This window comes from Streptomyces sp. NPDC051555 (assembly GCF_044454405.1).
Classification (GTDB): Bacteria; Actinomycetota; Actinomycetes; order Streptomycetales; family Streptomycetaceae; genus Streptomyces.
Genome location: NZ_JBITDP010000017.1, coordinates 1 through 56,410 on the forward strand (window position 1 = coordinate 1; position 56,410 = coordinate 56,410).

47 protein-coding genes, 3 tRNA genes and 2 pseudogenes (1 of these 52 cut by a window edge) are annotated in these 56,410 nt (G+C 72.2%); 23 read left to right on the plus strand and 29 right to left on the minus strand.

The annotated features are described in order from the left end of the window. Nucleotides 1-824: 824 nt before the first annotated feature. From ACIBEA_RS29110 to ACIBEA_RS29125, 4 genes are all read left to right on the plus strand, one after another. Nucleotides 825-2,270 (plus strand): nucleobase:cation symporter-2 family protein, encoded by a 1,446-nt coding sequence (locus ACIBEA_RS29110; protein ID WP_399265891.1) that lies wholly within the window; start codon nucleotides 825-827, stop codon nucleotides 2,268-2,270. Between the two features lie 104 nt (nucleotides 2,271-2,374). Further along, nucleotides 2,375-3,121: a DNA repair protein RecO gene (gene recO, locus ACIBEA_RS29115; RefSeq protein ID WP_399265894.1), complete on the plus strand. Its 747-nt coding sequence runs from the start codon at nucleotides 2,375-2,377 to the stop codon at nucleotides 3,119-3,121. A gap of 11 nt (nucleotides 3,122-3,132) precedes the next feature. Beyond that, complete coding sequence (locus ACIBEA_RS29120; protein ID WP_399265896.1) at nucleotides 3,133-3,960, plus strand: isoprenyl transferase; 828 nt, start codon at nucleotides 3,133-3,135, stop codon at nucleotides 3,958-3,960. A 51-nt stretch (nucleotides 3,961-4,011) separates the two neighbouring features. Continuing rightward, nucleotides 4,012-4,557, plus strand: a complete 546-nt coding sequence (locus ACIBEA_RS29125) for a YcxB family protein (RefSeq protein ID WP_399265899.1) — start codon at nucleotides 4,012-4,014, stop codon at nucleotides 4,555-4,557. A 19-nt stretch (nucleotides 4,558-4,576) separates the two neighbouring features. Here the strand turns inward: ACIBEA_RS29125 and ACIBEA_RS29130 are convergent, their stop codons facing one another. From ACIBEA_RS29130 to ACIBEA_RS29145, 4 genes are all read right to left on the minus strand, one after another. Then, entirely contained in the window at nucleotides 4,577-5,005 is a 429-nt protein-coding gene (locus tag ACIBEA_RS29130) for a Fur family transcriptional regulator (RefSeq protein ID WP_399265901.1), read from the minus strand. Nucleotides 5,006-5,076: 71 nt separating this feature from the next. Next, nucleotides 5,077-5,946, minus strand: coding sequence for a metal ABC transporter permease (locus ACIBEA_RS29135; protein ID WP_399265903.1), 870 nt, complete (start codon nucleotides 5,944-5,946; stop codon nucleotides 5,077-5,079). Continuing rightward, nucleotides 5,946-6,740, minus strand: coding sequence for a metal ABC transporter ATP-binding protein (locus ACIBEA_RS29140; protein WP_399265905.1), 795 nt, complete (start codon nucleotides 6,738-6,740; stop codon nucleotides 5,946-5,948). Before ACIBEA_RS29140 ends, ACIBEA_RS29135 begins: the two co-directional genes overlap by 1 nt. Nucleotides 6,741-6,772: 32 nt before the next feature. Continuing rightward, entirely contained in the window at nucleotides 6,773-7,729 is a 957-nt protein-coding gene (locus ACIBEA_RS29145) for a metal ABC transporter substrate-binding protein (RefSeq protein WP_399265907.1), read from the minus strand. Nucleotides 7,730-7,881: 152 nt separating this feature from the next. Between ACIBEA_RS29145 and ACIBEA_RS29150 the strand changes: the two genes are divergently transcribed. Beyond that, nucleotides 7,882-9,264, plus strand: coding sequence for a glycine--tRNA ligase (locus ACIBEA_RS29150; RefSeq protein ID WP_399265909.1), 1,383 nt, complete (start codon nucleotides 7,882-7,884; stop codon nucleotides 9,262-9,264). Nucleotides 9,265-9,345: 81 nt separating this feature from the next. Here ACIBEA_RS29150 and ACIBEA_RS29155 read toward each other — a convergent pair whose 3' ends face one another. From ACIBEA_RS29155 to ACIBEA_RS29170, 4 genes are all read right to left on the minus strand, one after another. Then, nucleotides 9,346-10,065: a VC0807 family protein gene (locus ACIBEA_RS29155; RefSeq protein ID WP_399265911.1), complete on the minus strand. Its 720-nt coding sequence runs from the start codon at nucleotides 10,063-10,065 to the stop codon at nucleotides 9,346-9,348. A gap of 179 nt (nucleotides 10,066-10,244) precedes the next feature. Then, on the minus strand, nucleotides 10,245-10,838 hold the full coding sequence (locus tag ACIBEA_RS29160; RefSeq protein ID WP_399265913.1) for a TetR family transcriptional regulator: 594 nt from the start codon (nucleotides 10,836-10,838) through the stop codon (nucleotides 10,245-10,247). Between the two features lie 21 nt (nucleotides 10,839-10,859). Next, nucleotides 10,860-11,909, minus strand: coding sequence for an aldo/keto reductase (locus ACIBEA_RS29165; protein WP_399265915.1), 1,050 nt, complete (start codon nucleotides 11,907-11,909; stop codon nucleotides 10,860-10,862). Between the two features lie 87 nt (nucleotides 11,910-11,996). Further along, nucleotides 11,997-12,344, minus strand: coding sequence for a DoxX family protein (locus tag ACIBEA_RS29170; RefSeq protein WP_399265917.1), 348 nt, complete (start codon nucleotides 12,342-12,344; stop codon nucleotides 11,997-11,999). 90 nt (nucleotides 12,345-12,434) lie between these two features. On the opposite strand from ACIBEA_RS29170, the gene ACIBEA_RS29175 reads away from it, so the two are divergent. Then, nucleotides 12,435-12,941 (plus strand): MarR family winged helix-turn-helix transcriptional regulator, encoded by a 507-nt coding sequence (locus tag ACIBEA_RS29175; protein ID WP_399265919.1) that lies wholly within the window; start codon nucleotides 12,435-12,437, stop codon nucleotides 12,939-12,941. Nucleotides 12,942-12,992: 51 nt separating this feature from the next. Here the strand turns inward: ACIBEA_RS29175 and ACIBEA_RS29180 are convergent, their stop codons facing one another. Continuing rightward, entirely contained in the window at nucleotides 12,993-14,426 is a 1,434-nt protein-coding gene (locus ACIBEA_RS29180; RefSeq protein WP_399265921.1) for an MFS transporter, read from the minus strand. Nucleotides 14,427-14,490: 64 nt separating this feature from the next. On the opposite strand from ACIBEA_RS29180, the gene dusB reads away from it, so the two are divergent. From dusB to ACIBEA_RS29205, 5 genes are all read left to right on the plus strand, one after another. Continuing rightward, nucleotides 14,491-15,633 (plus strand): tRNA dihydrouridine synthase DusB, encoded by a 1,143-nt coding sequence (dusB, locus tag ACIBEA_RS29185; protein ID WP_399265923.1) that lies wholly within the window; start codon nucleotides 14,491-14,493, stop codon nucleotides 15,631-15,633. 377 nt (nucleotides 15,634-16,010) lie between these two features. Then, on the plus strand, nucleotides 16,011-18,722 hold the full coding sequence (ppdK, locus tag ACIBEA_RS29190) for a pyruvate, phosphate dikinase (RefSeq protein ID WP_399265925.1): 2,712 nt from the start codon (nucleotides 16,011-16,013) through the stop codon (nucleotides 18,720-18,722). Nucleotides 18,723-19,186: 464 nt separating this feature from the next. After that, nucleotides 19,187-20,185, plus strand: a complete 999-nt coding sequence (locus ACIBEA_RS29195) for a helix-turn-helix domain-containing protein (protein ID WP_399265927.1) — start codon at nucleotides 19,187-19,189, stop codon at nucleotides 20,183-20,185. Nucleotides 20,186-20,302: 117 nt separating this feature from the next. Continuing rightward, the gene (locus ACIBEA_RS29200; RefSeq protein WP_399265929.1) at nucleotides 20,303-20,788 is read left to right on the plus strand and encodes a group III truncated hemoglobin; all 486 of its coding nucleotides are present in this window, start codon (nucleotides 20,303-20,305) and stop codon (nucleotides 20,786-20,788) included. A 189-nt stretch (nucleotides 20,789-20,977) separates the two neighbouring features. Continuing rightward, the gene (locus ACIBEA_RS29205; RefSeq protein WP_399265931.1) at nucleotides 20,978-21,406 is read left to right on the plus strand and encodes a VOC family protein; all 429 of its coding nucleotides are present in this window, start codon (nucleotides 20,978-20,980) and stop codon (nucleotides 21,404-21,406) included. Between the two features lie 28 nt (nucleotides 21,407-21,434). On the opposite strand, the gene nirD is transcribed toward ACIBEA_RS29205, so the two are convergent. From nirD to ACIBEA_RS29220, 3 genes are read right to left on the minus strand one after another with little or no spacing between them, the layout of a single operon-like run. Beyond that, entirely contained in the window at nucleotides 21,435-21,779 is a 345-nt protein-coding gene (nirD, locus tag ACIBEA_RS29210; protein WP_399265933.1) for a nitrite reductase small subunit NirD, read from the minus strand. Beyond that, nucleotides 21,776-24,316 (minus strand): nitrite reductase large subunit NirB, encoded by a 2,541-nt coding sequence (gene nirB / locus ACIBEA_RS29215; protein WP_399265935.1) that lies wholly within the window; start codon nucleotides 24,314-24,316, stop codon nucleotides 21,776-21,778. Before nirB ends, nirD begins: the two co-directional genes overlap by 4 nt. Nucleotides 24,317-24,318: 2 nt before the next feature. Continuing rightward, entirely contained in the window at nucleotides 24,319-25,572 is a 1,254-nt protein-coding gene (locus ACIBEA_RS29220) for an NAD(P)/FAD-dependent oxidoreductase (RefSeq protein ID WP_399265937.1), read from the minus strand. Between the two features lie 295 nt (nucleotides 25,573-25,867). Between ACIBEA_RS29220 and ACIBEA_RS29225 the strand changes: the two genes are divergently transcribed. From ACIBEA_RS29225 to ACIBEA_RS29235, 3 genes are read left to right on the plus strand one after another with little or no spacing between them, the layout of a single operon-like run. Continuing rightward, complete coding sequence (locus ACIBEA_RS29225) at nucleotides 25,868-27,130, plus strand: ferric reductase-like transmembrane domain-containing protein (protein ID WP_399266315.1); 1,263 nt, start codon at nucleotides 25,868-25,870, stop codon at nucleotides 27,128-27,130. Further along, on the plus strand, nucleotides 27,115-27,525 hold the full coding sequence (locus ACIBEA_RS29230) for a hypothetical protein (RefSeq protein WP_399265939.1): 411 nt from the start codon (nucleotides 27,115-27,117) through the stop codon (nucleotides 27,523-27,525). The genes ACIBEA_RS29225 and ACIBEA_RS29230 overlap by 16 nt, the downstream gene beginning before the upstream one ends. A 36-nt stretch (nucleotides 27,526-27,561) precedes the next feature. Continuing rightward, nucleotides 27,562-28,341: a sulfite exporter TauE/SafE family protein gene (locus ACIBEA_RS29235; protein ID WP_399265941.1), complete on the plus strand. Its 780-nt coding sequence runs from the start codon at nucleotides 27,562-27,564 to the stop codon at nucleotides 28,339-28,341. 119 nt (nucleotides 28,342-28,460) lie between these two features. On the opposite strand, the pseudogene ACIBEA_RS29240 reads toward ACIBEA_RS29235, so the two are convergent. From ACIBEA_RS29240 to ACIBEA_RS29255, 4 genes and pseudogenes are all read right to left on the minus strand, one after another. Next, nucleotides 28,461-29,090: pseudogene (locus ACIBEA_RS29240) on the minus strand (class F sortase); the annotation flags it as partial. Between the two features lie 280 nt (nucleotides 29,091-29,370). Beyond that, nucleotides 29,371-29,913: a hypothetical protein gene (locus tag ACIBEA_RS29245; RefSeq protein ID WP_399265942.1), complete on the minus strand. Its 543-nt coding sequence runs from the start codon at nucleotides 29,911-29,913 to the stop codon at nucleotides 29,371-29,373. 186 nt (nucleotides 29,914-30,099) lie between these two features. Further along, nucleotides 30,100-31,530 (minus strand): ATP-binding protein, encoded by a 1,431-nt coding sequence (locus tag ACIBEA_RS29250; RefSeq protein ID WP_399265944.1) that lies wholly within the window; start codon nucleotides 31,528-31,530, stop codon nucleotides 30,100-30,102. After that, complete coding sequence (locus tag ACIBEA_RS29255; RefSeq protein WP_399265946.1) at nucleotides 31,527-32,231, minus strand: hypothetical protein; 705 nt, start codon at nucleotides 32,229-32,231, stop codon at nucleotides 31,527-31,529. The genes ACIBEA_RS29250 and ACIBEA_RS29255 overlap by 4 nt, the downstream gene beginning before the upstream one ends. Nucleotides 32,232-32,401: 170 nt before the next feature. Between ACIBEA_RS29255 and ACIBEA_RS29260 the strand changes: the two genes are divergently transcribed. Beyond that, on the plus strand, nucleotides 32,402-32,887 hold the full coding sequence (locus tag ACIBEA_RS29260; RefSeq protein ID WP_399265948.1) for a gamma-glutamylcyclotransferase family protein: 486 nt from the start codon (nucleotides 32,402-32,404) through the stop codon (nucleotides 32,885-32,887). A gap of 27 nt (nucleotides 32,888-32,914) precedes the next feature. Here ACIBEA_RS29260 and dnaG read toward each other — a convergent pair whose 3' ends face one another. From dnaG to ACIBEA_RS29280, 4 genes are all read right to left on the minus strand, one after another. Next, nucleotides 32,915-34,852 carry a DNA primase gene (dnaG, locus tag ACIBEA_RS29265; protein WP_399265950.1) on the minus strand — a complete coding sequence of 646 codons (1,938 nt, stop codon included), beginning with the start codon at nucleotides 34,850-34,852 and terminating at the stop codon, nucleotides 32,915-32,917. Nucleotides 34,853-34,966: 114 nt separating this feature from the next. Next, complete coding sequence (locus tag ACIBEA_RS29270; protein ID WP_399265952.1) at nucleotides 34,967-36,247, minus strand: NAD(P)/FAD-dependent oxidoreductase; 1,281 nt, start codon at nucleotides 36,245-36,247, stop codon at nucleotides 34,967-34,969. Nucleotides 36,248-36,340: 93 nt separating this feature from the next. Next, nucleotides 36,341-37,666: a deoxyguanosinetriphosphate triphosphohydrolase gene (locus ACIBEA_RS29275; protein WP_399265954.1), complete on the minus strand. Its 1,326-nt coding sequence runs from the start codon at nucleotides 37,664-37,666 to the stop codon at nucleotides 36,341-36,343. A 77-nt stretch (nucleotides 37,667-37,743) separates the two neighbouring features. Next, entirely contained in the window at nucleotides 37,744-38,505 is a 762-nt protein-coding gene (locus tag ACIBEA_RS29280; RefSeq protein ID WP_399265956.1) for a sirohydrochlorin chelatase, read from the minus strand. A 517-nt stretch (nucleotides 38,506-39,022) separates the two neighbouring features. Between ACIBEA_RS29280 and ACIBEA_RS29285 the strand changes: the two genes are divergently transcribed. From ACIBEA_RS29285 to ACIBEA_RS29295, 3 genes are all read left to right on the plus strand, one after another. Then, nucleotides 39,023-39,637: a vancomycin high temperature exclusion protein gene (locus tag ACIBEA_RS29285; protein WP_399266317.1), complete on the plus strand. Its 615-nt coding sequence runs from the start codon at nucleotides 39,023-39,025 to the stop codon at nucleotides 39,635-39,637. A gap of 15 nt (nucleotides 39,638-39,652) precedes the next feature. Continuing rightward, a complete protein-coding gene (locus ACIBEA_RS29290; RefSeq protein WP_399265958.1) occupies nucleotides 39,653-40,465 on the plus strand; it encodes a glucose 1-dehydrogenase in 813 nt (270 codons plus the stop codon). Between the two features lie 103 nt (nucleotides 40,466-40,568). Beyond that, nucleotides 40,569-42,815 carry a molybdopterin oxidoreductase family protein gene (locus ACIBEA_RS29295; RefSeq protein WP_399265960.1) on the plus strand — a complete coding sequence of 749 codons (2,247 nt, stop codon included), beginning with the start codon at nucleotides 40,569-40,571 and terminating at the stop codon, nucleotides 42,813-42,815. On the opposite strand, the gene ACIBEA_RS29300 is transcribed toward ACIBEA_RS29295, so the two are convergent. Beyond that, nucleotides 42,812-43,852 carry a nucleotidyl transferase AbiEii/AbiGii toxin family protein gene (locus ACIBEA_RS29300; RefSeq protein ID WP_399265962.1) on the minus strand — a complete coding sequence of 347 codons (1,041 nt, stop codon included), beginning with the start codon at nucleotides 43,850-43,852 and terminating at the stop codon, nucleotides 42,812-42,814. The genes ACIBEA_RS29295 and ACIBEA_RS29300 overlap by 4 nt on opposite strands. Then, a complete protein-coding gene (locus tag ACIBEA_RS29305; RefSeq protein ID WP_399265964.1) occupies nucleotides 43,849-44,499 on the minus strand; it encodes a hypothetical protein in 651 nt (216 codons plus the stop codon). The genes ACIBEA_RS29300 and ACIBEA_RS29305 overlap by 4 nt, the downstream gene beginning before the upstream one ends. A 138-nt stretch (nucleotides 44,500-44,637) precedes the next feature. On the opposite strand from ACIBEA_RS29305, the pseudogene ACIBEA_RS29310 reads away from it, so the two are divergent. Continuing rightward, nucleotides 44,638-45,735: pseudogene (locus ACIBEA_RS29310) on the plus strand (RNA polymerase sigma factor); the annotation flags it as partial. A gap of 140 nt (nucleotides 45,736-45,875) precedes the next feature. Here ACIBEA_RS29310 and ACIBEA_RS29315 read toward each other — a convergent pair. The 4 genes from ACIBEA_RS29315 to ACIBEA_RS29330 form a co-directional block, all read right to left on the minus strand. Further along, a complete protein-coding gene (locus tag ACIBEA_RS29315; RefSeq protein WP_399265966.1) occupies nucleotides 45,876-47,807 on the minus strand; it encodes an ABC transporter ATP-binding protein in 1,932 nt (643 codons plus the stop codon). Then, nucleotides 47,804-49,537 carry an ABC transporter ATP-binding protein gene (locus ACIBEA_RS29320; protein ID WP_399265968.1) on the minus strand — a complete coding sequence of 578 codons (1,734 nt, stop codon included), beginning with the start codon at nucleotides 49,535-49,537 and terminating at the stop codon, nucleotides 47,804-47,806. The genes ACIBEA_RS29315 and ACIBEA_RS29320 overlap by 4 nt, the downstream gene beginning before the upstream one ends. Before the next feature lie 158 nt (nucleotides 49,538-49,695). Next, entirely contained in the window at nucleotides 49,696-51,168 is a 1,473-nt protein-coding gene (locus ACIBEA_RS29325; RefSeq protein WP_399265970.1) for an FGGY family carbohydrate kinase, read from the minus strand. A gap of 103 nt (nucleotides 51,169-51,271) precedes the next feature. Then, entirely contained in the window at nucleotides 51,272-51,571 is a 300-nt protein-coding gene (locus ACIBEA_RS29330) for a YtxH domain-containing protein (RefSeq protein WP_399265972.1), read from the minus strand. 153 nt (nucleotides 51,572-51,724) lie between these two features. Here ACIBEA_RS29330 and ACIBEA_RS29335 point away from each other — a divergent pair. The 3 genes from ACIBEA_RS29335 (at nucleotide 51,725) to ACIBEA_RS29345 (ending at nucleotide 52,130) form a co-directional block, all read left to right on the plus strand. Then, a tRNA-Asn gene (locus ACIBEA_RS29335) sits at nucleotides 51,725-51,797 on the plus strand. A gap of 5 nt (nucleotides 51,798-51,802) precedes the next feature. Further along, nucleotides 51,803-51,875 (plus strand) — tRNA-Asn (locus ACIBEA_RS29340). 181 nt (nucleotides 51,876-52,056) lie between these two features. After that, nucleotides 52,057-52,130 (plus strand) — tRNA-Ile (locus tag ACIBEA_RS29345). A gap of 637 nt (nucleotides 52,131-52,767) precedes the next feature. Here ACIBEA_RS29345 and ACIBEA_RS29350 read toward each other — a convergent pair. Together ACIBEA_RS29350 and ACIBEA_RS29355 are read right to left on the minus strand one after the other, a co-directional pair. Continuing rightward, nucleotides 52,768-53,214 (minus strand): CBS domain-containing protein, encoded by a 447-nt coding sequence (locus ACIBEA_RS29350; RefSeq protein WP_399265974.1) that lies wholly within the window; start codon nucleotides 53,212-53,214, stop codon nucleotides 52,768-52,770. Nucleotides 53,215-53,314: 100 nt separating this feature from the next. Beyond that, nucleotides 53,315-54,481 (minus strand): glutamate--cysteine ligase, encoded by a 1,167-nt coding sequence (locus ACIBEA_RS29355; protein WP_399265976.1) that lies wholly within the window; start codon nucleotides 54,479-54,481, stop codon nucleotides 53,315-53,317. A 258-nt stretch (nucleotides 54,482-54,739) separates the two neighbouring features. Between ACIBEA_RS29355 and ACIBEA_RS29360 the strand changes: the two genes are divergently transcribed. Further along, nucleotides 54,740-56,056 (plus strand): MFS transporter, encoded by a 1,317-nt coding sequence (locus tag ACIBEA_RS29360; RefSeq protein WP_399265978.1) that lies wholly within the window; start codon nucleotides 54,740-54,742, stop codon nucleotides 56,054-56,056. Nucleotides 56,057-56,069: 13 nt separating this feature from the next. On the opposite strand, the gene ACIBEA_RS29365 is transcribed toward ACIBEA_RS29360, so the two are convergent. Beyond that, nucleotides 56,070-56,410, minus strand: the 3' portion of a protein-coding gene (locus tag ACIBEA_RS29365) for a cupin domain-containing protein (RefSeq protein WP_399265980.1). Its footprint extends 106 nt past the window's final position; 341 of the gene's 447 nt are visible here — the last part of the coding sequence; the start codon falls outside the window, past its right edge; its stop codon occupies nucleotides 56,070-56,072.

Below are 56,410 nucleotides of genomic sequence, written 5' to 3' on the forward strand. Positions count from 1 at the left end.
GCCCGACAGTTCTTGGCTTTCCGTGACGGGGTGGCCTGTCAAGGGTGGAGCGCAGCGACATCGCGCAGCGACGCGACCGCAGGGAGCGCCCTTGATAGGTCGCCCCGGCACGGAGAGACAGTGGAACTGACGGGCAGCCCCCGGAACCTCCCCGACCCCGCCCCGCCGAAGCCCCCGCCCCCCGCGGCGAAGCCGCGCCCACCCCCGGCCCGCCGCCGCCCCACCCCCGCCCCGCCCCCGCCCCCCGATGTATGTGATCCAGCCTTCGCGGCGGAGCCGCGCTGGGCGGGTGGCGGGGGCAAAGCGGGGCGTACAGGGCCTGGTATCGGTAACGATCCGGCCTCGTGGGTGGCTGAGAGCTGTCGTCAGATGGGTGGAGGTGATCGCTCCGGGGTTGGCGTATCCACCAATTGGACTGGCGTTCGGGTCGGTTCTGGTTTGCGGGGTGGAAGTGGCGGGCTCGGTGTTCTTGCACGTCAGGCGCCTGGTTGGGGTGGTGCTTCGCTGGCGCGACACGGGAAGGCCGGCTTGGGGGGTGGGTTTCGCATACGCCGACCTGGCTGCGGCCGCTATTGGAGAAACCTCCACAGATGGGTTCACGAAACCTCAACAATTTGTGGAAGTCGACGATATCTGTGAAGCCCCCCACAGGCGTTCAATTCCGGTCACACGGCGAGCTGCTGCTCGTAACACGGCGCGGCTTCGATTCGCGTGAACGCACTGACAACCCTGGCGGATCAACGGGTTCGCGACCCACTCCGTCCCAGGGATAACCAGATCCCCGATTCCTCTCGCTTACCTACCTCTTGAAGGGCAAGGCAGAGATGGCACGTGTCGCCGCCCGGCTTTCCGGCAACGAAGAGCAGAGCACGCACCCGGTCGACGAGGTGCTCCCCCTCCCCAAGCTCGCGCTGTACGGCTTCCAGCACGTACTCGCGTTCTACGCCGGTGCGGTGATCGTTCCGATCCTCGTCGGCAGCGCACTCAAGCTCACTCCCGAGCAGTTGGTCTACCTGATCAACGCGGACCTCTTCACCTGCGGCATCGCCTCGATCATCCAGGCCTGGGGCATCGGCCGGATCGGTGCGCGGCTGCCGATCATCCAGGGCGTCACCTTCACCGCCGTGTCCCCGATGATCGCCATCGGACTGGGCGCGGGCGGCGGGACGGCCGCCCTGTTGGTGATCTACGGGGCCGTCATCACCGCGGGCATCGCGACCTTCGCCTTCGCCTGGATGCCCGCCCGGGTGTTCAAGGTCGTGATGTCGCTGTTCCCGCCCGTCGTCACGGGCACGGTGATCACGATCCTCGGCATCGTCCTGCTGCCGGTCGCCCTCAAGGACGTCGTCGGCGGCGCTCCGCTGGTCGGTGACGGCGGTGACCCCACGCAGCTGGCCTACGCCGCCGGCACGATGCTCTTCGTCCTGGTCGTGATGCGGCTGGGCAAGCCCTTCCTGTCCAGCATCGCGGTCCTGCTCGGCCTGGTGGGCGGCACCCTCGTCGCCTTCGCGCTCGGTGACGCGAAGTTCGCCGCCGTCGGCGCCTCCGACTGGGTCGGGGTCACCACGCCCTTCCACTTCGGCGCCCCGAAGTTCGAGTGGTTCCCGATCCTCCTCATGCTGATCGTCATGCTGATCACCATGGTCGAGACGACCGGTGACACCTACGCCGTCGGCGAGATCGTCGGCAAGGACATCGACAGCGAGACCGTCGCCCGCGCCCTGCGCGCCGACGGCGCGGCCACCGCGATCGGCGGCCTGCTGAACTCCTTCCCCTACGTCGCCTTCGCCGAGAACGTCGGGCTGGTCCGGGTCACCAAGGTCAAGAGCCGGTTCGTGGTGGTCTCCGCGGGCGTGATCATGATCATCCTGGGGCTGCTGCCCAAGGCCGCGGCCATCGTCGCGGCGATCCCGCCGGGCGTCCTCGGCGGCGCGGCCACCGTGATGTTCGGCATGGTCGCCCTGGCGGGCATCCAGACCCTGGGCAAGGTGGACCTCAAGGAGGAGAAGAACGCGCTGATCGTCGGCGTCTCGCTCGCCTTCGCGCTCTTCCCGGCCACCGTCCCCGCCTTCTTCGAGAAGCACATGAGCGTGGACACGGCCTCGCTGCTCAACAGCGGCGTCACCCTCGGTGCCACGGCCGCCATCGTGCTCAACCTGCTCTTCAACGGCCTGTCGAAGGGCGACCCGCACGCGGTGGCGCCCGTACCCGAGGCGGTCGTGCCGGCGCAGGCGACGGAGGGCGAGAGCGCCCCGGCGCCGACCGTCTGATCCGTCTGATCCGTCGGTGAGAACCGTCCCCGGACCGGCCCCCTCCGCCGGTCCGGGGACACCGGCGTCCGTGGTCTGTCGGTGCCGTACGGGACAATGGGGCCATGAGTCTGTTCCGCGACGACGGCATCGTGCTGCGCACCCAGAAGCTGGGTGAGGCGGACCGCATCATCACGCTCCTGACCCGTGGCCACGGCCGGGTCCGGGCCGTGGCCCGCGGCGTGCGGCGGACCAAGTCGAAGTTCGGCGCCGGGCTGGAACCTTTCTCCCACGCCGACGTGCAGTTCTTCGCCCGAGGCAGCGATCTGGTCGGCCGCAGCCTGCCGCTGTGCACCCAGACCGAGATCATCCACCCCTACGGCAACGGCATCGTCGTGGACTACGCCCGCTACACCGCCGGCACCGCGATGCTGGAGACGGCCGAGCGGTTCACCGAGCAGGAGGGCGAGCCCGCCGTACAGCAGTACCTGTTGCTCGTCGGCGCCCTGCGCACCCTCTCGCGCGGCGAGCACGCGCCCAATCTCATCCTCGACGCCTTCCTGCTGCGCTCCCTCGCGGTCAACGGCTACGCCCCCAGCTTCACGGACTGCGCGAAGTGCGGGATCCACGGGCCCAACCGGCATTTCTCCGTCGCCGCGGGCGGGGTCGTCTGCGGGGACTGCCGGGTGCCCGGCAGCGTCGTACCCTCGTCGGAGGCCGTTGGACTGCTCAGCGCCCTGCTCACCGGGGACTGGGCGCACGCGGACGCCTGCGAGGCGCGCCACGTCCGGGAGGGGAGCGGCTTGGTCTCCGCCTACTTGCACTGGCATCTGGAGCGCGGGCTACGCTCCCTGCGATACGTCGAGAAATAGGAGCTGGACACATGGCACGACGCGGGATCCTGGGACGCAGCCGCAGGGACTACACGCTTCCGGAGCCGCACCCGTCCGGTGCGCGCCCGCCGAAGATTCCCGGCGAACTGGTCCCGAACCACGTCGCGGTCGTCATGGACGGCAACGGCCGTTGGGCCAAGGAGCGCGGCCTGCCGCGCACCGAGGGGCACAAGGTCGGCGAGGGCGTGGTGCTCGACGTGCTCAAGGGCTGCCTGGAGATGGGCGTCAAGAACCTCTCCCTGTACGCCTTCTCGACGGAGAACTGGAAGCGCTCGCCCGACGAGGTGCGCTTCCTGATGAACTTCAACCGGGACGTCATCCGGCGTCGTCGCGACGAGATGAACGAGCTGGGCATCCGCATCCGTTGGGTCGGCCGCATGCCGAAGATGTGGAAGTCGGTCGTCCAGGAACTCCAGGTCGCGCAGGAGCAGACCGTCGACAACGACGCGATGACGCTGTACTTCTGCGTGAACTACGGGGGCCGGGCGGAGATCGCGGACGCGGCGCAGGCGATCGCCCGCGACGTGGCGGCCGGCCGCCTCGACCCGTCGAAGGTCAACGAGAAGACCTTCGCGAAGTACATGTACTACCCGGACATGCCGGACGTGGACCTCTTCCTGCGGCCCAGCGGTGAGCAGCGGACCTCCAACTACCTCCTCTGGCAGAGCGCTTACGCCGAGATGGTCTTCCAGGACGTGCTGTGGCCGGACTTCGACCGGCGCAACCTCTGGGCGGCCTGCCTGGAGTACGCGCAGCGCGACCGCCGGTTCGGCGGGGCGCTGCCGAACACGCCGGAAATCCCCGGACAGCCGGGCTGATCGGGCCCTATCCTCACCGCCATGGACACGGGTGGGGATCAGGCGCATGACATGAGCACGGGGGCCGGTGACGGCGGGGCGGAGCGATCCGTGGAACTCGTCTACCGGCCCACCACGCAGGACCTGGCCGAAGCGCTGCGCGCCCGGGCCCGGCACACGGGCTCCGGGCGGCTCCAGCGGTGGCTGCTGCTGACCGCCGGGTTGCTGATCACTCTGGTCAGCGGCCTGTCGCTGTTCGCGAAGGGTCCGTTCGACGCCTCGCGGCTGGTGTTCCCGTGCGCCGGGCTGCTGATGCTGGCCCTGGCGTTCTACGGGCCGCAGCTCACGGCGCGCACCATGGGCGGCCTGCTGGCCAGGATGGGGGAGGCCCGGGCCGTGGTCGGTGACGCCGGGGTACGGGTGACCACGGCGGGCAGCGAGACGCGGATCGCCTGGGCGCTGCAACCGACCTACGTGGAAACGCCCGCGACGTTCGTCATGTTGAGCGACGACAAGCGCGCCGTGGCCATGACGGTGCTCCCCAAGCGCGGGGTCGCGGACCCCGCCGACCTGGAGCGGCTGCGGGCGATCCTGGACCGGAACCTGCGGCGGCGCTGAGCCCGCCGCCGGAGCCGGATCAGCCCGCCGCGGCGCAGTCCGCGCAGGTGCCGAAGATCTCCACGGTGTGGGCGACGTTCACATAGCCGTGCTCGGCGGCGATCGCCTCGGCCCACTTCTCCACGGCCGGGCCCTCCACCTCGACGGCCTTGCCGCACTTGCGGCAGACCAGGTGGTGGTGGTGCTCGCCGGTGGAGCAGCGCCGGTAGACGGATTCGCCGTCGCTGGTGCGCAGCACGTCGACCTCGCCCGCGTCGGCCAGGGACTGCAGGGTGCGGTAGACCGTGGTGAGGCCCACGGAGTCGCCGCGGTGCCGGAGCATGTCGTGCAGCTCCTGGGCGCTGCGGAACTCGTCCACCTCGTCCAGCGCGGCCGCGACGGCGGCCCGCTGCCGGGTCGAGCGCCCTCGTACTGGCGCGGTGTTCATCTCGCCAGGGGCAGTCGCCACCGGGTCCTCCTCGTCTAGGGCCGTCGTCCCATTGTGCCAGTCCGGCGGTCCCGGGCGCCCCGTCCGGAGCGCTACTGGACCTTCACGTCGTCCCGGGTGCAGACCTGTTCGGCGGCGCGCGCGGCCCGGGCCCGCCGCCGGGCGAGCGGGGTGGAGACGAGCGAGAGCACCAGGAAGACGGCGATGGCCAGGAGGACGATCATCGCGCCCGAGGGGACGTCGATGTAGTACGTCGCGGCGGTGCCGGTCAGTGAGATCGTGAGGCTGAGCGCCGTGGCCAGCCCCAGGGTGGCGGCGAAGCCGCGGGTGAGCCGCTGGGCGGCCGCGACCGGGATCACCATCATGGCGCTGACCAGCAGCAGGCCGACGATGCGCATGGCGACGGTGACGGTGACGGCCGCGGTGATCGCGATCATCAGGTTCAGGAAGCGCACCGGCAGGCCGGCGACCCGCGCGAACTCCTCGTCCTGGCAGACCGCGAAGAGCTGGCGGCGCAGGCCGATGGTGATGGCCAGGACGAAGGCGGACAGGATCGCCATCGCGGTGACGTCCTCGGGCGCGACCGCGGCGATCGAGCCGAACATCGGGCCCAGCAGCTTGGCGGTGGAGCCGCCCGGGGCCATGTTGATGATCATCACGCCGCCCGCCAGGCCACCGTAGAAGAGCATCGCGAGGGCGACGTCGCCGCTGGTCTTGCCGCGCGCGCGGATCAGCTCCATGCCGACGGCGCCGACGACGGCGACCAGCGTGGCCATCCAGACGGGGCTGGTCTGGAACAGGAAGCCGAGCGCGACACCGGTCATGGCGACGTGGCCGAGGCCGTCGCCCATGACCGCCTGGCGGCGCTGGACGAGGTAGGTGCCGATGGCGGGGGCCGTGATGCCGACGAGGGCCGCGGCGATCAGCGCCCGCTGCATGAAGGGGTAGGCGAGGATGTCCATCAGCTCAGCAGTCCCGTCCGGATCGGTTCGGCGTCGTGGGCCGCGTGGGGGTGTACGTGGTCGTGGCCGGGCAGCGCGTGCTGGCCCAGGGCCTCGGGGGGCGGTCCGTCGTGCGTGACGCAGCCGTCGCGCAGGACGACGGCCCGGTCGATGAGGGGTTCCAACGGGCCCAGCTCGTGCAGGACGAGCAGGACGGTGGTCCCGGCCTCCACCTGGCTGCGCAGGGCGTTCGCGAGGACCTCCTGGTTGGCGAGGTCGACGCCCGCCATCGGCTCGTCCATGATCAGGAGCTCGGGCTCCACGGCGAGGGCCCGGGCTATGAGCACGCGCTGGTGCTGGCCGCCGGAGAGGGCGTTCACCGAGGAGTCGGCGAAGCCGTCCATGTCCACCAGGGCGAGGGCGCGCTGCACGGCCGCCTTGTCGGCGGCGCGCAGCCGGCCGAAGCGGGTGCGGGCCAGGCGGCCGGCGGAGACGACCTCGCGGACGGTGGCCGGGACGCCGCTGGCGGCGGTGGTGCGCTGGGGGACGTACCCGATGCGCGACCACTGCCGGAAGCGCTTGAACTCCGTACCGAAGAGGGAGAGGGCGCCGGCGGTCAGCGGGACCTGGCCGACGACGGCGCGCACGGCCGTGGACTTGCCGGAGCCGTTGGCGCCGAGCAGGGCGACGACCTCACCGCGCCGCACGGTGAGGTCGATCCCGCGCAGCACGGGGCGCGAGCCGAGCGTGGCCGTGGCCCCGCGCAGGGATATGACGGGCTGCTCCGCCGCTGTCGCGGCTGCCGTGGATTCCATGGCTCGCGCCTCCGTTGCTGCTACTGCTGCCATTACTTGTTGCCGAGCGCCTTCTGCAGGTTCTTGAGGTTGGACCGCATGATCGCGAAGTAGTCAGCGCCCTGGGACGTGTCGGTGATTCCCTCGAGCGGGTCGAGGACGTCGGTCTTCAGTCCCGTGTCGCGGGCGAGCGTCTTGGCCGTCTTGTCGCTGGCCAGCGCTTCGAAGAACACGGTCGTCACATTGTCCTTCTTCGCGACGTCCTGGAGCTGCTTCATCCGGGCGGGGGTCGGCTCGGACTCGGGGTCGACGCCGGAGATGCCCTCCTGGTCGAGGCCGTAGCGCGCGGCGAGGTAGCCGAAGGCGGAGTGGGTGGTGATGAAGGTCTTGGAGGCCGTGTTCTTCAGGCCGTCCTTGAACTCGGTGTCCAGCGCGCCCAGTTTGGCCACGAGGTCGTCGGTGTTCTTCTTGTAGTCCGCCGCGTGGTCCGGGTCGGCCTTCTCCATCGCGGCGCCGACGCCCTTGGCGATCTCCGTGTACTTGACCGGGTCGAGCCAGACGTGCGGGTCCGTGCCGCCGTGGTCGTGGTCGTGGTCCGCTTCGCCCTCGGCGTGGTCGTGGCCGGAGTCGCCGTGCACCTCCAGCTTGGTGAGGGTGGCGGCGTCGACGATGTTCTTGGCGGGGGTCTGCGCGATGGCCTTGTCGACGGCGGGCTGCAGGCTCTTGAGGTAGACGACGAGGCCGGCCTCGCCGAGGCGGGCGGTCTGCTGGGGGGTGATCTCCAGGTCGTGCGGCTCTACGCCCGGCTTGGTCAGGGAGTCGACCTTCACGTGGTCCTTGCCGATCTGCTCGGCGAGGAACTGCATCGGGTAGAACGACGCCATCACGCTGAGTCTGCCGTCCTTGGTGGTCCCCGCGGAGGCGGTGCCGGAGCAGCCGGTGAGGGCTGCGGCACCGAGGGCTGCGGCGGTGGCGAGGGCGGCGGTGGGTATGAGGCGTCGTACGTTCATGACATCCATTTTCATCAAAGATGGAAACGATTGTCAACAAGCTGGGTGGCGGGGCCCTGGCGGCCGCCTAAGGGGATCCGATTTGAAGGAGGGGGTGGGCGCGCCGGTAACCTAAAGGCTTCGCCGTTCGTCCTCGTAATGAAGAGAGCACCGTGGCCGCCGACAAGATCGAAACCATCGTCAGCCTGAGCAAGCGCCGTGGCTTCGTTTTCCCGTGCAGTGAGATCTACGGCGGCTCCAGGGCTGCCTGGGACTACGGCCCGCTCGGAGTCGAGCTGAAGGAGAACATCAAGCGCCAGTGGTGGCGTTCGATGGTCACCGGTCGTGAGGACATCGTCGGCCTCGACTCCTCCGTGATCCTGGCCCGCGAGGTCTGGGAGGCCTCGGGCCACGTCGCGACCTTCTCGGACCCGCTGACCGAGTGCACCTCCTGTCACAAGCGCTACCGCGCCGACCACCTGGAGGAGGCGTACGAGGCGAAGCACAAGCGCCTCCCCGCGAACGGCCTGGCCGACATCAACTGCCCGAACTGCGGCAACAAGGGCCAGTTCACCGAGCCCAAGCAGTTCTCCGGCATGCTCCAGACCCACCTCGGCCCGACCCAGGACGCCGGCGCCGTCGCGTACCTGCGCCCGGAGACCGCCCAGGGCATCTTCACCAACTTCGCCCAGGTGCAGGTGACTTCCCGCAAGAAGCCCCCGTTCGGCATCGCCCAGATGGGCAAGTCCTTCCGCAACGAGATCACGCCCGGCAACTTCATCTTCCGCACGCGCGAGTTCGAGCAGATGGAGATGGAGTTCTTCGTCAAGCCGGGCGAGGACGAGCAGTGGCAGGAGTACTGGATGCAGGAGCGGTGGAACTGGTACCGCGACCTCGGCATCCGCGAGGAGAACATCCGCTGGTACGACCACCCGAAGGACAAGCTCTCCCACTACTCGAAGCGCACCGCTGACATCGAGTACCGCTTCAACTTCGGTGGCAACGAGTTCTCCGAGCTGGAGGGCGTGGCCAACCGCACCGACTTCGACCTCAAGGCGCACTCCGCGGCCTCGGGCCAGGACCTCACCTACTTCGACCAGGAGTCGGGCGAGCGCTACACCCCGTACGTCATCGAGCCGGCCGCCGGTGTGAACCGCGCGATGCTCGCCTTCATGCTCGACGCGTACAACGAGGACGAGGCCCCGAACGCCAAGGGCGTCATGGAGAAGCGCACCGTGATGCGCTTCGACCCGCGCCTGGCGCCGGTCAAGGTCGCGGTGCTGCCGCTCTCGCGCAACGAGAAGCTCTCGCCGAAGGCCAAGGGCCTCGCCGCCGACCTGCGCAAGAACTGGAACATCGAGTTCGACGACGCGGGCGCCATCGGCCGCCGCTACCGCCGCCAGGACGAGATCGGTACGCCGTTCTGCGTCACCGTCGACTTCGACACCCTGGACGACAACGCGGTGACCGTGCGCGAGCGCGACACCATGAAGCAGGAGCGCGTCTCCCTGGACCAGATCCAGAGCTACCTCGGCAGCCGTCTGCTCGGCTGCTAGTACCGCGTCAGGACCTGCACGAACGGGGGTGGCCCGGTGCGCACTGCGCACCGGGCCACCCCTTCGTCGTGCCGCTCCGGATCAGGCGGTGGTGCCGACGGCCCGCTCGGCCGCCTCGCGCGCGGCGGCCCTGGCCTCGCCCTCGGCCTGCATGCGCTTGGAGTAGCGGACGGTCCAGAAGATCAGCGACACGAGGAAGCCGTAGATCAGGACGGGGCTGAGGACCACCATGGTGTCGGTGGTCAGCGTGTACGCCAGCACCACGCGCAGCGCGGCCTCGACCAGGTAGGCCACGCCCCAGACGGTGGTCATCCACCGCATCGCCCGGCGGAAGTCCGGGTACTGCCACAGCCCGTTGAAGTGGGCCACGCCCGCGGCGGTGCCGTCGGTGCCGAACTTGCGGCCGAAGTAGAACATCAGCGGCCGCGGCGCCAACAGCGTGGCGACGCACAGCGTGCCGAACAGGCCGGTCACGGCCGAGTCCTTGACGAGCAGGGCGCGGGCCGAGTGGGTGCCGACCAGGGTGACCAGGGCGGTGATCACCAGGAACACCAGGGTGACGATGGCGAATTCGTCGATGTGGCGGCGCCAGGCGAGCGAGACGACGGTGTCGACCACCGGCCAGGCGCTGCTCAGCAGCAGCGCGGCGAACTCCGTCCACCCCCGCCCGGTGAGGATGTTGTAGGTGACGATCGGCGCGACCACGTTGAAGACGATGGTCACGATCCAGCCGATCGCCGTGGCCGAGCCCGAACGGGCCGGTGGCGCGGCCTGTGCTGCCGGTGTTTCTTGAGCGGACAACGTTCCCCCTGAGGCATGCCTGATGAAGTGCGGTAAGGGGAACGTAAAGAGCATGCCCGGTCAGGGCAACGGTCTCCCGCACAAAATGATCACCAAGCTGTCCGGACCGCTCGGTTCCGGCCGCTCTGGGCGGTCCGCGGTCCGCGGTCCGTGGCCCGCGGTGCCCGGGGTGAGGGGCGTCAGGCGCGCAGGCCCCGGACGATGAGTGCGGAGACGGCCTCGAACTCCGTGATGATCGTCGGCGAGAGCCAGTCCGCCGCGTACTGCGGGTCGTGGAAGCGGCCGGTGGCGTCGAAGACGGCGCGGGCGGCCGCCGGCACGTCCGGCGCGGCCAGGGATCCGGCGGCCACGCCCTCGGCGATGATCCGGGTCAGCTGGGCGATCAGCTGGGTGAGGTGGTCGTCCACCACCCCGCTGTTCTCGGCGAGCAGCACGGTGTAGGTGGCGAACAGCTCCGGGTCGGCGCCCGCCTTGTGCCGCTTGGTCTCGAACAGCGCCTCCAGCCACGCCTCCAGCTTGGAGGGGGCGGTCCCGGTGGGAGCCGAGACGATCTCCTCCAACATGATCACGTTGCGCGAGAGCCAGCGGTCGGTGACCGCCTCGCGCAGTGCCGCCTTCGACGGGAAGTGCCGGTAGACGCTGCCGTGGCTGACTCCGAGGGCGCGCGCCACGTCCACCACGGTCGCCTTCGTGGGGCCGAAGCGGCGCAGCACCTCCTCGGTGGTTTCGAGGATGCGCTCGGGGGTCAAGGGTTCGGCAGCTGCGGGAGGCATGTCTACGACCGTACCGGCAGCTCAGTGCTCACTGTCGAGGTGGGCCATCTGCGCCGCCGGATACCGCTCGCCCGCCGCGGCGCCGGCGGGCACGGCCGCCTCGATCGCGGCCAGATCGGCAGGGGTGAGGACGGTGTCGAGGGCGCCCAGGGCCTCCGTCAGCCGGTCCCTGCGGCGCGCGCCCACCAGCGGGACGATGTCCTCGCCGCGCGAGAGCACCCAGGCGATGGCGGTCTGCGCCACGCTGACGCCCTTGTCGTCGGCCACCTTGCGCAGGGCGTCGACCAGGTCGAGATTGCGGTCCAGGTTGTCCCCCTGGAAGCGGGGGCTCATCCCGCGGAAGTCGCCGGGGGCGAGGGCGCGGTCGCGGGTGAAGTGGCCGCTGATCAGGCCGCGCGAGAGCACACCGTACGCCGTGATGCCGATGCCCAGCTCGCGGGCGGTGGGCAGGATCTCCTCCTCGATGCCGCGGGAGATCAGGGAGTACTCGATTTGGAGGTCGGAGATCGGTGCGACCGCGGCGGCCCGGCGCAGGGTGTCCGCGCCGACCTCGGACATCCCGATGTGTCGGACGTGCCCCGCCTGTACGGCCTCGGCGATCGCGCCGACGGTCTCCTCGATCGGGACGTCCGGGTCCACGCGGGCGATCCGGTAGATGTCGATGTGGTCCCGGCCGAGCCGCTGGAGCGAGTAGGCCAGGAAGTTCTTCACGGCCGCGGGACGCCCGTCGTATCCGGTGAAGCCGCCCTCGACGGTGCGCAGCGCGCCGAACTTGACGCTGGTGAGGGCCTGGTCCCGGGCGGCGGCCGGAGCGGTCCGCAGGGCTTCGTTGATCAGGAGCTCGTTGTGCCCCATGCCGTAGAAGTCGCCGGTGTCCAGCAGGGTGACCCCCGCGTCCAGGGCGGCGTGGATCGTGGCGATGGACTCGGACCGGTCCGCCTCGCCGTACAGGGCGGACATGCCCATGCAGCCGAGGCCGAGCGGATGGACGGTCGGGCCGGTGGTGCCGAGGGTGCGGCGGTGGATGGTCTGGGTGTGTTGGGTGCGCTGGGTGTTCTCGTTCGTCGTCATGCCAGAAGAATGACATGACGGGTGACAGATTTCAATATCTGTCACCCGTTCCTTCTCCTCTTCACTCGAACGGGTGCTCGGGCGTGCTCACGCCGAGGCGATGCGGAGGGTCAGGGCCGCGGCCGAGATCAGGGTCAGGACGGCCGCCGGGGCGAGTTCGTAGTGCTTGGCCCGCAGGTGGGTGATGACGGCGCCGATGAAGTAGAGGGTCACGCCGGTCGCGGCGGCTATGCCCAGGGGGGTGGACCAGAGTCCGCCGACGAGGCCGACGGCGCCGGCCGCCTTGAGCGCCGCCAGTCGGGGCAGCCAGGAATCGGGCACGCCGACCGTCCGCATGTTCGTGGCCACGGGCTCGGCGCGACGTGCCGTGAGCGTGGCGGACGCGACGAGGGCGAGGGCGAGGAGGGTGGCCGTGGCGAGGTATGCGATGAACATGAAGGGCTCCAACGATCGGGGATATTCAATCATTGAACAGCATCAACGATCGATCGATGGAAATCATTTCCTGACTGTTACGGTAAGGAGATGACCGCTCAGGACGCCCCGGACGTACCGAAGGCACACCACGGCCAGGAAGACCCGCCCTGTCGGGGCGGGCAGGAGCCGGCGGAGCGCCTGAGCGTGCTGTTGGCCCGGCACGGTTCGGCCGCCGAGACGCGGATGCGGCGGGCGCTCAATGCCGCCGGGCTCACCCCGCGCCACGCCATGACCCTGATGAGCCTGGAAGCGGGACCCGTGAGCCAGCGGGCCCTCGCCGAGCTGCTGGAGGTCGACCCGAGCGTCCTCGTCGGCCTCCTCAACGACCTGGAGGGCGCGGCCCTGGTGGAACGCCGCCGCGACCCGTCCGACCGGCGCCGGCACAACGTGGCCATCACTCAGGCCGGTTCCGCCGCGCTCCGTACGACGGACGAGGCGCTCGACGCCGTGGAGCAGGCGCTCTTCGCGGGGCTCTCGGAGCGGGAGCGCGCCGTGCTGGGCGACCTGCTGGGCCGGATCGACACGCGGGCCGAAGACTTCAGCTGCGGCGAGTAGCCCGGTCGGACCGCGGGTCGGTCCGCAGGCCGGGCCGCGCGCCCCGGCGGGTCAGGAGGCCGGGACCTTCTCCAGCGTCCGGGAGGTCCGTACGGCCGTGGCCCGGGCCCAGCTGCCGCTGGTCAGCAGGCCCACGACCAGGACGGCCAGCCCGCAGGCCGTGATGATCCACCAGGCGGGCCGGGCCGCGTCCGCGAAGGCCGTCGCCGTGTAGGCGTGCCCGGCGAGCCCGGCCGCCAGCACCGCGCCGATGACCGCGACCCCCAAGGTGCCGCCGGTCTGCCTGCTGGTGGAGGCCACCGCGGCCGCCACTCCCGCCTGGGCGCGGGGCATTCCGGAGACGGCGGTGTTGGTGATGGGCGCGTTGACCATGCCGAAGCCGAGCCCGAAGAGCACGTACCCGGTGAAGAGCAGCGCGGTCGAGGACGCGGCGTCGAAGGCGGCGAACAGCAGGCCGCTGGCCCCCATCGACACCCCCGCGACCAGCAGCGGCAGCCGCGGCCCGCGCGAGCCCACCAGCCGTCCCGACAGCGGGGCCATGAGGAAGGTGAGCGTGGCCATGGGCAGCATGTAGAGCCCGGCGTGCAGGGCGCTCAGCCCGCGCACCTCCTGGAGGTACAGGGTGTTGAGGAAGAGGAACCCGGACAGCGCGGCGAAGGCGCTGACCGCGATCACGGTGGCCCCGCTGAAGGGCGCGCTCCGGAAGAACCGGGGGTCGATCAGCGGTTCGGCCCGCCGGGGCTCGTAGACGAGCAGCCCGACCAGCGAGGCGACGGCCAGCGCCGCGCAGCCGAGGGTCAGCGGGGAGGTCCAGCCCGCGGCCGGCGCCTCGATGATCCCGTAGGTCAAGGAGCCCAGCAGCGCCATGACGAGCAGCTGGCCCACCGGGTCCGGGCGGCGCGGCCGCTCCGCGCGGGACTCGGGGACGTAGCGCAGGGTCAGGAGCAGGGCGAGGAGGCCGACGGGGAGGTTGATCCAGAAGATCGACCGCCATCCGACGGAGTCGACGAGCAGCCCGCCGATCAGCGGGCCGGCGGCCATGGAGATGCCGACGACCCCGCCCCAGACGCCGATGGCGCGGGCGCGCTCCTTCGGGTCGGTGAAGGTGTTGGTGATGATCGACATCGCGACCGGGTTGAGCATCGAGCCGCCGACGGCCTGGATCATCCGGAAGACGATCAGCCACTCCAGGCTGGGGGCCAGCGAGCACAGCAGCGAACCGGCGGTGAAGAGCACGAGTCCGGCGGTGAAGACCTTGCGGCGGCCGATCCGGTCGCCCGTGGAGCCGGCGAGCATCAAGAGCGAGGCCAGGACCAGCGTGTACGCGTCGATCGTCCACTGCATCCCGGAGACCGAGGCGTCCAACTCGCGGCGCATGGCGGGCAGGGCGACGTTCAACACGGTGTTGTCGAGGCTGACGATCAGCAGGCTCATGCAGCAGATGGCCAGGATCAGGAAGCGGCGCCCGGGGCTCATGTCGTGCATGATGCCGATAGTACGCCTAACTAAACAAATGCGAGGCGTGGCGCGGCTGGGCGACAATGGGGGCATGACCACGCTCCCCCCGCCCCTCGCGATCGGCCCGCACACCGTGCAACCGCCGGTGGTGCTCGCGCCGATGGCCGGCATCACCAACGCCCCGTTCCGCACCCTCTGCCGCGAGTTCTCGGGCGGCAAGGGGCTCTTCGTGAGCGAGATGATCACGACGCGTGCGCTGGTCGAACGCAACGAGAAGACCATGCAGCTGATCCACTTCGACGAGAGCGAGAAGCCCCGCTCGATACAGCTGTACGGCGTCGACCCGGTCACGGTCGGCAAGGCGGTCCGCATGATCGTGGAAGAGGACCGGGCCGACCACATCGACCTGAACTTCGGCTGCCCGGTCCCCAAGGTGACCCGCAAGGGCGGCGGCTCGGCCCTGCCCTACAAGCGGAACCTGCTGCGCGCGATCCTGCGCGAGGCGGTCGCGGGCGCCGGTGATCTGCCGGTGACGATGAAGATGCGCAAGGGCATCAACGACGACCACCTCACCTACCTCGACGCGGGCCGGATCGCCGTCGAGGAGGGCGTCACCGCCATCGCGCTGCACGGGCGCACCACCGCCCAGCACTACGGCGGCACCGCCGACTGGGAGGCCATCGCGCGCCTCAAGGAGCACGTGCGGGAGATCCCCGTGCTCGGCAACGGCGACATCTGGTGCGCCGAGGACGCGCTGCGCATGGTCCGCGAGACGGGCTGCGACGGCGTGGTGGTCGGACGCGGCTGCCTGGGGCGGCCCTGGCTGTTCAACGACCTGGTGGCGGCCTTCGAGGGTCGCCCCGAGGACTTCCACAAGCCGACGCTGCGCGAGGTCGCGGCGACCATGCACCGCCACGCGCAGCTGCTGGGGGAGTGGATCGGCGACGAGGCGCGCGGGGTGATCGACTTCCGTAAGCACGTGGCTTGGTACACCAAGGGCTTCTCGGTCGGTTCCGAGATGCGGCAGAAGCTCGCCGTCACCTCGTCCCTGGCCGAACTGGACGCTCATCTGAGCGAGCTCGACCTGGACCAGCCGTGGCCGGACAGCGCGGACGGTCCGCGCGGCCGGACGTCCGGAAACAACCGAGTTGTCCTCCCCGAAGGCTGGCTCAAGGATCCCTACGACTGTGCGGGGGTCGGCGAGGACGCCGAGCTGGACACGTCCGGCGGCTGAGGAAAGGCCCTCCGGCACCCCCTCGGGCGGCGTGAGATACGCCACGCATGGGTGGGGTTGCGCTCAGATGAGCGGTCTTTTCTCGGCTATGACTTCCAAAGGGTGGCACTGGGTGCCACCCTTTGTGTGTTCAAGACTTGAACGCAAATGTATCGATGATCGCTCATCCGAGCGCAAGCAAGCCGATCCGAGCACTTCTCACTTCGGGATGTGAAGGCTCTGGGGGTGCTCCAGCTACCCGCGAGTTACTTTCGATCTCCTGGCGCACGGGTGGTTACAGCCATGTGACCGCCAAGTGGACGTACCCATAAGCCTTCGATCTGGGTATGTTCCTGGCCGTCAGGGCAGCCACCCGAGTCCTCGAGGAGTCGAGACCCGTGTCGGAAAACAAAGATCAGAAGTTCGTTTACGACTTCACCGAGGGCAACCGGGACCTCAAGGACCTTCTCGGCGGCAAGGGGGCCAACCTCGCCGAGATGACCAACCTGGGCCTCCCCGTCCCGCCCGGCTTCACCATCACCACCGAGGCGTGCAAGGTCTACCTGGAGAGCGGCGACGCCCCGGTGGAGCTGCGCGACGAGGTGGGCGCCCACCTGGTCGCCCTCGAGGCGAAGATGGGCAAGAAGCTCGGTCAGTCGGACGACCCGCTGCTGGTCTCCGTCCGGTCCGGAGCGAAGTTCTCCATGCCCGGCATGATGGACACGGTCCTCAACATCGGCCTGTCCGACGAGTCGGTCAAGGGGCTCGCCGCGCAGGCGGGCAACGACCGCTTCGCCTGGGACTCGTACCGCCGTCTGATCCAGATGTTCGGCAAGACGGTCCTCGGTGTCGAGGGCGAGCTCTTCGAGGACGCGCTCGACGAGGCCAAGGCCGCCAAGAAGGTCACCGTCGACACCGACCTGGACGCCGCCGACCTGCAGAAGGTCGTCGCGCGCTTCAAGCGGATCGTCGCCGAGGAGGCGGGCCGGGAGTTCCCGCAGGACGCCCGCGAGCAGATGGACCTCGCCGTCGAGGCGGTCTTCAACTCCTGGAACACCGACCGCGCCAAGCTCTACCGTCGCCAGGAGCGCATCCCGAGCGACCTGGGCACCGCGGTCAACATCTGCTCCATGGTCTTCGGCAACCTCGGCCCCGACTCGGGCACCGGCGTCGCCTTCACCCGTGACCCCGCCAGCGGCCACCAGGGCGTCTACGGCGACTACCTGCAGAACGCGCAGGGCGAGGACGTCGTCGCGGGCATCCGCAACACGGTCCCGCTCGCCGACCTGGAGTCGATCGACAAGGCGTCGTACGACCAGCTCATGCAGATCATGGAGACCCTCGAAACGCACTACAAGGACCTGTGCGACATCGAGTTCACCATCGAGCGCGGCCAGCTGTGGATGCTCCAGACCCGCGTCGGCAAGCGCACCGCGGGCGCGGCCTTCCGCATCGCGACCCAGCTCGTCGACCAGGGCCTGATCGACGAGGCCGAGGCCCTCCAGCGGGTCAACGGCGCCCAGCTCGCGCAGCTGATGTTCCCGCGCTTCGACGAGGCGGCCGCCTCGCGGCTGATCGGGCGCGGCATCGCCGCCTCCCCGGGCGCGGCGGTCGGCAAGGCCGTCTTCGACTCCTACACGGCCGTCAAGTGGTCCCGCTCCGGCGAGAAGGTCATCCTGATCCGCCGCGAGACCAACCCGGACGACCTGGACGGCATGATCGCCGCCGAGGGCATCCTCACCTCGCGCGGCGGCAAGACCTCGCACGCGGCCGTCGTCGCCCGCGGCATGGGCAAGACCTGTGTCTGCGGGGCCGAGGAGCTGGAGGTCGACACCAAGCGCCGCCGGATGACCACCGCCTCCGGCGTGGTCGTCGAGGAGGGCGACGTCGTCTCCGTCGACGGCTCCACCGGCAAGGTGTACCTGGGCGAGGTACCCGTCGTACCGTCGCCGGTCGTCGAGTACTTCGAGGGCCGGATGCACGCGGGCGCCGACGACGCCGACGAGCTCGTCTCCGCCGTGCACCGGATCATGGCCTACGCGGACCGCGTCCGCCGGCTGCGGGTCCGGGCGAACGCCGACAACGCCGAGGACGCGCTGCGCGCCCGCCGCTTCGGCGCCCAGGGCATCGGCCTGTGCCGCACCGAGCACATGTTCCTCGGCGAGCGCCGCGAGCTGGTCGAGCACCTGATCCTGGCGGACACCGACAAGGAGCGGGAAGCGGCACTGAGTGCCCTCCTGCCGCTCCAGAAGAAGGACTTCGTCGAGTTGTTCGAGGCGATGGACGGACTCCCCGTCACCGTCCGCCTGCTCGACCCGCCGCTGCACGAGTTCCTGCCCGACATCACCGAGCTGTCGGTGCGCGTCGCCCTCGCCGAGTCCCGCAAGGACCACAACGAGAACGACCTGCGCCTGCTCCAGGCCGTGCACAAGCTGCACGAGCAGAACCCGATGCTGGGTCTGCGCGGCGTCCGCCTCGGCCTGGTCATCCCCGGCCTGTTCGCCATGCAGGTCCGGGCGATCGCCGAGGCCGCGGCCGAGCGCAAGAACGCCAAGGGCGACCCGCGCGCCGAGATCATGGTCCCGCTGGTGGGCACGGTCCAGGAGCTGGAGATCGTCCGCGAGGAGGCCGACCAGGTCATCGCCGAGGTCGAGGCCGCCACCGGCACCAACCTCAAGCTGACCATCGGCACGATGATCGAGCTGCCGCGCGCCGCGCTGACCGCCGGTCAGATCGCCGAGGCCGCGCAGTTCTTCTCCTTCGGCACGAACGACCTGACCCAGACGGTGTGGGGCTTCTCCCGCGACGACGTCGAGGCCAGCTTCTTCACCGCGTACCTGGAGAAGGGCATCTTCGGGGTCTCCCCCTTCGAGACCATCGACAAGGAAGGCGTCGGCGCGCTGGTCCGCAGTGCCGTGCAGGCGGGCCGGGCGACCCGTCCCGACCTGAAGCTCGGTGTCTGCGGCGAGCACGGCGGCGACCCCGAGTCGGTGCACTTCTTCCACGAGGTCGGCCTCGACTACGTCTCCTGCTCGCCCTTCCGGATCCCGGTGGCGCGCCTGGAGGCGGGCCGTGCCGCCGCCGAGGCGAAGGGCAGCGACAGCCGCTGACCCCGCACGGCGTGGCCGCCGCTCCGCACGCTCCGCGCGTGCGGTGTCCGCCTCCCACGCCCCTCAGACCGCGCCTGCCCCGGGTTCCCTGACACCCTGGGGTGGGCGCGCCTGCGTTGTGCACAAGTACGGCGTGAAGAGCGCGGTGTGAAGAAGCACATTGTTCAACAACTCTTTACGTCAGCAGGCGGTGGACGGATCCCCACCCGTCCACCGCCTGCTGACAATCTGCCGGGCACGTCGGCGCTTCCCGGTGCGACCGACCGCCAGGCCCCGCAAAGCCCCCCACGGCCTTCGCGGAGCGTTTCGGTCGCGCCGGAGTGTGCCCGGCGGAGTACAGGATTTCGGTTGTCACACCCCCGCCGAAAGGGGTTTCAACTGTGGCCGAAAGGCTGTGGTGACGTGGTGTGACGGCATGCATACTCATGAGGCGGGGGGATTGCGGTTGCACAGGTGGGGGTTCGGTGCTTCGTATCCATTTCACTGGAGTGGACCTGGCACGCGTACGGATGGCAGGGCGTCCCGATGCGTTGTGGGAAACGATTCTCAGTTTTCACCGTTTAAGGGACCGGCGTGATGTCCGGTTGTTCGGTGAATGGCGTACTACAACGCGGAGCAGGTTGAATAGTGAAACACGTTTGCTCGGCGCGCTCATACCGAGTCGCGGCTATTTCCCCGATTTCCTGACTCCTGTCGAAGGACAGTACGGATGGGACACGGGGCTCGACGCGCTGCGCGGGATCAGGCCCGAGCGGATGCGTCGGGAGCTGCTCGTGCTGGGGCAGGGGGCGCCGCCCTCGCCGCGGTTACGGGACTTCGTCGACGACGGTCCCCGGTACCTGCCGCGGCTCATGGACGAGCTGCGCGGGTACCACCGGGCGGCCGTGGAGCCGCACTGGACGCACATCCAGGCGCAGATCGAGGCCGAGCGGGCCGCCAGGGGCCGCGCGCTGCTGGACGGCGGCGCGGACGAGCTGCTGGCCTCGCTGCCGCCGATGCTGCGGTGGCGGGCGCCGGTGCTGGAGTGCGACTACCCGGTGGACCGGGACGTCCGGCTGCGCGGGCGCGGACTGCTGCTCCAGCCGTCCTTCTTCTGCCGGCGCACGGCGGTGACCCTCCACGACCCGGAGCTGCCGCCCGTACTGGTCTACCCGGCCGCGGCGCAGCTCGCCTCGGCCCAGACCGGCGGCGAGGCGGCCCGGCCCGCGGAGGAGCAGCGCCAGCGGACTCTGGGCAAGCTGGTGGGGCACACCCGCTCGGTGGTCCTGCGGGCCATCGGGGACGGCGCGACGACCAGCGAGCTGGCCCGCCGGGCCGGGGTCTCCCTGGCCTCGGCCAGCCAGCACGCCTGCGTGATGCGGGAGGCGGGCCTGGTGACGACCCTGCGCCGGGGCAGCGCGGTGCTGCACACCGTGACCCCGCTGGGCGCGGCCCTGCTGAAGGGCGGTGCAGTGGCCTCCTGACGGCGCCCGGGGGCCCGCGGGGCTCCCGGGGCCCCGGGAGCCGTCCGGGGCCGCTCGCCGGCGACCACGGGACCTTGGCCCCTGGGGCGCCGGGGAGCGGCGGAGGATGGTGGAAGCATGGACTCCTCCCGCGCCGCATCCCGTGTCGAAGGCACCGTCGTCGAAGCCGACATCCGGGGGCGTGCGGACCTCGACGTCGTGCTGCGCCGCTTCTACCTGGCGGCCTTCGCCGATCCGGCCATCGGGCCGTTCTTCACCGAGGTCGCGGGCACCGACCTGGAGACGCACCTGCCCCGGATCACCGACTTCTGGGAGCGCGCCCTCTTCCGCAGTGCCGACTACCGCCGCAACGCCTTCGCCCCGCACGCCGCGCTGCACTCCGCGCGGGCGATGACCGCCGGTGACTTCGGGCGCTGGGTGCAGCTGTGGCGCGCGACCATCGACGGGCTGCACCGCGGGCCGAACGCCGAGCGGGCCAAGGCGCAGGGCGAACGGATCGCGCTCACCCTGCACAAGCGGCTGGCCGGGACGGACGGGACGCGCGACGGCGACGGCACGGGCTTCATCCCGCTGGCCGCCCTGGAGCTGCGCGCCGGAGCGTGAGAACCGGAGCGTGAGAACGGCGTCGCAGCGGCCTCGCGGAACACCGGTGAAAAAGTCTTCCCCGCGGCGATGAGTTTCCGATGGGGCCGTGGTCTACCCCTCGTAAGCACCGGACGCCACCGGAAGCCACCGGCGCTCCGGGCGGCGCCGGAACACCGGACCGCACCGCGCGAGAGAAGCGAGCCCCAGATGTCAACGATGATTTTCGTCAATCTGCCGGTCAAGGACCTGGACGCGAGCAAGGCGTTCTGGACGAAGCTCGGCTACGCCTTCAACGCCCAGTTCAGCGACGAGAACGCCGCCTCCATGGTCATCAGCGACACCATCGTCGCGATGCTCCTGACCGAGGCCCGCTTCAAGGACTTCACGCACAAGGCCATCGCGGACACGGCCACCACCACCGAGGTGCTGCTGTGTCTGAGCGCCGAGAGCCGGGGCGCCGTGGACGAGCTGGTCGACGCGGCCGTCGGGGCGGGTGCCACCGAGCCCCGCGCGGCCCAGGACCACGGTTTCATGTACGGCCGGGCCTTCGAGGACCTCGACGGCCACACCTGGGAGATCATGTGGATGGACCCGGCGGCCCTCCAGGGCGACGGCGTGACCCACGGCGTGTCCTAGGCGGCGAGGGCGCCGCCCACGACGCGGCTCAGGCCGATGCCCGTGAGGTCGCGGCGGTCCGTACGGGGTACGTCCGGACCGCCACCTCCTCGTCGTCCAGGCACTGCCCGGTCGCGAGGTCGAACCGCTGCTTGAGCAGCGGCGACGCCACGAACGGCCGGCCCTCCACACAGCCCACCAGCCCGCGCGAGAGCACCTGCGCCCCGGTGAAGGGGTCCTGGTTGCCGATCGCGTACGTGCGCCCCGCGCGGTCGACGAACACCGCGGCCTGGGTCCCGTCCGGCAGCAGGGCCGCGACCCCGCGCCCCGGAGTGAGCTCCGTGTACTCGCACACCGTCAGCCAGCCTTGCGGAACCTGCAGTTCTACGGTCATCGGGTCCCTCCCAGGGGTTCCAGGGTCAAGAAGGTCAGGTCGGGCTTGACCTGGTCGCGTTCCGCGACGAACTTCACGGTCGGGTCGGGGGCGCCGGGCGCGTTGACGAAGGAGACGAACCGGCGCAGCCGCTCGGGGTCCTCCAGCGTCTCGGCCCACTCGTCCCGGTAGTGCGCCACGTGGTCGGCCATCAGGGACTCCAGCTCCCCGCACAGCCCGAGCGAGTCGTGGACGACCACGTCCCGCAGGTGCTCCAGGCCGCCCTCCAGCCGCTCCAACCAGGCCGAGGTGCGCTCCAGCCGGTCGGCGGTGCGGATGTAGAACATCAGGAACCGGTCGATCAACCGGACCAGTTCGGCGTCCGACAGGTCCTGCGCCAGCAGGTCGGCGTGGCGCGGGGTGGCCCCGCCGTTGCCGCCGACGTACAGGTTCCAACCGCTCGCGGTGGCGATCACCCCGAAGTCCTTGCTCTGCGCCTCCGCGCACTCGCGGGCGCAGCCGGACACCGCCGACTTGAGCTTGTGCGGGGCGCGCAGGCCGCGGTAGCGCAGCTCCAGGTCGATGGCCATGCGCACGCTGTCCTGGACGCCGTAGCGGCACCAGGTCTGCCCCACGCAGGACTTCACGGTGCGCAGCGCCTTGCCGTAGGCGTGCCCGGACTCGAAGCCGGCTTCGACCAGGCGGGCCCAGATGTGCGGGAGCTGGTCGACCCGGGCGCCGAAGAGGTCGATGCGCTGCCCTCCGGTGATCTTCGTGTAGAGGCCGAAGTCGCGGGCGACCTCGCCGATCACGATCAGCTTGTCGGGGGTGACCTCGCCGCCGGGGATGCGCGGGACGACCGAGTACGAGCCGTTGCGCTGGAGGTTCGCGAGGAAGTGGTCGTTGGTGTCCTGCAGCGCGGCCTGTTCCCCGGCCAGTACGTAGCCGGGCGCGCCCACGGTCGGGGCGAGCGAGGCGATGATCGATCCGACGGTCGGCTTGCAGACCTCGCAGCCGTTGCCGCCGCGCGCCGCCTCCCGGCCGTGGCTGTCGAGGAGGCTGTCGTACGAGGTCACGCGCAGGGTGCGGACGATCTCGTACAGCTCGGCGCGGGTGTAGGGGAAGCAGGCGCAGAGCCCCTTCTCGGCGGCGGGCGGCAGCAGCTGGCCGATCACCTTGACGCAGCTGCCGCAGCCGGTGCCCGCCTTGGTGCACTTCTTGACCTCGGGCAGGGTGGCGCAGGCGGTGATGGCCTTCTTCGTGACGTTGTGGCAGGAGCAGATGACCGCGTGGTCGGGCAGCGAGGCGGGCCCGAGCTGGACGGCGGCGCCGATCCCGGCGGGCAGGACGAGCTGTTCGGGCGCGGCGGGCGGCACGCTGCCGGTGAGCGGCCGCAGCAGCCCGTAGGAGTCGGCGTCGCCGACGAGGACCCCGCCGAGCAGCACACCGTCGGGGGAGACGACGAGCTTCTTGTAGATCCCCGAGCGGGAGTCGGAGTACACGACGTCGAGGCAGTCGGGGGTGGCGCCGTGGGCGTCGCCGAAGGAGGCCACGTCCACCCCGAGCAGCTTGAGCTTGGTGGAGAGGTCGGCCCCGGTGAACTGCTTGTCGCGGCCCAGCAGGTCCTCCGCGGCCGTCTCCGCCATCTCGTAGCCGGGTGCGACCAGGCCGTAGACCCGGCCGTCGGCGGCCAGGGCGCACTCGCCGATCGCGTAGACGTGGGGGTCGGAGGTGCGGCAGTGGGCGTCGACGGCGATGCCGCCGCGTTCGCCGACGTCCAGGCCGGCGGCGCGGGCGAGCTGGTCGCGGGGGCGGACCCCGGCGGAGAAGACGACGAGCTCGGTCCCGACCGAGGAGCCGTCGGAGAGCGCCATGCCGCTGACGGAGCCGTCCGCCCCGGTGAGCACCTCCTGGGTGCCGACGCCGGTGTGCACGGTCAGGCCCATCGACTCGATGGTCCGCAGCAGGGCCGCGCCGCCGCCGTCGTCGATCTGCGCGGGCATCAGCCGGGGCGCGAACTCGACGATCCGGGTGGTCAGGCCGAGTCCCTGGAGCGCGCCGGCCGCCTCCAGGCCCAGCAGGCCGCCGCCGATGACCGCGCCGCTGGTCCGCCCCTTCGCGTACGCCTCGATCGCGAGGAGGTCCTCGATGGTGCGGTAGACGAAGCAGCCGGGGGCGTCCTTGCCGGGGACGGGCGGTACGAAGGGGTAGCTGCCGGTCGCCAGGACCAGCACGTCGTAGGGGAAGACCTGCCCGGAGCGGGAGGTGACGGTGCGCGCCGACCGGTCGATGTGCTCCGCGGGGTCGTCGAGGTGCAGCTCGATCCCGTGGGAGGCCATGAACCCCTCGGGGGTCAGCGACAGGTCCTCGGCGGAGCTGCCGGAGAAGTACGAGGTGAGGTGGACGCGGTCGTAGGCGGGGCGCGGCTCCTCGCAGAGCACGGTGATCCGGTGGGTGGCGGTGGCGCCGCGCTCGGCGAGCGCTTCGAGGTAGCGCTGGCCGACCATCCCGTGCCCGATGAGCACGACCTGGGGGGTGGGCGTCGTGGATGCGGCCATGTTCAGGAGCCTCCGTCGTCGGTGAGCAGGTGGGAGAGGTCGTCGTGCGCGCGCAGGGGCTCGTCGCCCTCCCAGCTGCGGGCGAGCGCGCCCACGGTGGAGAGTTCGCCGAGCAGGACCCCGCCGACCAGCCGGTCGCCGCGGACGACGACCTTGCGGTAGGTGCGCCGGGTGGCGTCCGAGAGCCGGAGCACGTCGTCCCCGGGCCGCGCGGTGGTCTCGCCGAAGGCGGCGAGGTCCAGGGGGCGCGGGCCGGAGGAGAGGGTGAGCCGGGTGAGGGCGCGGGTGCCGCTGTACCGCGGCGGCCCCGATCCGGCCGGGACCGCGCCGGTGAGGTGGGCGGCGAGGGCGTCGGCCTGCTCCAGCGCGGGGCCGGCCAGGCCGTACACGCGGCCCGCGTGCTCGGCGCAGTCGCCGATGGCGTGGATCCGCGGATCGCTCGTGCGCAGCGCGTCGTCGACCACGATGCCCTTGCGCACGTCGAGCCCCGCGGCCTGGGCCAGGCCGGTGCGGGGGCGCACCCCGCAGGCCAGGACGACGAGGTCGGCGTCGAGGTGGAGGCCGACCGCGAGCTCGACGCCCGTGACCCGGCGGCCGGCGCCGTCCGCGCGGGTGGTCAGGCCGCGCACCCGGCACTCGGTGTGGATCTCGACGCCGAGTTCGCCGAGGTGGGTGTGGAGCAGGGCCGAGGCGTCCTCGTCGAGCTGGCGCTCCATCAGCCGGGTGCCCTGCTGGGCCAGCACCACCCGTACCCCGCGTTCGGCGAGCGCGCGGGCGGCGGAGACCCCGAGCAGGCCGCCGCCGATGACCACGGCGTTCAGGTCGGGGCGGGCGGCGACGGCGCGGTCCAGGGCCAGGCAGTCGTCCATGGTGCGGAAGGCGTGCACCCCGTCCGGGAGGTCCCTGCCGTCGGGCTCGAACAGCCCGCGCAGGGGCGGCAGCACCGGGTTGGATCCGGTGGCCAGGACCAGGGCGTCGTACGGGTGGGTGCTGCCGTCGTCGCAGTGCACCCGCCGCTCCGCCCGGTCGACGCGCACCGCCCGTACGCCCCGGCGAAGCGCCGGGCCGGGGGCGGGGAGGGCGGTCACCTCCGGTGCGTAGCGGCCCGCGAGGACCTCGGCGAGCAGGACCCGGTTGTAGGGGACGTGCGCCTCCTCGCCGAGGACGGTCACCGCCGCGTCCGCGCCGAGCCGGCCCGCGAGCCGCAGGCCCGCGAGGCCGCCACCGATCACCACCACGTGCTGTTGCGAGGTCATGGCGTCAGCCTGCGCGCCCGCTGTTTCCCGGCCGCATCGCCTTTGTTACCCGTACGGAACACGCATCTCAGCACCCGGGTTAAGGGGCCGTGAGGCGTTCCTCAAGGCCGCCTTAAGGATCATCCGGAGGGGTCCGCGGCCACCTAGCGTGGGCCGCATGCGAGATGTGGCGGGGCGGGGCACGGCGGTGGACGCGCGGGTGCGCGGCAGGTGGGGGGCGGTCCTCGGGGCGGTCGCGGTGCCGGGTGCGGGTACGGGTGCGGGTGCGGCGACGGCGGTGCGGGTCCGGGGTGCGATGGGCGTCGGGGCCGCGCTGGTCGTCCTGCTCTGGGCGGTGCAGGTGCACCCCTCCGCCCGGCTCGACGCGCTCTTCGCCACCGCCGCGCACCTCACCGGGCTGCTCGCCGGGTACGGGATCCTCGTCATGCTCTTCCTGATGGCCCGGGTGCCCGCCGTCGAGCACGGGGTGGGCGCCGACCGGCTGGCCCGCTGGCACGCCCTCGGCGGCCGCCACGTCCTGCTGCTCTGCTTCGGCCACGCCCTCTTCGCCCTCCTCGGCTACGCCGTCCACGGCGGCCTCGACGTCCTGACCGCGGCCCGGGACCTGCTGGGCTACCCGGCGCTCGCCGCCGCCACCGCCGGGACCGGGCTGCTGGTCTGCGTGGGGGTGACCTCCGCCCGGGCGGTACGCCGCCGGGTCTCGCACGAAACCTGGCGCGGGGTGCACCTGCTGGTCCACCTCGCCGCCGCGCTCGCCTTCGTCCACCAGCTCGCGGGCCCGGACCTGCGTCCCGTCGCCTGGTTCTGGGTCCTCGCGCACACCGTGGTCGCGGTCCTGCTGCTCTGGTACCGGGGGGTGGTGCCCGTGCGCCAGGCCCTGCGGCACGCGCTGCGGGTCCTGGAGGTGCGCAGCGAGGGGCCCGGGGTGGTCTCCGTGGTCATGTACGGCGCCCACCTCGACGAACTGCGGGCCGAGCCGGGTCAGTTCCTGCGCTGGCGGTTCCTCCAGCGGCGGCTCTGGTACACCGCCCTGCCGTTCTCCCTCTCCGCCCCTGTCCGGGGCAACACCCTCCGGATCACGGTGAAGGCACTGGGCGGTCACAGTCGCCGGATCCGCAGGCTGCGCCCCGGCACCCGGGTGCTCGCCACCGGCCCCTTCGGCGCGCTCACCGCGGCCCGCCGGACCCGGCCGCAGGTGCTGCTCATCGCGGGCGGGGTGGGGATCACCCCGATGCGGGCGCTGTTCGAGACGCTGCCCGGCGGGCCGGGGGACATCACCCTGCTCTACCGGGCGCGGGCCGAGGAGCACCTCGTCCTGCGGTCGGAGCTGGAGTCCATCGCCGCCGGGCGCGGGGCCCGGCTGCACTACCTGCTCGGGCCCTCGGACGCGGCCTACGATCCGCTGGCCCCGCGGGCGCTGACCGACCTGGTGCCCGATCTGGTCGAGCACGACGTCTACCTCTGCGGGCCGCCGGGGATGGCCGAGGCGACGCGGGCCGCGCTGTTGCGGGCCGGGGTGCCGGGCGGACGTATCCATTCCGAATGCTTCAGCTCCTGATCCTCCTGATTCTCCTGATGTCCCTGACGCCCCAGCTGCCCCTGATCCTCCCGATGTCCCTGATGCCCCCGAGAGGCGACCGCTCCATGCGTCACCCGCTGCACGTTGCCCTGTCCGTCGGTGCGGCGGAGGCGGTTGCCTCGGTGTCCGCCGCGCCGCCCGTACGGCCGGCCCCCGCGGCCCGGGCCCGGCACCGCAAGCCGCCGGTGCGCCTCGCGCTGCTGGGAGCGCTGGCCTCCGTACCGGCCGGGCACCGGGTCGCCGCGGGGCTCGGGCTGGCCAGCGTGCTCGCGGCGACGATGCTGACCGCAACGGTGGAACCGTCCGCTCCGGTGGCCCCGGACCGGATTCCCGCAGGTGCAAGCTCAAACCTTGCGCAAGTTTCCCGGGATTGATGGCCCTTGCACCCACAAGATCCATAGGGTCGGGCCGTGCCTGACATATCAACGACCATGATCATCGTGCTGTGCGCCGCAGCGGCCGCCGCGGGCTGGATCGACGCGGTGGTGGGTGGCGGCGGACTGCTGCTCCTGCCCGCCCTGATGCTCGGCCTGCCGGCCGATGTGCCGCTGACGCACGCCCTCGGCACCAACAAGGCGGTGGCCATCGTCGGCACCACGGGCGCGGCGGTGACGTACGCCCGCAAGGCCCCGGTCGACGTGCGTATCGCGACCCGGATCGGGCTGGCCGCGATGGCCGGCGCCGCGGGCGGGGCCGTGCTGGCGGGGGTGTTCAGCAAGGACACGATGCGCCCCGTGATCATGGTGGTGCTGCTGCTGGTCGCCGCGTTCGTGATCTTCCGCCCGGGCTTCGGCTCCGCCCCGGCCGCCGGCCCCGTCAGCCGGCGCCGCGTCGTCGCCGCGATCGGCCTGGCCGGGCTCGGCATCGGCTTCTACGACGGCCTGATCGGCCCCGGCACCGGCACCTTCCTCGTCCTCGCCCTGACCGCCCTGCTCCACCTCGACCTGGTCACGGCCTCCGCGACCGCGAAGATCGTGAACGTCGGTACCAATGCCGGCGCGCTCGCCGTCTTCGCGTCCAAGGGCGAGGTGATGTGGCAGCTGGCCGCGCTGATGGCCGTCTTCAACCTGATCGGCGGGATGGCGGGCGCCCGGATGGCGCTGAAGAAGGGCAGCGGCTTCGTGCGGGTCGTCCTGCTGACCGTGGTGTCCGCGCTGGTCGTCAAGCTCGGCCTGGAGCAGTGGGGCTAATCCCGGTCTTCGGGCCCGGAGCCTGCGGACGACCCGGAGCCTGCGGCGCGCGCGTCCTCACCGGCGGCCGGGTCCCGGTCCTGGCCCTCCGGCGCGGGCGGTTCGGGGCGCGGCTGCTCGCGGACGCCCGTGAGGTGGGCGAACACCACCACGTTGCCCTGGTAGCCGGTGCGCGGCGAGAAGCTGCCCCCGCAGGTGATCACGCGCAGTTCGGCGCGCGGCGCGGGCCCGTAGACGAGCCGGTCCGGGAAGGCCCCGGCGTCGTACACCTCCACGGCGTGGACGGTGAACACGGCCGTACGCCCGTCCTCGCGGGGCACCTCGATCAGGGCCCCGCGGCGTAGCGCGCCCAGCCGGTAGAAGACCGCCGGGCCGGTGGCGGTGTCGACGTGCCCGGCGATGACCGCGGTGCCGACGGCGCCGGGGGTGGTGCCGTCCCGGTACCACCCGGCCAGGTCGCGGCGCGCGGGCGGTGGGGCCGCCAGGCTGCCGTCGGCCTCCAGGTCGAGGCCCGTCAGCGGGGCGTCCACCCGGATGGCGGGAATCCGGATCCGCCGGGGCGGGGAGCCGGGGAGCGGGGCGGCGGCCCGTACGTCGAGGGGTTCGGCGGCGAGGGCGTCCGCCGGGGACGGCCGGGGCGGATGGACCGGCTCCGCGGAGCCGCTGGTGACCAACCAGATGCCGACGCAGGCGGTGAGCGCGACGAGCCCGGCGCGACCGGCGCCCGTACCGGTGCCGCGGGCCGCCAGGCGGCGGTGGTGCGGGGCGGGGCCGGGACGGTGGTGCGGGTGGTGTGGATGGTGCGGGTCATGGCGGTGGTGGCGGTCGTGGCCGGAGGTGCGCATGCGTGCCCCCTTGGTGCGGGTGCTTGCCGGTGGCGCGGGTGGTGCGGGTGCTCGTGGATGGTGCGAGTGCTCGTGGAATGGAAGGGGGCCGTCGCCCGGCCCCGCGAACGGGGGGGACCTCGCGGGGCGGGCGACGGCGGGGCGGTACCGGTCGGACCGCGGCCTGGGCCGCGGTGGGCGTCCGTCAGTTCCGCGTGCCGCTCGCCCGGCGACGCAGGAACCAGGTACCGCCGACGGCGGTCACGGCCAGTACGGCCGCTCCCGCCGCGATCTTGGTGGGGTCGACGGTCGTCGTCGTACCGCCGCCCACCCCCGTCCGGACGTGCCCCTGCGGGCCGTGCTCGGTGACGACCAGGTCACCCGTGGCGAACTTGCCGTCCGCACAGGTGGCGCCGATCTCGTAGGTGCCGGGCGAGGTGTCCCGGGAGACCTGGAACTGCCCGACGACCACCTCCGCGCGGGTGCCCGGGGCCAGCTTGAACCGGCCGCCGCCCACCGTGGACGCGTCCCCCTCGGCGTGGCTGCCGCGCCCGCAGGCGGAGGTGTTCACGGTGACCGTGGTGCCGGCGACGGCCGACTTGGGCCAGACCTCCAGCGGGGCGAAGTCCCCGGGTGCGAAGCTCCCCACGCCGAAGTCCGCGGCGGCCACCGCCCCCGCGACCGGACCGGCGAAGGCGACGCTGGTCAGTGCGGTGGCGGTGAGCACGTGGGCGGTGCGTCGGCGCACGGGTCCTCCTGGGAAACGGGGTCGTGTTCCGAGGTAAGCCCGGGTGCGCGCCGGGCGCCTCCTGATGGAATGTCAGATTCTGCCGCGGTCCGGGCGTGTCCCGCCATCACGGCACGTCAGGGCCGCTCAGCGGCCATCCGGGTGCCCCCGCCCCGTCCGGGTGACGGGGCGGGGCGGGGCGGCGCTTCAGCCGGGAGCCGGACCCGGCGGGAGCGTGAGCAGGGCGTACGCGCCCCCGTCGGCCGGATTGGACAGTTCCACCCGGGCTCCGATCACCTGGGCCTGCCCGAAGGCGATGGTCAGGCCGAGGCCGGTGCCCTGCCCCCGTTCGACCGTGCCGGTCAGGAACCGCTGGGGCCCTTCGCGCAGCAGCTGCTCCGGGTAGCCCTTGCCGTGGTCCCGCACCGCGACCGTGGTCCCGCGGACGGTGACCTCGACCGCGCCGCCGCCGTGCTTGCGGGCGTTGACGAGGAGGTTGCCGAGGATCCGCTCCAGCCGCCGCACGTCCGTCCGTACGTACGCACTCGTGTCCGCCCGCACCACCGTGTGCGCCAGCACCACCGCCCCCGCCCGGGCCCCCGTCCGGGTGATCGGGTCCGGGCGCGGTTGCGGCTGCGGAGGCGGATCCGGGAGTTCCGCCGTGAACCGGATGTCCGCGGCGACCCCCGACCGCTCGGTGATCGAGGCGACCAGCGGACCCAGCCGGTGCACGTCCAAGGCCGCCTCCTCCCGGTTCGAGTCCAGCCGCGCCACCTCCAGCAGGTCCTCCGTGAGGCTGCGCAGCGCGGCCACCCGGTCGCGCACCAGCTCGGTCGGCCGGCCCTCCGGCAGCAGCTCGGCCGCCGTGTGCAACCCGGTCAGCGGGGTGCGCAGCTCGTGCGCGACATCGGCCGTGAAACGCTGCTCGGCCTCCAGCCGGGACTGGAGGCTGGCCGCCATCATGTCCACGGCCGAGGAAAGGTCGGCCACCTCGTCGCGGGTTCCGGGCGCGCCCGGGGATCCGATCCGGGCGTCCAGATCGCCATCGGTGATCCGGCGGGCGGTCTCGGCCGCCGTCCGCAACCCCTTGCTGAGCCGGCTGGCCAGCAGGGCGCCGGCAACGGCCGCCAGCGTGACGACCGCCAGCCCGTACGCCACGAGCTGCTGGTCCAGATCGGCCAGCTCGCTCTGCTCCGCCGCCAGCGACTGGTGCACCGACAGGGTGTGCTTGCCGTCGATCGGGCGCGCGGCCCACACCGTGGGGTGGCCGCCGGACATGTCGATGTAGGTGCTGCGCCGCCCGGTGAGGGCCAGGTCGCGCAGCGAGGGCGGCAGGCCCGGGGCGTCGACCTCGCCGGCGGCCGCGCCCGTCTTGCCGGCATCGAGCCGGCCGGTCAGCTCGTAGAACTGGCGGACCCGGAAGAGCTCCACGGTCGCGCCCACGCGGGCGGCGTCCGACACCTGGTGGACGCGGGCCCGGTGGATGAAGGCGCCGATCGTGACCGCGACCAGCGAACAGCCGACGGCGAGCAGCACGGCGATCTTCCAGCGCAGGCCGAGGGAGCGCAGCCGGTGGCGACGGCGGAGCGGGAACCGACGGCGGAGCGGGAGGCGGCCGCGGGGCGGGAGGGGCGTCAACGGCCCGCCGCCCAGCCGCTGCCCGGGCCGGCGCCGGGCCCGGTTTCGGGATCCTTACCCGACCCGGGCTTGTGGTACCGCTTCTCCTCGCTGGCGACCGTCATCCGCGTGCCGTCCCAGCGGAACCGGGCGGCCTGCTCGATGCCCTCGTCGGGGGTCGTCCGCACGAGCAGGTCGGCGCCCATCGCCTCGACCTCCATGCGCAGACCGGTGGTGTAGAGGACGGACACGACCTGACCGTTGACCACCGTGTACACGCTGAGCACCGAGCGGCCGCTCTCCGTGTCGGCGGCGGCGATCAGTTCGAGGCCGCCGCTCCCGGTCAGGTCCTTGTAGACGGGCGGCCGGACCCCGGCCCGGCCGGGCGCGCTGATCGCCCCCTGGCGGGTGTACGGCCGCATCATCGGGTCGGCGTGCAGGATCTCCAGATACGACAGGGCCCCGAGCCCGCCCGCGGGCACCGGGGGAGCGCCCTTGAGCGGCTGTGGCGGCGGCACCCGGGTGCCGACCTCGACGCCGGGGGCCTGGTCCGTGTGTTCCGTCCAGGCGGGCCACAGCGGATCCGGCCGGGGCTGGGGCGACATGGGCGGCGCGGGTTCCCCCGGGGACAGCCCGCCGGGCGCGGCGCAGCCGCCGGCGGCGAGCGCGCAGGCGCACAGCAGGGCGGCGGTGAGGCGGCGGGACAACCGGGGTCGGCTCATGGGGGAGGGAGGGTGCCGTCGGGGTGAGGGGCGTGCGTACGGTGGACCGGGCGCGCGGCGCGGGGCCACCCGTCCGGGGTGTCCGTCCGGGATGGCCGGTCGGACGGTCCGGCCGGGCGCAACGGTCCGTTCCGCCCGGTCCGTACCGTTCTATCCGAGGGGTGTGACGCATGGCATCGGTCAATCGGCCAGAAGAACAGCCGCCGGTCGAAGAGGAGGAGCTGCCCTTCTTCGTCTACGGCACGCTGCGCCCCGGCGAGGTCAACCACGACGCCTTCCTGCGCGGACGCACCCGTTCCGAGGAGCCGGCCCGGCTCCCGGACGCGCTGCTCTACGACGGTCCCGGCTATCCCTACGCCGTCCGGTGCGCGGGCGCGCAGACGCTCGGGGAGCTGGTCGCCGCGGCGCCGGGGCAGTACGCGCGACTGCTGGCGGAGTTGGACCGGCTGGAGGAGTACCACGGGCCCGCCAGCCCGCTGAACCTCTACGAGCGGGTCCGGCGCACCACCCTGCGCCCCGACGGCACCACGGCCGCGGCCTGGGTCTACCTGGCCGCTCCGGAACTGGCGGACGCACTGGCCCGGGCCGGCACCCCGATCCCGGGCGGCGACTGGCTGAGCCGGAAGGGGCCGCTCCAAGAACCCGCGGAGCCCTAGGGGCTGGTTCCTCGGCGGACCCGGGTTCTAGAGGCCCTCGGCGCCGCGGTTGCGCAGGCGCTGGCCGTACTGCTGGAGCACCCACAGCTCTTGCTGGACGGCCGCGAGCTGCTCCGCCGGGGCGTTCGGGCCCAGCCGGGACATGGTGCCCTGGATGTCGTGGACCCGGCGGTCGACCGCGCGGAGCCGGACCTGGACCAGCTGGACCCCGGCGTAGATCTCGTCCACGGTCTTGGCGTGGATGGCCTCCACGGCCAGCTCGGTGACCATCGCGCGGACGGTGTCGTTGGGGGCGGCGTCGCGGACCCGGGCGAGGTAGTCGTCGGTGCCCAGGGAGGCGCCGCCCGCGTCCTGGATGGCCTGGCGGACCGTCGCGTACGGCGGCGCGGTGAACTCGTCGGGGCCGTAGGCGTCGAAGGCGGGGGAGACCAGGGCCGGGCGCTGCAGGGCCAGCTTGAGCAGCTCCCGCTCGGTGCGGTGGGCCGGGCTGCGCAGGTTCAGCGCGGGACCCGGGGTGTGCGCGGCCGCTTCCGGGGAGCCCTGGTCGTGCGCGGACCGGGTCCGGGCGCCCTGCTGATGACCGGAGCCCTGCTGCTGACCGTGGCCCTGCCCGGGGCGGCCGCCGCGTTCGCGGGCCCACCGGGCGACCTGGGAGACCCGCTTGACGACGAACTGCTCGTCGCGGATGCCCAGCATGCCCGCGAGCTGGACCGCCGACTCGTGCTGGATCGCGATGTTCTTGATGGCCGCGACCACCGGGGCCGCCTCGTCGAGCGCGGCCGCGCGGCCCGCCGGGTTCTCCAGGTTGTGCCGGGCCACCATCTGCCGCAGCGCGAACTCGAAGAGGGGGGTGCGGGAGGAGACGAGCGTGGCCACGGCGGCGTCGCCCTCGGCGAGCCGCAGGTCGCAGGGATCCATGCCGCCGGGCGTGATCGCGATGGAGGTCTCGGCGGCGAACTTCTGGTCGTCCTCGAAGGCCCGCAGCGCCGCCTTCTGCCCGGCCGCGTCACCGTCGAAGGTGAAGATCACCTCGGCGGTGGCGTTGTCCATCAGCAGTCGGCGCAGGATCTTGATGTGATCCCCGCCGAAGGCCGTGCCACAGGTCGCGATCGCGGTGGTGACCCCGGCCAGGTGGCAGGCCATGACGTCGGTGTAGCCCTCGACGACGACCGCGCTGGAGGTCTTCGCGATCTCCTTCTTGGCCAGGTCGATGCCGTAGAGGACCTGGGACTTCTTGTAGATGGGGGTCTCGGGCGTGTTGAGGTACTTGGGCCCGTTGTCGTCGTCGCGCAGCTTGCGCGCGCCGAAGCCGACCACCTCGCCGGTGATGTCGCGGATGGGCCACATGAGGCGGCCGCGGAAGCGGTCGATGGGCTTCCCGCTGCGGCTGTCCTGGGACAGGCCGGAGAGGATCAGTTCCTTGTCGGTGAAGCCCTTGCCGCGCAGGAACCGGGTGAGGTGGTCCCACCCGGCCGGGCTGTAGCCCACGCCGAAGTGCGCGGCCGCGGCCTGGTCGAAGCCGCGGGAGGCCAGGAACTTCCGACCGATCTCGGCTTCGGCCCCGTCCAGCTGGTCGACGTAGAACTGGGCGGCGGCCTTGTTCGCCTCGACCAGCCGGATGCGCTCGCCGCGCCCGCTCTGACCGGGGGTGTAGCCGCCCTCCTCGTACCGCAGGGTGATTCCGGCGGTGCCCGCCAGCCGCTCGACCGCCTCCGAGAAGGAGAGGTGGTCGATCTTCATGATGAAGTCGAGGGTGTCCCCGCCCGCCTGGCAGCCGAAGCAGTGGTAGAGCCCCTTGCTCGGGCTGACCTGGAAGGAGGGGGACTTCTCGTCGTGGAAGGGGCAGAGGCCCTTGAGGTTGCCGCCGCCCGCATTGCGGAGCTGGAGGTACTCGGACACGACGGCGTCGATCGGGACCGCGTCCCGGACCGCCTTCACATCGTCGTCGTTGATCCTGCCTGCCACGCGTGAAGTCTACGGCCGGGCTCGGACAATCCCACCAGCCGCCCCTCCCCTTCCCTTCCCGCCGCCGCGCGCCCGCAGGCCGCCGCGCCGCCGCGCCGCCGGGCGGCCTGCGGGCTACCCGGCCCGCTCCGCGGACGGGACCAGCGAGGACAGCGCGACGGTCGGGTCCGCCAGCGCGTCGCGGTCCACCTCCACCCCGGCGCGGATCAGCGCCTGGATGGGCTCGGTGACATCCCACACGTTCACGTTCATGCCGGCCAGCACCCGGCCCTCGGACAACCAGAAGGCGATGAACTCCCGCTTGGCCACGTCCCCGCGGATCACCACCTGGTCGTAGGCGCCGGGCGGGGCGTAGCCCGAGTACTCCAGACCCACGTCGTACTGGTCGGAGAAGAAGTACGGGACCCGGTCGTACGAGACTTCTTGGCCCAGCATGGCCCGGGCCGCGGCCGGTCCGCCGTTGAGCGCGTTCGCCCAGTGCTCGACCCGCAGCCGGGTCCCCATCAGCGGGTGGTGGGCGGCGGCCACGTCACCGGCGGCGAAGATGTCCGGATCCGAGGTCCGCAGCGAGGCGTCCACCGCGATGCCGCCCCCGTGCTCCCGGTCGACCAGGGCGAGCCCGGAGGTCTCGGCGAGCGCCGTGCGCGGCGCGGCGCCGATCGCGGCGAGCACCGCGTGCGCCGGGTGCTCCTCGCCGTCGTCGGTGTGGGCGGCGAGCACCATGCCGTCGCGGCCGCTGATCTCGGTGAGGCGGCCGCCGAAGTGGAAGCGGACGCCGTGCTCGGCGTGCAGGTCGGCGAAGACCCGGCCCAGCTCCGGGCCGAGCACCCCGTGCAGGGGGGTCGCCTCCGGTTCCACGATGGTGACCTCGGCGCCGTAGCCGCGGGCGGCGGCCGCGACCTCCAGGCCGATCCAGCCCGCTCCGGCGATCAGCAGGTGGCCGTTCTCCCGGCCCAGGGTGGCCAGCACCCCGCGCAGCCGCTCCGCGTGGGCGAGGCGGCGCAGGTGGTAGACCCCGGCCAGATCGGTGCCGGGGATGTCGAGGCGGCGCGGCTCGGAGCCGGTGGCCAGCAGCAGCCGGTCGTAGTGCACCACGGTGCCGTCGCCGAGGACGACCTTCTTGGCGTCCCGGTCCACCTGGACGGCGGGCTGGCCGAGATGGAGTTCGACGTCCGCACGGGCGTACCAGGCCGCCTCGTGCACGAAGACGCTCTCGCGCTCCTCCTTGCCCGCGAGGTACCCCTTCGAGAGGGGCGGCCGTTCATAGGGGTGGTCGCGCTCGTCACCGATCAGGATGACCCTGCCGGTGAACCCTTCTGACCTCAGCGTCTCAGCCGCTTTCGCTCCGGCCAGCCCTCCGCCGACGATGACAAACGTCCGGTGTGCGTCGACCACCTGATGCCTCCTCATAACCTCTCCGCCACATGCGACCACATGCGAGCGTCCCGCACTGAGCCTGCCGCGTGAAGGGGGAGTGGCCCGATCGGCTCACCTCCCGGCGCGTCGCGGGCGCAGCGCGATGCGGGAGTGCAAGGAGCGGGCCGCGGCGTCCGTGAGGCAGGCGATCTGGTCGATGACCGCGCGTTTGCGGGCCTTGTCGTCCGGCGCGGCGTCGAAGATCGCCCGGAACTGGGGGTCCAGTCCCTCGGGGGCGCGGGCGCTGAGCGCTTCGGCGAGTTCGGCCAGGACGATGCGCTGGTCCGCCCGCAGGCGCTCCTGTTCGTCGCGCTGCATGACGTACAGGTCGGCGACCGCCTTCAGGACGGCGCACTCGTTGCGCGCCTCGCGGGGGACCACCAGTTCGGCGGAGTACCGGGTGAGCCGGCCGGTGCCGTAGGCGGCGCGGGTGGCGCCTTCCGCGGCCAGGCAGAAGCGGCCGATCAGCTGGCTGGTGGCGTCCTTGAGGCGGGCCTGGGCGACCGCCGAGCCGTCGTAGCCGTGCGGCCACCACTCCTGTTCCATCAAACGGTCGAGGGCCGCGCGCAGTTCCTCGGGATCGGTGTCCGCCGGTACGTAGCGCCCGATGGCGACCCGCCAGATCTCGGCCCGCTCGGGCTCGGCGAAGAGCAGGTTGGGGTCGAGGTGGCCCGCGTGCAGGCCGTCCTCGAAGTCGTGGACGGAGTACGCCACGTCGTCGGCCCAGTCCATGACCTGGGCCTCGAAGCACTTGCGGTCGGCCGGCGCGCCGCGGCGCAGCCACTCGAAGACCGGCAGGTCGTCCTCGTAGGCGCCGAACTTCACCGAGCCGGGGTCGGTGGGGTGGTCGCCGCGGGCCCACGGGTACTTGGTGGCGGCGTCGAGGCAGGCCCGGGTGAGGTTCAGGCCGACGCTGACCAGCTCGCCCGTGTCCGGATGCGGGGCGAACCGCTTGGGCTCCAGCCGGGTCAGCAGGCGCAGGGACTGCGCGTTGCCCTCGAAGCCGCCGCAGTCCTTGGCGAACTCGTTGAGCGCCTCCTCGCCGTTGTGCCCGAAGGGCGGGTGGCCCATGTCGTGCGAGAGGCAGGCGGCTTCGACGAGGTCGGGGTCGCAGCCCAGCGCCCAGCCGAGCTCCCGACCGACCTGGGCGCATTCCAGGGAGTGCGTGAGGCGGGTGCGGGGGCTGGCGTCCCAGTCGTAGGAACGGGTGCCGGGGGTGACCACCTGGGTCTTCCCGGCGAGGCGGCGCAGCGCGGCGGAGTGCAGCACGCGGGCCCGGTCGCGCTGGAAGGCCGTGCGGCCCGGGCGTTTGTCGGGCTCGGTGGCCCAGCGCTCGATCGCGGCCGGATCGTACGAGCCGGGTGAGGGGACGAGGGTGGTGCCTTCCATGCCTTCCATGCTCAGACGTTAACCGGAGACACCGACAATCGGAGCAATCCGAACGAAGGCGGTCCTGCGGCGGTCCTACGGCAGCCCTACGCGGTGGCCAGTTCTCGCGGGTCCGGGTGGCCGGAGCGGCGGTCCGCGGCGGTTCGCGCGTGGTCCGTGAGCCGCCCGGCCAGGGCGTCGTCGTAGCGCCGCAGGACGAGCCGGGCGAGCGCCGGGTGGGCGCCCAGCGGGTCGGCGGCCGGGCCGGGGGCGACCGCCGCGCACTGGGCGGCGAAGCGGCCGGGTGCGGTGAAGTACGAGGCCACGGCGGCCCGGTGGTGGCCGCGGGCGGCGAGGGCGCGCAGCGCCTCGGGCACGCTCGGTGCGGCGGCGGAGGCGTGGGCGGCGATGACGGGGACCCCGCCGAGGCGTTCGGAGAGCAGCGCGGCGGTGCGGCGGGTGTCGGCGGCCGAGTCCGGGTCGCGGGATCCGGCGGCGGCCAGGACGGCGGCGGTGCCCGGGGTCCAGCCCGCTTCGAGCAGCCGGTCGCGCAGCACCTCGACGAGCAGTGGGTGCGGGCCGAGCGGGGCGGCGACGCGCACGTGCAGGTGGGGCGCGCGGGCGGCGGCCGCCGGCAGGTCGTGCTTGACGTGGTGGCCGCGGCCGAGGAGCAGCGGTACGAGCACCGCCGCGCCGGGGTCGAGGGCGTCGAGCGCGGTGTCCAGCAGGGGTTCGTTCAGCTCGATGTGGCCGAGCCGGACCCGCAGTCGCGGGCGGAGGTCGCGGACGCGGTCGAGCAGGGCCGAGACGGTGTGCAGGGCGCGGGGGTCGCGGCTGCCGTGGGCCACGGCGACGAGGGTGGGCTGCATGTGTGGGCTCCGTGGGGCCGGGCCCGCGGCGGTCGCACGCCGCGGAGCTGGGTGCCGAGCTGGGCCGTGATCCGGGTCAGCAGATCCGTGGTGGAGGCGGGGGGAAACGATTCGGGAGGGTGCGCGGGCTCCGTCATGGACCGATCCTGACGGGTGCAGGTTGCCGGGTCGTTGCGTCGGAGTGACGGACGTTTTCCAGGTGCTCACCCGCTCATTCGTACGAGTGAAAGGTGCGGTGGGCGGAACTGGGGCGCCGGTCCGGTTCGTCAACTTGTGCGAATGGTGTGGATCGCAGGGAGCGGACCGCAGCGGGTGGACCGCAGGGAGCGGGCCGCGAGGAGAGGGCACGGGGGGATCGGTCGTGGGGTTCAGGTCGAGGTTCGGGTCAGGGTCGGGGTCAGGTTCGGGGACGGGGACGGGGGCGGGGTTGGATTCGGGGGTGGGCGCCGGGTCGGGTTCCGGTGCGCGGTCGGGATGGGGCACGGTGCGGACGCGGCGCAGGGTGGTCCAGGGGGTGATGCTCGGGTGCGTGCTGGCGCTGCTGCCTTCGGCGTGGACGCACGCGGTGGCGGGGGACCGGCTGCGCACGACGGCGGATGCGCCCGCCGCCGAGGTGGCGGTGGTCTTCGGGGCGGGCCTGTGGGACGGGCAGCCGACCCCGTACCTGGCGAACCGGCTGGACGCGGCGGCCGCGCTGTACCGGGCGGGCCGGGTCAAGGTGGTGCTGGTCACGGGGGACAACAGCCGCAGCGACTATGACGAGCCGGACGCGATGCGCGCCTACCTCACGCGGCACGGGGTGCCGGACGGGCGGATCGTCAGCGATTTCGCCGGCTTCGACACCTGGGACTCCTGTGTGCGTACCCGGGAGATCTTCGGGGTGCACCGGGCCGTGTTGATCAGTCAGGGCTTCCACATACGCCGGGCGGTGGCGCTCTGCGAGTCGGCGGGCATCGAGTCCTACGGGGTGGGGGTCGACCAGGCGCATGACGCGACCTGGTACTACGGCGGCGTCCGCGAGGTGTTCGCCTCGGGCAAGGCGGCGGTGGACGCCGTGTTCAAGCCGCAGCCGCACTTCCTGGGACCCAAGGAGGAGGGGGTGTCGCGGGCCCTGGCCGCTCTGGCAGACTGACGCCGCTCGGCGGTTATGCCGATTAGTCATATCCCTATCTGTAAGAGGTGTGGAACCGTGGCTGTTGTGGATCTGAGCGGCAAGGTCGTCGTCATCACCGGTGGGGCCCGCGGGCTGGGCGCCGCGGCGGCGCAGGCCGTCGTCGACGGCGGCGGCCGAGTGGTGATCACCGATGTGCTGGAGGACGAGGGAGCCGCCACGGCGGAGAAGCTGGGCGACGCGGCGCGCTTCCTGCGGCACGACGTGACCAGCGAGAGCGACTGGCGGGCCGCGCTGGACCACGCGCTCGCCGAGTTCGGCCGGATCGACGGGCTCGTCAACAACGCGGGGATATCCACCGGCCAGTACCTGGAGCACGAGAGCGTCGAACACTTCCGCCAGGTCGTCGAGATCAACCTGGTCGGCGTCTTCATCGGCATCAAGACCGCGATCCCGCTGCTCCGGGCCCAGGGCGGCGGCTCCATCGTCAACATCTCCTCGGCCGCGGGCCTCACCGGCCTCGCGCTCACCGCCGGGTACGGCGCTTCCAAGTGGGGGGTGCGCGGCCTGTCGAAGATCGGCGCGGTCGAGCTGGCCGAAGCGAGGATCCGGGTGAATTCCGTCCACCCCGGCATGACGCTCACCCCGATGACCGCCCCCGTCGGCATCGAAGCGGGCGAGGGCAACTACCCCGGCGCCCCGATGGGCCGGGTCGGCGCCCCTGAGGAGATAGCCGCGGCCATCGCCTTCCTGCTCTCCGACGCCGCGGGCTACATGACCGGGGCCGAGCTGGCCGTGGACGGCGGATGGACGGCTGGGCTCACCGTCCGCCACCTCACCGGACAGTGATCGGGCCGCCTCACCGGGCGGTGGGGCGGGCGCTGAGGTCGACGTACCCGACGTGTAACGGGGAGCGGCGGCCCGCGTAACAGCCCGCCCGCAAGGTGGCCCTATGCACCCTCGGGACCCCGCCACCGCCACCACCGGCAGCACCCCGGCCCCGGCCGCGGCCGCGACCGGTGTCACCGCCACGCACTGTCCGTACTGCGCCCTGCAGTGCGGCATGAACCTCCGCCCCGGGCCGGGCGCGGAGGGCGAGGGCACCACCGTGACGGTGGAGGAGCGGGCGGACTTCCCCGTCAACCGGGGCGCGCTGTGCGGCAAGGGCCGCACCGCCCCCGCCGTGCTCTCCTCCCGGGTGCGCCTGACCCAGCCGCTCATCCGCACCCATGCCGGGCAGCTGGAACCGGCCACCTGGGAGGAGGCCCTCGACGCCGTCGCCGAGGGCCTGGCCCGCACGAGCCGTACGCACGGGCCGGACGCGGTCGGCGTGTTCGGCGGCGGCGGGCTCACCAACGAAAAGGCCTACGCGCTCGGCAAGTTCGCCCGGGTCGCCCTGGGCACCTCGCAGATCGACTACAACGGCCGCTTCTGCATGTCCTCGGCCGCCGCAGCCCACCAGCGCGCCTTCGGCCTCGACCGGGGTCTCCCCTTCCCCCTGGAAGACATCCCGCGCACCGGCTGCGTGATCCTGGTCGGTTCCAACCTCGCCGAGACCATGCCGCCCGCCCTGCGCTACCTCACCGAGCTGAAGGAGAACGGCGGCACGCTGATCGTCATCGACCCGCGCCGCACCCGCACCGCCGAACAGGCCGACCTGCACCTCGCCCCGCGCCCCGGCACCGACCTCGCGCTCGCCCTCGGCCTGCTGCACCTGGTCGTCGCGGAAGGGCGCACCGACGACGCCTTCATCGCCGCCCGCACCACCGGCTGGTCCGAAGCCCGGGCCGGCGTCATGGCCCACTGGCCGGAGCTGGTGGAGCGCCTGACCGGGGTGCCGGTGCCCCGGCTGCGCGAGGCGGTCCGGATGTTCTGCGCACCGGAAACCGCCATGGTGCTCACCGCGCGCGGCCCCGAGCAGCACTCCAAGGGCACCGACACCGTCGGCGCGTGGATCAACCTGTGCCTGGCGACGGGCCGCGCGGGGCGCCCGTACTCCGGCTACGGCTGCCTCACCGGCCAGGGCAACGGCCAGGGCGGCCGGGAGCACGGTCAGAAGGCCGACCAACTCCCCGGCTACCGCAAGCTCACCGATCCGGCCGCCCGCGCGCACGTCGCCGGGGTCTGGGGCGTGGACCCGGACAGCCTGCCCGGGCCCGGGCGCAGCGCGTACGAACTCCTCGACGCGCTCGGCACCGACGTCCGGGCCCTGCTCCTCATGGGCTCGAACCCGGTGGTCTCCGCCCCGCGCGCCGCCCACATCGAGGAACGCGTGCGCGCCCTGGACTTCCTGGCCGTCGCCGACGTGGTGCTGTCGGAGACGGCGGCCCTGGCGGACGTGGTGCTGCCGGTCACCCAGTGGGCCGAGGAGAGCGGCACCACCACCAACCTGGAGGGCCGCGTCCTGCTGCGCCGCCAGGCCCTCACCCCGCCACCGGGGGTCCGCAGCGACCTCCACGTCCTGCACGGACTCGCCGGCCGGCTCGGGGTGGAGAAGGGGTTCCCCACGGACCCCGAGGAGGTCTTCGAGGAGCTCCGCCGCGCCTCCTCCGGCGGCCCGGCGGACTACGCGGGCATCTCCTACGCCCGCATCGAGGCGGAACAGGGCGTCTTCTGGCCCTGCCCCGCCGCCCCGGAACCGGACGCAGACACCCCCGACACCGCCACCGACACCGCCACCGCCGCCCCCACCGCACCGCACCCCGGGACACCGCGGCTCTTCCTCGACCGCTTCGCCACCGACGACGGGCGGGCGCGGTTCGTCGCCGTCTCGCACCGGGACGCCGCCGAGGTGCCGGACGAGGAGTACCCGGTCCTGCTCACCACCGGGCGGGTGGTGGCCCAGTACCAGTCGGGCGCCCAGACCCGGCGGGTCGCCGAGCTGAACGCGGCCGCCCCCGGGCCCTTCGTCGAACTCCACCCGCGGCTCGCGGCCCGCGTCGGCGCCCAGGAGGGCCGTCCGCTGGTCGTGGTCTCCCGCCGCGGCCGGGTGGTCGCCCCGGCCCGCATCACCGACGCCATCCGTGCGGACACCGTCTTCATGCCCTTCCACTGGCCGGGCGAGGGGCGGGCCAACACCCTCACCAACGCCGCCCTGGACCCCGTCTCCCGGATGCCGGAATTCAAGGTCTGCGCGGTCCGCGTCGAAGCCCTCACCGACCCGCCGGCCCCGAACGAGCCTGCGGGTCAATACACCTAGGGCGCGCCCTCCGCGAACACCGGTGTCAGGAGGGCGAGCAGGCGCCGCGCGTGCCCCTCCGCGGTGGCGTCGGGTCCGGCGGTGAGCGCGGGGTACTCCTTGCGGAACTCGTCCCAGTCCGCCTCGGCGAGACCCGCGAAGGCCTCCGGGGTGACGGGCAGCAGGACGCCCCCGGCCCCCTCCCACTCCCCGGACCGGCGGAAGACGTCCTCCAGCAGCGCGTGCGGCAGGGAGCAGTGCTCGGCCAGCAGCGTCGCGTCGTAGAGGTCCTTGCCCTGCGGGTACAGGTCGCAGGCCAGCCACATCAGCTTCCAGGCCAGCGAGAGTTCCTTCGTGGCCCCGAGCAGCCGCACCCCGGCGACCCGTACCGGTTCGGGTACGACCGGCAGCGCCTCGTTGAAGACGAAGTCCAACTGGACCTGCCCGCCCGGCAGGCCGGGTGCGGACCAGGGCAGCACCAGACGGCGGCCCGGGACGCGTTCGTAGGTCCAGATGTACTCCGAGACGGCGTCGGACGCCGCGATCACCGGCGCGCCGCCCGCTTCCCGCGCCGACTCCTCGGCCGCCGCCGCGACGGCGTCGAGCATCCGGTCCGTCCGCTCCTCCTCGATCTGCCGGTCCGCCGGTACGACGACGAAGTCGAGGTCGTGCGGCTCCCGCGCGGCCGGGCCGAACCACTGCTTCATCAGCATGCTGCCGCGCAGGACGAGCGAGTCCGACCAGCCGCTGGCGCCGACGGCCCGCAGCGCGATGTCCATCGCGCCGCGCCGGGCCCGCTGCCAGGCCTCGTGCACCGCGGGGTCGGAGATCTCCGGGTCGAGCGGGCGGAAGGCGCCCGCGAAGTGCTTGAGGGCCGGGTCGAAGCCCAGGCCGCTCCCGCTCCCGCCGGTGCCGACACCCGTGTCGGATGCGCTGTCGGAGCGGCCCGTCGCCAGGGTCCGGGGGTAGTTGTCCGCCCGGCGCCGCCGCTCCGACGCCGGCTCCGCCGGGTCGTCCGGCCCGCCGCGGATCGACGGCTTCCACTCGGTACCGCTCATCGTGCGTCCCCCTCCTCGTGCCCCAGGGCCTCCGGGCTCGCCGGCCTCTCCGGGATCTCCTCGATCCAACCGTCGTCCACCGACAGGTCGCTGTCGTACAGCACGAACTCCCGCTCCTGCGCGCGGATCTCGTACCCCGCCCCACCCAGTTCCGCGGCCAGCGCGGCGCAGGCCGCCGCGGCCGCCCGCCGCGATCCGCGCCACCGCTGGGTCACGAACCGCTCGTGGTGCTCCCCGCCGGCCGGCAACTGCCGTGCGTTCCACGACAGGTGGGCCCCGTGCGGGGCGACCAGGGCCTCCAGGGCCGGCCGGTCGAAGGCGGTCGGCAGGCGCAGCTTGAGGTGGTGCTCGAAGTACCCGCCCCCCGGACCCGGGAGGTCCGTGGTCCAGGGCACCGTCTCCACCTTCACCCGCACCGGGTCGAAGCCGGCGGCCCGCAGCTCGGGCAGCAGGGTCCGGTGGCCCGTGCGGTCGGGCAGGGTCAGCATCGGCTGCGACACCATCCGGCCCCGCGCCAGGACGATGTGGGTCACCTTCAACCGCCGCTCGCCGGACCAGGCTTCGAGGCGGGCCAGGGTCGTCGGATCCGGGCAGCGCACCGTCACGTGGGTCTCGTACGAGGACATGGCGTCGATCATCTCGGACATGCGTCCGATCCGCATCGGGGTTCCCGTCGGGGGGTAACCATCCGGTCACGCACCGGACTCAGAAAGTGTCCGCACGCCCCTCGTGGCAGCGATGTGTCGTACCCCACACTGAGTTGCGGTGCCTGAGTCCTCGGAGCCCTGGAGGTCGCCCCCGTGCAGACCCAGACCCTGTCCGTGACCGAAACCGCAGTGGCGCCGGAAGCCGCAGGCGCCGCGGAAGAGCCCGAGCCCGAGGTCGAGGCCGTGGACGAAGAGCCCGAGGCGCCGGAGCTGATCGAGCTGGTGCCGACGCAGCGCAGGCGCAACGACAGCAGCGCCGGGAGCGGGCCGTCCGCCGACCTGTTCCGGCAGTACCTGCGCGAGATAGGCAGGATCCAACTGCTCACCGCGGAGGAGGAGGTCGAACTCGCACGGGCCGTGGAGGCGGGGCTGTTCGCCGAGGAGAAGCTGGGCACCGCGACCGGCCTCGACACCCGCCTCGTCCTGGACCTCGACAAACTGGTCGTCATGGGCCGGATGGCCAAGCGCCGCCTGATCGAGGCGAACCTGCGGCTGGTCGTGTCCGTCGCGAAGCGGTACGTGGGCCGCGGGCTCACCATGCTCGACCTCGTGCAGGAGGGGAACCTCGGGCTCATCCGGGCCGTTGAGAAGTTCGACTATGCCCGCGGGTACAAGTTCTCCACCTACGCCACCTGGTGGATCCGGCAGGCCATGTCCCGCGCGCTGGCCGACCAGGCCCGCACCATCCGCGTGCCCGTCCATGTGGTGGAGCTGATCAACCGGGTCGTCCGCGTGCAGCGCCGCATGCTGCAGGAGCGCGGGTACGAGCCCACGGCCGAAGAGGTCGCCGCCCACCTGGAGCTGACGCCCGAGCGGGTCCTGGAGGTGCTGCGGCTCGCCCAGGAGCCGGTCTCGCTGCACGCCCCCGTGGGCGAGGAGGACGACGTCGCCCTCGGCGACCTGATCGAGGACGGGGACGCCGCCTCGCCCGTGGAGTCCGCCGCGTTCTTCCTGCTGCGCGAGCACCTGGAGGCCGTGCTCTCCACCCTCGGCGAGCGCGAGCGGAAGGTGGTGCAGCTGAGGTACGGGCTCGCCGACGGCCGTCCCCGGACCCTGGAGGAGATCGGGCGGATCTTCGGCGTGACCCGCGAGCGGATCCGCCAGATCGAGTCCAAGACCCTCAACAAGCTGCGCGACCACGCCTTCGCCGACCAACTGCGCGGCTACCTGGACTGACACGGCACCGCCGCAGCGACGCCCGGGACTGCCGCAGCGACGCCCGGGACGGCCGAAGGGGGCGCCCGGGACGGCCGAAGGGGGCGCCCCGAAGGACGCCCCCTGGCCCACCACACCCCGCGCCGGACCGGCGCGCCGGGTCAGTCGACCTCGGCCACCGCCTGCGCGAACTGCGCCGCGTACAGGCGCGCGTACGCACCCTCCGCCGCCAGCAGTTCCTCGTGCGTGCCCTGCTCCACGATCGAGCCGTTCTCCATCACGAGGATCACGTCGGCGTCGCGGATCGTCGACAGCCGGTGCGCGATCACGAAGGACGTGCGACCGGCCGCCAGCCGGGCCATCGCCTTCTGGATCAGCACCTCCGTACGCGTGTCGACCGAGCTGGTCGCCTCGTCCAGCACCAGGATCACCGGATCGGACAGGAACGCCCGCGCGATCGTGATCAGCTGCTTCTCGCCGGCGCTGACGCCCGCGCCCTCGTCGTCCAGCACGGTGTCGTAGCCGTCCGGCAGGGTGCGGATGAAGCGGTCCGCGTGCGCTGCGCGCGCGGCCTCCTCGATCTCCGCGCGCGTCACCGCGCGCGCGGAGGAGGCGCCGTACGCGATGTTCTCGGCGATGGTGCCGCCGAAGAGCCAGGTGTCCTGGAGCACCATGCCGATGCCCGAGCGCAGCTGCTCGCGGCTCATCTTCGCGATGTCCACCCCGTCGAGGGCGATCCGGCCGCCCGTGACCTCGTAGAACCGCATCAGCAGGTTGACCAGCGTGGTCTTGCCCGCGCCCGTCGGGCCGACGATCGCGACCGTGTGGCCGGGCTCGACGGACAGCGACAGGTTCTCGATGAGCGGCTTGTCCGGGTCGTAGCGGAAGGAGACCTTCTCCAGCGAGACCGCCCCGCGGACCTCCTCCGCAAGGTCCTGGACCACCGAGTCGGCCTCCTGCTCCTCGGCGTCGAGCAGCTCGTAGACCCGCTCCGCCGAGGCCACGCCCGACTGCACCAGGTTGGCCATCGACGCGAGCTGCGTCAGCGGCATCGAGAACTGGCGCGAGTACTGGATGAAGGCCTGCACGTCACCGATCGACAGGGTGCCCGAGGCGACCCGGAGCCCGCCGACGACCGCGACCAGCACGTAGTTGATGTTCGAGACGAAGAACATCACGGGCTGCATGATCCCGCTGACGAACTGCGCCTTGAAGGAGGCCCGGTACAGCGCCTCGTTCTGCTCGGCGAAGGTGGCCGCGGACTCCTGCTGACGCCCGAAGACCTTCACCAGCGTGTGCCCCGAGTACATCTCCTCGATGTGCGCGTTGAGCGTGCCGGTGACCTTCCACTGCGCCACGAACTGCGGCTGTGACTTCTTGCCGATCTTCGCCGCGATGAAGATCGCCATCGGCACCGTCACCAGCGCGACCAGCGCCAGCAGCGGCGATATCCAGAACATCATCGCCAGCACACCGACGATCGTCAGCAGCGAGTTCAGCAGCTGCCCCATCGTCTGCTGGAGCGTCTGACCGATGTTGTCGATGTCGTTCGTGGCGCGGCTGAGCACCTCGCCGCGCTTCTGCTGGTCGAAGTAGGCCAGCGGCAGCCGCGAGAGCTTGCCCTGGAGCTCCTCGCGCATCCGGAACAAGGTCCCGTTCATCACGCGGTTCGCCAGCCGGGTCGCGACCAGCATCAACAGGCCGGCCGCCGTGAAGGCGGCCAGCGCCCAGAGCGCGACCGTGCCGACGCCGCCGAAGTCGATCCCCTGACCCGGCGTGAAGTCGGTCCCGGACAGCATGTCGGCCATGCCGCCCTCACCCTTGGCGCGCAGTCCCTCCAGGGCCTGCTCCTTGGTGATGCCACGCGGCATGTTCCGGCCCACGAGCCCGGCGAACACCAGGTCGGTCGCCTTGCCGAGGATCTTCGGGCCGACCACCGAGCAGGCGACGCTGCCGATGACCGCGACGACCATGCCCCACAGCGGGGCCCGGTCCTTCGTCAGCTGCGCCAGCAGCCGCTTGCCGGAATTCTTGAAGTCCAGGGACCGCGTCGTCGGCGGTCCCATCATCATCCGTCCACCGGGCCCGCTCATGCGGCCTCCGCCTCCGTCAGCTGGGAGAGCACGATCTCCCGGTAGGTCTCATTGCCGGCCATCAGTTCGTGGTGGCGTCCCTCGCCCACCACCCGGCCCTCGTCCAGCACGATGATCCGGTCCGCGTCGCGGATCGTGGACACGCGCTGGGCGACGATGACGACGGTCGCGTCCTCGGTCTCGCGGGCGAGCGCCGCGCGCAGCGCCGCGTCCGTCGCGTAGTCCAGGGCCGAGAAGGAGTCGTCGAAGAGGTAGATCTCGGGGCGCTGCACCAGCGTGCGGGCGATCGCCAACCGCTGGCGCTGGCCGCCGGAGACGTTCGTTCCGCCCTGGGTGATGGGAGCCTCCAGGCCGCCCTCCAGCTCGGACACGAACCCCTTGGCCTGGGCCACTTCCAGGGCCTGCCACAGCTCCTCGTCGCTCGCCCCGGGGCGCCCGTAGCGCAGGTTGGAGGCGACGGTTCCGGAGAAGAGGTACGGCTTCTGCGGCACCATGCCGACCGTCTTGGCCAGCAGCGCCGGATCGAGGCGCCGGACGTCCTCGCCGTCGACCAGCACCTCGCCGCCCGTCACGTCGAACAGCCGCGGTACGAGCCCCAGCAGCGTGGACTTGCCGCTGCCCGTGGACCCGATGACCGCGGTCGTCTCGCCGGGCCGCGCCACGAGGTCCACCCCGCGCAGCACGGACGCCTCGGCGCCCGGGTAACGGAAGTCGGCCCCGCGCAGCTCCAGCTGCCCGTGCCGGGCCAGCTCGCGCACCGGATCGGCGGGCGGCGTCACGCTGGTCTCGGTGTCCAGGACCTCCTGGACGCGCTCCGCGCAGACCTCGGCGCGCGGCACCATCATGAACATGAAGGTGGCCATCATCACGGACATGACGATCTGCATCAGGTAGGCGAGGAAGGCGGTCAGCTGACCGATCTCCATCCCGCCGCTGTCGATGCGCATCGCCCCGAACCAGATCACGGCGACACTGGAGATGTTCACGACGAGGATGACCGTCGGGAACATCAGCGCGAGCAGCTTGCCCGACGCCAGGGAGACCGCGGTCAGGTCGGCGTTGGCCTGCCGGAAGCGGTCCTTCTCGTAGTCGTCGCGGACGAAGGCGCGGATCACCCGGTTGCCGGTGATCTGCTCGCGCAGCACCCGGTTCACCGTGTCCAGCCGCGTCTGCATGAGGCGGAAGAGCGGACGCGTCTTCCAGACGATCGCGCCCACCGCGATGCCGAGTACCGGCACGACGGCCGCCAGCACGCTCGACAGCTTCAGGTCCAGGGACAGGGCCATCCCGATGCCACCGACGCACATGATCGGCGCCGAGACCATCAGGGTGAAGGACATCAGGACCAGCATCTGGATCTGCTGGACGTCATTGGTCGTACGGGTGATCAGCGAGGGCGCCCCGAAGTGGCCCAGCTCCCGTGCGGAGAAGCTCTGTACCCGGTCGAAGACCGCGCCGCGGATGTCACGGCCGACGGCGGCCGCGGTGCGGGCACCGAAGTACACCGCGCCGACGTTGCACACCAGCTGCACGAGCGACACGCCGAGCATCAGTGCGCCGAAGGACAGGATGTAGCCGGTGTCACCGTTGACGACACCGTTGTCGATGATGTCCGCGTTGAGCGTGGGGAGGTACAGGCTGGCGCTGGTCTGCAGCAGCTGGAGCAGGACCAACAAGGCGATGGGTTTCCGGTACGGACCCAAATAGGTCCGCAGAAGTCGTATGAGCACGCGCAGGCTCCGGTCGGCAAGATCGAGGGGGTTCACTCCATCTTCGGCCAACCGGGCACGTGATCCCCACCCTTTTTCGCAAAGCCGGGTCAAAAGGAGTACGCCGGGCCCGCGAGCCCCGCGCCGCTCTCGGACCTGGCGCGAGTCCCGCGCCGCCCTCAGACCTGGAAGGCTCCGGGGTGGATCTGCTCGCGCGTCGCGACGTACTGCTGGCGCACGGCCTGCCACACCGCGAGGTCCTCGCCCGGTTCGAAGACCTGCCCCGCGGGGGCGGGCCACACCGGCGGGGTGTGCGGGGCGAGCGTGCCCTGCGCCACACCGAGCGCCCACGCCGCCTGGCGCGCCGCACCCAGCGCCGCGTAGTCCGCGGGCTGCGGTACGACGATCTGCGTGCCGAACAGTCCCGGCGCGGCCGCCTGCACCGCGGGCAGCTCGGCCGCCGCGCCCAGCAGGAAGACCCGACGGATCTCCACGCCCCGGGTGCGCAGCACGTCGAGGGCGTCCACCAGCCCGCACAGCATGCCCTCGAAGGCCGCCCGCGCCAGGTGCTCCGGCTTCATCGAGTCGCGCCGCAGGCCCGACAGGGTCCCGGCGGCGTGCGGCAGGTTCGGGGTCCGCTCGCCCTCCAGGTACGGCAGGAGCACGAGCCCGTGCGCGCCCGGCGTCGACTTCAGGGCCAGCTCGGACAGCTCTTCCAGGTCGGTGCCCAGCATCTCGGCGGTGCCGCGCAGGGCCCGTACCGCGTTGGAGGTGTTCACCACCGGCAGGTGCATTCCGGTGGCGTCGGCGAGCGAGGTGATCAGGCCGTTCGGCTCCGACAGCGCCTCGTGGTGCACGGCCATCACGGAACCGGACGCGCCCAGGGAGACCACCGCGTCGCCCGGGCCGAGCCCGAGGCCGAGGGCCGCGGCCATGGTCTCGCCCGTACCGGCGGAGATCAGCAGGCCCTCCGGGGTGGTGCCCGCGGCGTCGGCCGGACCGAGCACCTCGGGCAGCATCGCCCGGTGACCGAGCGCCAGCTCGACGAGGTCGGGGCGGTAGGAACCGGTGGCCGTCGACCACCAGCCGGTGCCGGAGGCGCCGCCGCGGTCGGTGGTGCGCCGCGCCGGGCGGCCCAGCAGCTGCCAGACGAGCCAGTCGTGCGGGGACATCAGGAGCGCCACGCGCCGCGCCGCCTCGGGCTCGGCGCGCGCCAACCAGGCCAGTTTGGCGATCGGCTGCGCGGAGTGCGGGACGGATCCGACGGCTTCCGCCCAGACCCGACGGCCGCCGTGGCCCTCGGTGGCGAGTGCCTCGATGAGGTCGGCGGCGGCGACCTGGCCGCGCTTGTCGTTGCCGACGAGGGCCGGTCGTACGAGCGTCCCCTGGTTGTCCAGCGCGAGCAGCCCGTGCTGCTGCGCGGAGACGCCGATGGCCTGCACCCCTTCGAGCAGCCCGCCGCCCGCGGCTTCGCCGAGCGAGAGCAGCCAGGCCTGGGGGTCGGTCTCGTGGGGGTTCGCGCCGTCGGGTTCGGACCCGCCGTGCTGCGGATGGGGTGCGTACCCCTGGCGCAGCACGGCGCCCGTGTCGGTGTCGCAGACGACGATGCGAGTGAAGGTGGAAGAGCTGTCCAGCCCGGCGACTATCCCCATGGGGTGAATTCTGCCGCACCGCCGGACGGCCGTGTCCGCCGCGGTCCGGTGGGCCCCACTCCGCTTCGGCCGCGGCCGTCAGCTGTCGCCGAAGCTGTCGCCGTCAGGTGTTGCTGGTGCCCCACTCGTCGTCGGCGCCGGAGCCCCGACCGCGCAGCCCCCGCACCCGGCCGGCCAGCGCGTCGGGCACGGCGTCCCCGACCTTGTCGCTCACCGCGGCGAACGCCTTGCCCGCGAACTGCCGGCCGCTCTGCCCGGCGGTCTCGGCCGCGTTGCGCACGGCGGGGTTCTGGGCGAGCTCCCGCGCCGACTTCTTGAGCTGTTCGTAGCGCTCGCGCCCGGCCCGGGTGCCCAGCACGTAGCCGAGGGCCAGCCCCACGACGAACGTGACCTTGTACCGCATGTCTGCCGCCCTTCGAAGTGTCGGTGCCCGGCCCGCCCGGCCCTGCGCGATACCGATTGGCGGAGCACCCCCCTGCTTGCGCTAATCTATGTCTCGCAACGAACGAGCGCCCCTCGGCACCACCGATGGTCGGCTGTTTGGCGCACGCAGCAATCCCCTGTAGCTCAATTGGCAGAGCAGCCGACTGTTAATCGGCAGGTTACTGGTTCGAGTCCAGTCGGGGGAGCGCGATCCCCTGTAGCTCAATTGGCAGAGCAGCCGACTGTTAATCGGCAGGTTACTGGTTCGAGTCCAGTCGGGGGAGCGATGAAGAAGAGGACCCGGTGGGTCCTCTTCTTTTTTTGTCCCGCTCGGGAACCGGGCAGCCCTCGGCGCGGTCTCTCTGAGCAGGCGAAGCCGATCATGCGAGGCATCCGAGGCAGGAGATCGTATGAGCGGCTATGCTGCGGCAGACGGCGCGTACAAGTGTGCGCGACGCGCCGTGAGGGGCGGTAGCTCAGCCGGTTAGAGCAGCGGACTCATAATCCGTCGGCCGTGGGTTCGAGTCCCACCCGCCCCACTGCGAGCGGCAGGTCAGAAGAAACGTTCTGACCTGCGGAAACGTGTTTCTTGCGGCCGTGAGGGCCGTGCCTCGGTGTGGCGAATATTGAGGCGCAGGCTGCCTCGTGCGGGCCGTGATGGCTTCTGAGCTGGGGTTCTGTCAGCTCATCGGCGGGACGAGTGGTGTGCGCTCCCACCCGTGCTCTTCGGCCAAGGGCCAAGCCCCTCCTCCAGCCCTCCACATGCAGCTCCGCGCCGGCCCCCAACACCCGGGTCGAGGGCGGTTGCGAGCCTCGGGCAGCGATGCCGTTGACTCCCGCACGCGAAGGCACCGGGCCACCGCTCACCCGCACTGGAAGCGTCGCCTGAGTCCGGCCCCGACCGCTGGCAGCCTGTCGACCTCGGCAGGCTGATCCTCTCCGCCCACCCTCGGAACCAACTAAAGGAAATCAGCCGCCTAGCCAGATGAGTTCCAGTTCAGGAAGTGTCGACCCCGCGCCTGCGGGGGTGGTCTGCCGAGGTCGTCCCAGTACATCTCGCCCGGGGTGTGGACCCCGCGACCGCGAGGATGGTCGCGCGCACGCCATTGCCTCCGCCCTGGCCGCGCGCCGCCGGCTTCCGACCGGCCGCGGGTCGGCGGTCGCGCCGGGCTGTGGTCACGTCGGCTCCGTGGGGGTGGGCGGGGGGCTTGGCTTTGCCGCTGAGATGGAGGCTAGGGGGGAGCCAGGGTCGCGTTCGATCTCCAGGTCGCCCAGGGTGACGATGCCGGCGAGGTCGCCGGACGGGGTTTGCACCGGTAGGCGTCGCAGGGCGTGGCGGCGCATGAGGTCGAGGGCCTGGTCCACGCCGTCGTCGGGGCCCACGGTGACCGGGTCGGGGGTGCACACGGCCCGGACCGTTGTTTCCGTGGGGTCCCTGCCCTCCGCCAGGGCGCGGACGACGATGTCGCGGTCCGTGAGGATGCCGTGCAGCCGCCCCTCCGCGACGACGAGCACGTCCCCGATGCCCGCGTCCCGCATCACGCGCGCGGCCTCCGCCAAGGAGGTCAGCTGCTCGACGGCCACCGGATTCCCGGTCATCACCTCGTGCACTCGGCGGATCATGGGTCCTCCCGCTGGCCGGAAGCCGCACCTGTACGCGGCGCCTACCCGCCCTCGCGCCGGGTAAGCGTCGCGGCCGCTGCGGCCCCCGATCGGGTGTGGGTCAGAAGTCCTCCGTCTCGTCGGCGAGCTGACGCAGTACGTCGTCCAGGTTCTCGCGGCGGGCGAAGGCGACGCGCTGGCGCTGGGCGCCCGAGCCGTCGCGCAGGAGTCCGGCCAGGGCCTTGGCCGCGTGGTCGAGGTCTCCCGCGGCCGCCAGTTCCGGGGCGATCAGGTCGAGCATCGCCTCCGCCAGGTCGGCCGCCGGTACCTCCGCCCCGCTGTAGGGGTCCAGGCCGAAGCCCTCCAGCCCGTCGTGGGCCGCGCGCCAGCGCGCGAGGCGCAGTACGTCCTCCCGCACGACCGGGTCGGGACGGCCTTCGGCCAGCTCGCGCAGGGCGGTGGCGACCAGGGCGCGGGCCAGCTCGGCCTGGAGGACGGCGCCGTCGACGTCCGGGGACATGTCGGGGGCCCGGATCTCCAAGGTCGGCCAGTTCCCCGAGGGGCGCAGGTCCCAATAGACCATCTTGGTGTCGAGGGCCGCCCCGGAGCCGAGCAGCGACTGGACCGAGCGCCGGTAGTGCGCGGTCGAGCTGAAGTGCGGGGGCAGTCCGGCGGAGGGCCAGGTGGACCAGGCCATCGCGCGCCAGCTGGCGTGCCCGGTGTCCCGGCCGTCCCAGAAGGGCGAGTTGGCCGCCAGCGCGATCAGTGTGGGCAGCCAGGGCCGGACCCGGTTGGCCACCGCCACCGCCGTGTCCACGTCCAGCGTGCCGACGTGGATGTGGCGACCGCAGCTGACCAGGGTCTGGGTGAGCGAGCCGTAGCGGCGGGCCTGTTCGCGCTGGCGCGGCTCGTCGTCGCTCAGGTGCAGCGGCCCCGACGCGGCCATGACGGGCGAGGGGCTGGCCAGCAACCGGCAGCCGTGCGCGCGGGCGGCCTTCGCGAGGCTGCGCCGCAGCGCGGTGAGGTCCTCGCGGAGCCCGGTGGCCGAGGCGGCGATCGGCGAGGAGATCTCCACTTGGTAGCGGGTGCCCTCGGCGTGCAGGAGGGTCGGATCACCGGCAGCCGTCGCGAGGACCAGAGGGGCGGTCGGGGCCAGTCGGAACGTGCGGGCGTCGACGAGGAGGAACTCCTCCTCGACTCCGACCGTCAGGGGGACCGTCGCGGTGCGCCCCAGCACCCCGGGGCCGCGGACGATGTTGCTCGGTGTGCTCTTGCCAGGTTCGATCACTGCGCCTCCCTGGACATTCGAGTCGTTTCATCATGAGCTGAACGACAGGGGGTGAGCGCACGTCGATTCGGTCAAATGTCCGGTGATAGTGGCGAGTTAGCGGCCGGGCGGCGGGTCCCGCGGGGGCCCGGAGCCCGGTGGTGACGGAGGGGAGGGAGGGGCGCCCCCGCGGGGCGCCCCCGCGGGTCGCGAGCGCGGGCCGCGTCCACGGGCCGGAATTCGATCGAGCGCCGCGGGGGCGGGCGGTTAGCATCCGATGTGACTCGTACGACCCCACGGACCCAGTCCGAAGACGCGGCCCCCGACGGCCCGGGCCCCGGCCCCGGCCCCGCCGCGGGCCCGAAGCGGCGCATATTCGCCGACCTCACGCCCCTGCGGACCTCCCCCGACTACCGGCGGCTGTGGGCCGGCAACACCATCTCCTGGATGGGCCAGGCGATGACCGCCCTGGCGATCTCGCTCCAGGTCTACGACATCACCCGCTCCAGCTTCTACGTCGGGCTCGTCGGGCTCTTCTCGCTGGTCCCGCTCGTGGTCTTCGGCCTCTACGGCGGCGCCGTCGCGGACACCGTCGACCGGCGCAAGCTGGGCCTCTACAGCTCCTCGGCCGCCGCCGTCCTGTCGGTGGCCCTGGCCACCGCGGCGCTGCTCGACTACCACCGGGTCTGGTTCCTCTACCTGGTGGTCGCGCTCCAGGCGGTCTGCGGGGCGCTCACCTCACCCGCCCGATCCGCGATGATCCCCAAGCTGGTGCCGCCGGAGCAACTGCCCGCCGCGAACGCGCTGACCTCCCTGACCACCACCTTCGGCTTCACCGCGGGCCCCATGCTCGGCGGCCTGATCGTCGGCTGGTGGGGGTACCAGGCGGCGTACCTGATCGACGCCGTCGCCTTCTCCGCCGCGCTCTACGCGATGTGGCGGCTGCCCGCCATGCGCCCCGAGCGGACGGACGACGGCCAGGGGCGCGCCTCCGTCATGGACGGGCTGCGCTTCCTCGGTACCCGCCCCAACATCCGGATGACCTTCTTCTCCGACCTGTGCGCGATGGTGTTGGCCCAGCCCAAGGCGCTCTTCCCGGCCATCGCCCTGCTCTGGTACGGCGGCGACGCCAAGATCGTCGGCCTGCTGGTCGCCGCGCCCGCGATCGGTTCGCTGCTCGGCGGGCTCCTCTCCGGCTGGCAGGGCCGGATCCGGCGGCACGGTCTCGCCATCCTGATCTCCGTGGGCGCCTGGGGCCTGGCCATCGCCGTCTTCGGGCTCACCCGGAACCTCTGGCTGGGCCTGCTCTTCCTCGGCCTCGCGGGCTGGGCCGACACCATCTCGATGGTGTTCCGCACGACGATGCTCCAGGCCGCCACCCCCGACGACATGCGCGGCCGCCTCCAGGGCGTCTTCATCGTCGTCGTCGCGGGCGGCCCGCGCCTCGGCGACTTCCTGGCCGGCTCCGTCGCCCAGCTCACCTCGCCGGGGATCGCGATCACCGGCGGCGGGCTCGCGTGCGTGCTCGGGCTCGTCCTGCTGGGACTGCGCTGGCGCGGCTTCGCCCGTTACGACGCCCGCTCGCCGCAGGCCTGACCGGGACGGCCCGTCACGCCGGGACCGGTTCGCGGGTGCGGTCGCCGCCCGCGCCACCGGTGTTGACCGTGGCCGTCGGCTCGAACAGCAGGACCGAGACTTCTTCCTCGGCCACCGGGCAGTGCTCCGTCCCGCGCGGTACGACGAAGAGCTCGCCGGGACCGAGCACCACCGAACTCTCGCCCGTGCCCGCCCCGTCCGCGTCCCGCAGGAGGATGGTGAGGGTCCCGCTCACCACGAGGAACAGCTCGTCGGTGTCCTCGTGGGAGTGGCAGACGAACGAACCGAGCAGCTTGGCCGCCCGGACGTCGTAGTCGTTGACGCGGGCGATCCGTCGGGGCGCCCAGTGCTCGT

Coding starts and splice junctions, on each gene's coding strand:
- ACIBEA_RS29110 (WP_399265891.1), top strand. CDS start 825: ATGGCACGTGTCGCCGCCCGGCTTTCCGGCAACGAAGAGCAGAGCACG.
- recO (WP_399265894.1), top strand. CDS start 2,375: ATGAGTCTGTTCCGCGACGACGGCATCGTGCTGCGCACCCAGAAGCTG.
- ACIBEA_RS29120 (WP_399265896.1), top strand. CDS start 3,133: ATGGCACGACGCGGGATCCTGGGACGCAGCCGCAGGGACTACACGCTT.
- ACIBEA_RS29125 (WP_399265899.1), top strand. CDS start 4,012: ATGAGCACGGGGGCCGGTGACGGCGGGGCGGAGCGATCCGTGGAACTC.
- ACIBEA_RS29135 (WP_399265903.1), bottom strand. CDS start 5,946: ATGGACATCCTCGCCTACCCCTTCATGCAGCGGGCGCTGATCGCCGCG.
- ACIBEA_RS29140 (WP_399265905.1), bottom strand. CDS start 6,740: ATGGAATCCACGGCAGCCGCGACAGCGGCGGAGCAGCCCGTCATATCC.
- ACIBEA_RS29145 (WP_399265907.1), bottom strand. CDS start 7,729: ATGAACGTACGACGCCTCATACCCACCGCCGCCCTCGCCACCGCCGCA.
- ACIBEA_RS29160 (WP_399265913.1), bottom strand. CDS start 10,838: ATGCCTCCCGCAGCTGCCGAACCCTTGACCCCCGAGCGCATCCTCGAA.
- ACIBEA_RS29165 (WP_399265915.1), bottom strand. CDS start 11,909: ATGACGACGAACGAGAACACCCAGCGCACCCAACACACCCAGACCATC.
- ACIBEA_RS29170 (WP_399265917.1), bottom strand. CDS start 12,344: ATGTTCATCGCATACCTCGCCACGGCCACCCTCCTCGCCCTCGCCCTC.
- ACIBEA_RS29175 (WP_399265919.1), top strand. CDS start 12,435: ATGACCGCTCAGGACGCCCCGGACGTACCGAAGGCACACCACGGCCAG.
- ACIBEA_RS29180 (WP_399265921.1), bottom strand. CDS start 14,426: ATGCACGACATGAGCCCCGGGCGCCGCTTCCTGATCCTGGCCATCTGC.
- dusB (WP_399265923.1), top strand. CDS start 14,491: ATGACCACGCTCCCCCCGCCCCTCGCGATCGGCCCGCACACCGTGCAA.
- ACIBEA_RS29200 (WP_399265929.1), top strand. CDS start 20,303: ATGGACTCCTCCCGCGCCGCATCCCGTGTCGAAGGCACCGTCGTCGAA.
- ACIBEA_RS29205 (WP_399265931.1), top strand. CDS start 20,978: ATGTCAACGATGATTTTCGTCAATCTGCCGGTCAAGGACCTGGACGCG.
- nirD (WP_399265933.1), bottom strand. CDS start 21,779: ATGACCGTAGAACTGCAGGTTCCGCAAGGCTGGCTGACGGTGTGCGAG.
- nirB (WP_399265935.1), bottom strand. CDS start 24,316: ATGGCCGCATCCACGACGCCCACCCCCCAGGTCGTGCTCATCGGGCAC.
- ACIBEA_RS29220 (WP_399265937.1), bottom strand. CDS start 25,572: ATGACCTCGCAACAGCACGTGGTGGTGATCGGTGGCGGCCTCGCGGGC.
- ACIBEA_RS29225 (WP_399266315.1), top strand. CDS start 25,868: ATGGGCGTCGGGGCCGCGCTGGTCGTCCTGCTCTGGGCGGTGCAGGTG.
- ACIBEA_RS29230 (WP_399265939.1), top strand. CDS start 27,115: ATGCTTCAGCTCCTGATCCTCCTGATTCTCCTGATGTCCCTGACGCCC.
- ACIBEA_RS29255 (WP_399265946.1), bottom strand. CDS start 32,231: ATGAGCCGACCCCGGTTGTCCCGCCGCCTCACCGCCGCCCTGCTGTGC.
- ACIBEA_RS29260 (WP_399265948.1), top strand. CDS start 32,402: ATGGCATCGGTCAATCGGCCAGAAGAACAGCCGCCGGTCGAAGAGGAG.
- ACIBEA_RS29275 (WP_399265954.1), bottom strand. CDS start 37,666: ATGGAAGGCATGGAAGGCACCACCCTCGTCCCCTCACCCGGCTCGTAC.
- ACIBEA_RS29280 (WP_399265956.1), bottom strand. CDS start 38,505: ATGCAGCCCACCCTCGTCGCCGTGGCCCACGGCAGCCGCGACCCCCGC.
- ACIBEA_RS29285 (WP_399266317.1), top strand. CDS start 39,023: ATGCTCGGGTGCGTGCTGGCGCTGCTGCCTTCGGCGTGGACGCACGCG.
- ACIBEA_RS29290 (WP_399265958.1), top strand. CDS start 39,653: ATGCCGATTAGTCATATCCCTATCTGTAAGAGGTGTGGAACCGTGGCT.
- ACIBEA_RS29295 (WP_399265960.1), top strand. CDS start 40,569: ATGCACCCTCGGGACCCCGCCACCGCCACCACCGGCAGCACCCCGGCC.
- ACIBEA_RS29300 (WP_399265962.1), bottom strand. CDS start 43,852: ATGAGCGGTACCGAGTGGAAGCCGTCGATCCGCGGCGGGCCGGACGAC.
- ACIBEA_RS29305 (WP_399265964.1), bottom strand. CDS start 44,499: ATGTCCGAGATGATCGACGCCATGTCCTCGTACGAGACCCACGTGACG.
- ACIBEA_RS29315 (WP_399265966.1), bottom strand. CDS start 47,807: ATGAGCGGGCCCGGTGGACGGATGATGATGGGACCGCCGACGACGCGG.
- ACIBEA_RS29325 (WP_399265970.1), bottom strand. CDS start 51,168: ATGGGGATAGTCGCCGGGCTGGACAGCTCTTCCACCTTCACTCGCATC.
- ACIBEA_RS29330 (WP_399265972.1), bottom strand. CDS start 51,571: ATGCGGTACAAGGTCACGTTCGTCGTGGGGCTGGCCCTCGGCTACGTG.
- ACIBEA_RS29350 (WP_399265974.1), bottom strand. CDS start 53,214: ATGATCCGCCGAGTGCACGAGGTGATGACCGGGAATCCGGTGGCCGTC.